This window comes from Qipengyuania sp. SS22 (assembly GCF_025736935.1).
Taxonomy (GTDB): Bacteria; Pseudomonadota; Alphaproteobacteria; order Sphingomonadales; family Sphingomonadaceae; genus Qipengyuania.
On sequence record NZ_CP107048.1, the window covers coordinates 956,202 to 1,013,134 of the forward strand.

Consider the following 56,933-nt stretch of genomic DNA (forward strand, 5'->3'; position numbering starts at 1 on the left):
GGCAAGGGCCAGATCGAAGAGTTCCTGCGCGAGTTCAACGGCGAAGGCATCCAGCACATCGCGTTGATCTGCGACGATCTGCTTGCCTGCTGGGACAATCTCAAGGACCTCGGCGTGCCCTTCATGACCGCACCGCCCGAAACCTATTACGAAATGCTCGCCGAGCGCCTCCCCGACCACGGCGAGGACGTCGACTCGCTCAAGATGCGCGGCATCCTGCTCGACGGCACCACCGAAGGCGGCCAGCCGCGCCTGCTGCTGCAGATTTTCGCCGAGGCCCAAGTCGGGCCGGTGTTCTTCGAATTCATCCAGCGCAAGGGTGACGAAGGCTTTGGCGAAGGCAATTTCAAGGCGCTCTTCGAAAGCATGGAACGCGACCAGATCAAGCGCGGCGTCCTGAGCGTGGACGAGGCGCAGACCGCCGAGACGGAGCTGGCCGAATGAGCGAAGTCACCGAACACCCCGTCAAGCTGGGCGGCGTCCATCACGCCGCCTATCGCTGCAAGGACGCGAAAGAGACCGTCGAATGGTACGGCAAGGTCCTCGGCATGGACTACACTACCGCTTTTGCCGAAGACCATGTGCCTTCGACCGGCGAATACGATCCCTACATGCACGTGTTCCTCGACGCGGGTAACGGCAATATCCTCGCCTTCTTCGAACTGCCCAACCAGCAGGACATGGGCCGCGACGAGAACACCCCCGCCTGGGTCCAGCATCTCGCGTTCAAGGTAGGCAGCGAAGCCGAACTGCTTGCCGCCAAGGAGCATGTCGAGAGCCTCGGCATCGACGTGCTCGGACCGACGCATCACGGGATCTTCAAGTCGATCTATTTCTTCGACCCGAACGGGCACCGCGTCGAACTCGCGACCGATATCGGTACCGACGAGCAGTATGCCGAGCTCAAGCGTGTCGCGCCGATGATGCTCGATGAGTGGAGCGAAACCAAGAAAGCGCCGCGCCACGCGGACTGGTTGCACGAGCTTGCCCGCAAGGAACATGGGGTCGGCTGACCCCTTCCAGACCGGAACCTCACCCTTTGTGTTGCGTTGCAGCGCAAAGGGAGTTCCGCTTTCGTGAATTACATCGTTACGCTGCGCGAACAGTTGCAGGAGATGGGTCAGGGTTTCGTCGAAGCCCTCCCCACCCTTGCGATCGCGGTTTTCGTCGTCTTTCTCACCTGGATCATTGCGCGCTTCGCCGCACGTATATCCGATGTGATCGTTGGCCGGACCGAACTGCGCACCAGCCTCAAGACGCTGATCGACACTCTGGTAAAGCTGGCCATCTGGATCATCGGCCTGTTCATCGCGGCGATTGTGGTGATGCCCGACCTGACCTTCGCCAGCCTGCTCGCCGGGCTGGGCATCGGCGCGGTGGCGATCGGTTTCGCCTTCCAGGACATTTTCGAGAACTTCCTCGCCGGCGTGCTCATCATGGTGCGCGAGAAAATGCGTATCGGCGATGTCATCGAATGCGACGACATCACCGGCAAAGTCGAGCATATCACCTTGCGCGAAACGCATATCCGCAAGCTGTCGGGTGAACTGACCGTCGTTCCCAACTCGATCCTGTTCAAGAACCCGGTGGAAATCATAACCGATCGCGACGAACGCCGCCACGAGGTCGTGGTCGGTGTTTCCTACGATACGCAGCTCGACCATGCCGCAAACGTGATCCGCCGCGCGGTCGAGGGGCTTGAGGATGTGCTGGCGAGCAAGGGCGTGGACATCTTCGCGCAGGAGTTCAATTCGAGCTCGGTCGATTTCCTGGTCCGCTGGTGGGCGGGTTCGACTCCGCGCGATGGCTGGGAAAGCAAGGACAAGGTCGTTCGCGCGATCAAGGCTGCGCTGGATGAGGCGGGGATCGAGATCCCCTTCCCCTATGTCACGCACACCTTCAAGGAAACGGTCCCGGTCAGTCACTTGGGTGACACCCGCCGCAAGACACCGTAAGGTTTCGAATCAAGACCGGCTTATCGGTCGCCTTTGGAGGAGAGACCGATGCAGATCCTGCGCACGCCCGCCGAACGTTTTGCCGATATTCCCGATTATCCCTTCGCCGAACATTGGTTCGAGGTCGATCTCGGCGGCGGGCAGACCGCGCGACAGCACTATGTCGACGAAGGGCCGCGCGATGCCCCGCCGGTGCTGCTGTTCCATGGCGAGCCGAGCTGGTCGTTCCTCTATCGCAAAATGATCCCCATTCTCGCCGATGCGGGCTTTCGGGTGCTCGCGCCCGACCTCATCGGCTTCGGCAAGAGCGACAAGCCGGACGATATCTCGTTCTACACCTATGCCCGCCATGTCGATTGGCTGAAACAATGGCGCACCGCCATAGAACCGCGTCCGGCGGCGCTGTTCTGCCAGGATTGGGGCGGACTGCTGGGCCTGCGCATGGTCGCGCACGACCCCGACCTGTTCGCCTGCGTCGTCGCCAGCAACACCTTCCTCCCCGCAGGCGGTACGCCCAGCAAGGCGTTCCTCGCATGGCGCGAATTCGCCCGCAGTTCGCCCGACTTCCATATTGGCGCACTGCTTGACCGGGCCACGGCGACCGCGCGCAGCGAAGCCGAGATCGCCGCCTATGATGCCCCTTACCCCGACGAGCCCTCGAAAGCAGGCGCACGCGCCTTTCCCGCGCTGGTCCCCGTCGCCGACGGCATGCCCGGGGTCGAGGACAACAAGCAAGCATGGCCCGCCCTTGCGGCTTACGACCAGCCGTTCCTGACCCTGTTCGGCGAAGACGATCCGATCACCAAGGGTAGCGAGAAGTTCCTGATCGAGCGGATCGCGGGCGCCCACGACCAACCCCACCGCACGCTGCCGACCTGCGGCCATTTCTGCCAGGAAGACCAGCCCGAATTGCTCGCGCAGGGGCTCATCGACATGGCGCGCAAGGCGGGTCACCTCGCTTGAACCAAACCGCGCGGCTGACCGGCGCCCAGGAAACCTCGCTCGCCATCGCGGCGGCGGTGGTGACGGCGAACGCCTACTACATCCATCCGATAATCGCGCTGGTCGCCGATTATTTCGGTGTCAGTCATGCGCGGATCGGGCTGGTCCCCGCGCTCAACCAGCTGGCGCTGGCGGTGGGCATCTTCATGCTGCTGCCGCTGGGTGACCGGATATCCAACCGCCGGCTGACGATCGCCTTCGCCACCGGGCAGACCGTGTGTCTCGCGATCATGACGCTGGCGCAGGAATTCACGCTGTTCGTCATCGGGTCGACCCTGCTCGGCTATTTCACCATCGCGCCTTATCTACTGCCCGCCTACGCCTCCAAACGCGTCGCGCCCGAGCGGCTTGGGCAGGTCACCGCCAAACTGACCGCGGGGGTCATCCTCGGCATTCTCGTGGCGCGCGTCGGCGCGGGGGTGATCGCCGAACATTTCGGCTGGCGCGCGGTCTACTGGATCGCGACCGGGCTGATGCTGGCAATCACCATCGCATTGCCGCGCCTGATGGAGGGCGGCGAACGGTCTGCCAGTCACCGTCAGTCGTACCCCAGCCTGCTCTTTTCGGTTTTCCCGCTGATTGGCAAACATCGCGAGATCCTGCTCGCCGGCGCGATTCAGGGGCTCAATTTCGCGCAGTTCATCGCGCTCTGGCTGGGCCTTGCGCTGTACCTGACCTCGCCCGCGATGGGCTATGGCACCGATACGGTCGGCTATCTCGCCGGACTTGCTGCGGTGAGCATCTTTTCCACCCCGCGGCTGGGCCGCTGGTCGGACGCGGTCGGCCCGCGCAAGGCGCGCATGATCTTCGCCTTTATCCAGCTTGGCGGGATCGCGCTGCTGTGGCCGCTGGGCGGAACCTTGTGGGGCCTGCTGGTGCCGCTGTTCGTCACCAACCTCGTCGGCCCCGGGATAGACGTGACCGGCAGGATGACTTTCCTCGCGCTCGATCCGGCGATCCGCACGCGGCTGACCACCATCTATGTCGTCATCATGTTTATCGGCGGCGGATTGGGCAGTTATGCCGGAACGGTCGCTTATGACGCCTATGGCTGGGCCGGAACCTGCGCCTTGCTCGGGCTGTGCTCGGTGGCGCTGACCAGCCTGGCGATGCTGGCTCGCCGCTACGGCAGATAGTGGTGCGCCCGACAGGATAGGCGCCTGCGGCGCCGTCTCCGCTGCGCTCCGACTCCGAACGAGGCTCGCTCCCGATGCGCCGAACCACATAAGGCGGCCCGTCACCGGACCGCCTCATGTGGTGCGCCCGACAGGATTCGAACCTGTGGCCCCCAGATTAGGAATCTGATGCTCTATCCGACTGAGCTACGGGCGCGGCCTCTCCCCGTATAGCGGCTCGGACTCGCGGTGCAATCAGTTGAGTTCGTCGGGCGGCGCGACCGGGACGAGCAGCGGTGCGACCGAAATGCCCTCGGCAACCATGTCTTCGGCTTCGTCGCGCGTGGCGCGGCCGTGGATCGGCGCTTCGTCGGTCTCGCCATAATGCATCTCGCGCGCCTTCTCGGCGAATTTGTCGCCTACCCACGTGCTGCTTTCGAGCGCCTTGCTCTGCGCCCGCGCAAGCGTTTCGAAGGCCTTCTTGACCTCGACCGGCATGTCTCCCTTGGCCAGTTGCGTGGCGTCTTCCATGACCGCTTCGCGCATGCTGCCTTTTGCGGGCACAGATGGAGCCATCGGCGCCTTGCCGATCTCTTCGCTCCCGCATTGCGGGCAGCTCAGCAGTCCCTCGGCCTGCTGCGCGGCGTAATCATCCGACGAGGCGAACCAGCCCTCGAACCGGTGGCCTTCGCTGCAGGAGAGGTCGAAAACGATCATGACGGCGGCCTAATTGGCGATTTCACGGCGGTTGGCAAGGCTTGGCACCTGCGCGCGGACCTCGGCAATACGGGCAAGATCGAAGTCCGCAAAACCCAGCCCCGGCTGTTCGCCGCCCATATCGAGCAGCACCTCGCCCCAGGGATCGACCACCAGGCTGTGGCCATAGGTCCGGCGCCCATCGGCATGCTCGCCCACCTGCGACGCCGCGACCACGAAGGCGCTGGCCTCGATCGCGCGGGCACGCTGAAGGACGTGCCAATGCGCGGTGCCGGTAGGGACCGTGAAGGCGGCAGGGATAGCGATGCAGTCGCATTGCGCTTGCCCAAGGGCGTCGAACAGTGCGGGAAAGCGGATGTCGTAGCAAACCGTCAGGCCAAGCCGGCCGACCGGCGTATTCTCGACACTCGTCACGTGATCGCCTGCACGATAAGCATTGGATTCCCGCCAGCTCTCGCCGCTGGCAAGGTCCACGTCGAACATATGGATCTTGTCGTAGCGCGCCGCGATCCGGCCCTCGGGGTCGATCACGAAAGCGCGATTGGCCCAGCGGCCATCGCCGATATCGACTGCGAGCGAACCGAGCGAAACCCAGATGCCTGCGCGGGCAGCCGCATCGCGCACACGCACCAGCGCCAGCGTCTCATCTTCCTCGGCGATGCTCTGGGCGGCCCGTTTCCGGTCGCGATCGAGCAGGCCCGACATCTCGGGAGTGAATAGCATTGCCGCACCTTCGCCCGCCGCCTGCGCCACGGCTTCCTCGAGCGCGACTGCGTTGATCTCGGGCTCGATCCCCGAGGTCATCTGGAGGACGGCGATCCGCGGCATCAGCCGCCCAGCAGCGCGTCGAGCTTGCCCTGGCGTTCGAGCGCGGCGAGTTCGTCGGAGCCGCCGACATGCGTATCGCCGACGAAAATCTGCGGGACGGTCATCGCGCCGGGCGCGCGCTCGCGCATTTCGTCACGCTTGGGCCCGCCCATGGTGATGTCGAATTCGGCATAATCCACGCCCTTTTCATCGAGCAGGCGCTTGGCCCGGTAGCAATATCCGCACCCGAATTTGGTATAGATGTCGACTTGGGGCTGGCTCATGGAAATCCTCTTGTTTTCAGCGTCGAAGCTAGCGCGCGCGGGAGAGACTTGAAAGCCAAAACCGCGTGCCTATCTCGAATGGGCCGCCACGATGTCCGGGGCGGCGACGGGGTGCCGAATGCGGGCCCCGCCATCATAGAATCGCTCAACAGAGGATTTGTTTCGATGAACCGTATGGACCTTACCCCTTTTCGTCGCTCCACCGTCGGCTTCGACCGCGTGTTCGACCTGATGGAACGCCAGGCACGCAACGCCGGCGGCGACAATTACCCCCCCTTCAATATCGAGCGCCGCGGTGACGATGACTACCGCATCACGCTGGCCGTGGCCGGTTTCCGCTCGGGCGATCTCGACATCGTCGCGCAGCAGAACCTGCTGGTCGTGACCGGCAAGAAGCGCGACGAGCTGAACGAAGGCGAGATGCTGCATCTGGGCATTGCCAACCGCGGCTTCGAACGGCGTTTCGAGCTGGCCGACTATGTCCGGGTCGACAATGCCGATCTGGCCGATGGCCTCCTCGTAATCGACCTCGTGCGCGAAGTGCCCGATGCGATGAAGCCCAAGAAGATCGCAATCGGCGCGCAGAAGCCGCTCGAAGTGGTCAAGGATGACGAGGACGGCGACAGCCAGGCCGCCTGATCCTGTGATCAGACAAGAAGCATAGCAGAGGTATAGGGGGCGGAACTTGGGTTCCGCCCCCGCGACGTAAACGCCGCCCTACCTCGACATCGACCGTCCGGGTCGCAGAAGACAGCCGTCATCGAGGCCAGCCCCATCGCCTGTTAGCGAAGCGCATATCTCGAAGAGCCGCACCCGAGGGCGCGGAAGACCGTTATTCTGCAACAGTTATATCAAAAGATAAACCCGCCTCGCGGCGGCGAACCGATTTTGTCGCGTTGTTACAAGCGCTTGAAAATCATAGTCCAAGGAATTCAGAAACTTGCCCTGAAACTCCCAATCACGGCGATTTAAACAAGCCGGGCCTGCTCGAGCGCTGCGCCGACAAAACCGGCAAACAGCGGGTGCGGATCGAATGGGCGGGACTTCAATTCCGGATGGAACTGGACCCCGACGAACCACGGATGATCGGGACGTTCGACGATTTCGGGCAGCAGGCCATCGGGCGACATGCCCGAGAAGATCAGGCCCTGCTTCTCCAGCGGCTCGATATAGGCGCCGTTGACCTCGTAGCGGTGACGATGCCGCTCGGAGATGCTGGTCGCGCCGCCATAGATGTTCGACACATGGCTGTTGGCTGCCAGCTTGGCCTCATAGGCGCCAAGCCGCATGGTCCCGCCAAGGTCGCCGCCGGCTTCGCGTGTCTGCAGGCCCTCTTCGCTCATCCATTCGGTGATGATCCCCACCACCGGCTCGTCGGTTTCGCCGAATTCGGTCGAGGATGCGGCAGCGTGCCCTGCCGTGCGGGCCGCATCGATGCAGGCCATCTGCATGCCGAGACAGATGCCGAAGAAGGGTACCTTGCGTTCGCGCGCAAAGCGTACCGCGGCGATCTTGCCCTCGCTTCCACGCTCACCGAAACCGCCGGGGACGAGGATCGCGTGCATCGGCTCGAGCCGCGCGGCGATTTCCGCATCGTCGCCCTCGAACACCTCGGCATCGATCCACTTGATGTTGACCTTGACGCGGTGCGCCATGCCGCCGTGGACCAGTGCTTCGTTGAGCGACTTGTAGGCGTCCTGCAGCCCGACATACTTGCCGATCACGCCGATGGTGACTTCGCCATCGGGGTTCGAATGGCGGTCGACCACATCGTACCAGCGCGACAGATCGGGATCGGGCGCATCGGTAATACCGAAGGCGCGCAGGACTTCGGTATCGAGCCCCTCGCCGTGATATTGCAGCGGCACCGAATAGATCGACGGCGCATCGAGCGCTGGAATGACCGCTTCGGCGCGGACATTACAGAACTGCGCAATCTTGCGCCGCTCGCTGTCGGGAATCGGATGTTCGGCGCGGCACAGCAGCACGTCGGGCTTGATCCCGAGGCTGGCGAGTTCGCGGACCGAGTGCTGGGTGGGCTTGGTCTTAAGCTCGCCGGCAGCGGCGATATAGGGCACCAGCGTCACATGGACGCTGAGCGTCTGCCACGGCTCGAGCTCGTTCCGCAGCTGGCGGATTGCCTCCATGAACGGCAGGCCTTCGATATCGCCGACCGTCCCGCCGATTTCGCACAGGATGAAATCGTGATCGTCTTGCCCTGCAAGCGCGAAGTCCTTGATCTCGTCGGTGACGTGCGGGACCACCTGCACCGTCGCGCCGAGATAGTCGCCGCGGCGTTCCTTGGCGATGATGTCCTGGTAGATCCGGCCCGAGGTGATGTTGTCGCCCTGATGCGCCGACACGCCGGTGAAGCGTTCGTAATGGCCGAGATCGAGATCGGTTTCGGCCCCGTCATCGGTCACATAGACCTCGCCGTGCTGATAGGGGGACATCGTCCCCGGATCGACATTGAGATAGGGGTCGAATTTCCGGATACGGACCTTGTAGCCACGCGCCTGGAGAAGGCCGGCAAGCGATGCTGCCATGAGACCTTTGCCAAGCGAGGAGACCACGCCGCCGGTGATAAATATATACCGCGCCATGGGTGTCGGGCCTTAAGCTGAGGGGGTGAGTCGGGGCAAGCGCAAACACATGCAAATCGCGCCGCTAGCACGGCGCAATCCACAGTCCTGCGATGTATCGTTCGTTATTCGGTCGCGTCGCCGAGCGGATCGGTGCTGGTCGGTGCGGCTTCGCCAGTGGTCGCCGGGCCAAGCGGATCGGCCGGCGCGGCCGGAGTAACCGAGCGGTCGAGCGTCGATTCGATCGCATCGCTACCGGTCGTCTCGACTGCAACCGCGGCCAGCGCGATCGACAGGACGACGAACAGCACTGCCAGCCATTTGGTCGAGCGCGTGAGGAAGTCCGCTGCCCCGCGTGCGCTCAGCATGCCCGACGGGCTGCCGCCGATGCCGAGGCCGCCCCCTTCGGAGCGCTGCATCAGGATGACGCCGACAAGCGCGGCTGCGACGATCGCCTGGACGACAGTGAGGAAGAGAAACATGCGGATACTCTTGGAACTGGTATTGCTGGGCTCACGCGCATCTAGGCGCGCGCAGGGCAAACGGCAAGCGTGCCGGGATCAGGCCTCTTCGGCTTCCGACGCGCCGACCACGATCCCGAGGAAGCTTTCGGCCGAGAGGCTGGCCCCGCCAACCAGCGCCCCGCCCACTTCGGGCGTGGCGAGGATGTCGCGGGCATTGTCGGGCTTGACCGAACCGCCATAGAGAATGCGCACCTGCGAGGATGCCTCTTCGCCAAAAGTCTTGTTGAGCAGCGCGCGGATCGCGCCGTGCATGGCCGCGATGTCCTCGCTGGTCGCAGTGCGTCCGGTTCCGATCGCCCAGATCGGCTCATAGGCAATGGTCAGGCGCTCGGCGGGGTCCTCGAACAATGGCAGGGCCGCCTTGAGCTGGTCGAGGACATAGCGTTCCGCCTTCCCGGCATCGCGCGTCTCGAGCGGTTCGCCGCAGCACAGGATCACCCGCAGCCCGGCTTCGAGCGCCGATTCGATCTTGGCGTTGATCAGGTCCTTGGTCTCGCTATGGTCCTGGCGCCGCTCGCTATGGCCGAGGATCACGAACTTCGCGCCCGCATCGGCAATCATCGAGGCGTTGATGTCACCCGTGTGCGCGCCTTCGGCACCCGAATGGCAATCCTGTGCCCCGACACCGATCTGCTCGGCTTCCTTATGGACCGCATGGATCAGCGTGTAGGGAGGCGCGACAGCGACCTCGACCTTCATGTAACGCTGCGCGGCACGGTCGATCGCGCGTGCTTCGGAAAGCATTGCGCGCGTGCCGTTCATTTTCCAGTTTCCGACGATGTAGGGCCGTTCGGCCATGGGTAGGTCCTGCAAATTGTCTGAAAGGGTGGCCCGCTATATGGGGCTTGGGATGCGCTCCGCTAGAGAAGGTTTCTTCGCGCGTCAAAACCCTTTGCAACCTGTTGCCGCGGGGTCGCATGGGGGATAAAGCGCCTCAACCCATCCGGACACCCCCGGAAGACAGCAGCCATTAACGGGATTGCCCGCACGCCATGTTCCAGTTTTTTCGTAACTTCTTCAAGACCAAGCTTGGCCTGGCCATCGCGCTGGCGTTCCTCGGCCTGATCGCTCTTGCCTTCGCCAGCGCGGATGTTTCGAGCACCGGAACTTTCGGGGGAATAGCCGGCGGAGACCGCGTGGCAGTGGTCGGCGACGAGAAGATTTCCACATCCGATCTCGTCCGCGCCACCAATAATGGCCTCGACTCGTTCCGGCAGGATCAGCCGACGGCGACCATGCAGGCGTTCCTGCGCGAGGGCGGGCTGGACGGATCGCTTGAAGCGTTGATCAACCGCTCGGCCATCATGGGCTTTGCGCAGCAGCACGGCATCCGCGCGGGTGACAATCTCATCAACAGCGAGATTCGCATGATCCCCGCCTTCCGCGGGCCCGATGGCAATTTCAGTGAAGACACCTATCGCCAGGCGCTGGCGCAGCAGCGAGTGAGCGACGCACAGGTGCGCGAGGATCTCGGCACCGGCCTGCTGTCGCAGCAATTGCTGATTCCCGCCGGCTTCGGCGCGACCGTGCCCGACAAGCTCGCCTATCGGTACGCGCAATTGTTCAAGGAACGCCGCCGCGGTTCGATCGCTCTTCTACCCGCGGCGACCTATGCCCCCAGCGGCAAGGCCGACCCCAAGGTGCTGCGTGCTTATTACGACAGCAACCGCGATGTCTTCGTCCGCCCCGAACGCCGGACGATCCGTTATGCTACGTTCGATTCAAGCGCGCTCGGCGACCGTATCGAGCCGACCGATGCCGAAATCGCTGCGCGCTATGAACGCGACGCCGCGCAATATGCAGCCAGCGAAACGCGCGATGTCACCCAGTTGATCGTACCCACCGAAGCCGCAGCCAAGTCGATCCGCGATCGCGTCGCCGGCGGCGCGTCGTTCGAAACGGTTGCCCGCGAAGCCGGCCTGCGCGCATCGCCGGTCGTCGATGTTCTGCGCGAAGGCCTGTCCTCGCAAGCATCGCCCGCGGTCGCCTCGGCCTATTTCGCTGCCGCGCGCGGAGCGATGACTACGCCTGCGCGCAGTCCGCTCGGCTGGCATGTCGCGCGTATCGATGCGATCGACACCACCGCCGCACGCACGCTCGCGCAGGTTCGCGGCGAGCTGACCGACACGCTGCGCGAGGAAAAGCGCGTGCGCGGCATGGCCGACCTCGCCAGCGAGATCGAGGAACAGCTCGAGGATGGCGCAACGCTGGCCGAAGTCACCGAAGACCTCGGCCTCGACCTCAGCACGGTTGGCCCCGCGCTCGCCGATGGACGTCTCTACGATACACCGCAGCGCACGCTGCCCGATGTCCTGCGTCCCGCGCTGGCCACCGCTTTCCAGATGGATGAGGAAGAGCCCGAGATTGCGCCGGTCGAAAGCGGGCAGACCTATCTCGTCTATGAAGTCGGCGATATCGTCACCGCCGCTGCAGCGCCCTTTGCCGAGATCGAGGACATTGTCGAAGCCCGCTGGCGTGCGACCGAGGGCATGAAAGCCGCGCAGGCCGCCGCCGACCGTGTCGTGGCCCGGCTGCGTGATGGCAAGTCGATCGCGCAGGCGCTCGCTGCCGAAGAGCGCCGCGTGCCCCCGGCCCAGTCGGTCGACATGACCCGCGAAGACCTCGCCCGCCAACGCGAACGCCGCATCCCCCCGCCGCTCGCGCTGCTCTTCAGCATGGCCGAAGGCACGACCAAGAAGCTCGAAGCGGGCGGCAATGCCGGTTTCTTCGTGGTCCGGGTCAACGATATTGCGATGGACGATATCGCCGAAGACGACCCGCTGATCGCGCAGGCACAGCGCCAGATGGGCCCGCTGCTGGGCGAAGAATACGCCGACCAGTTCCGCCGTGCGATGCGCGAAGAACTGGGCGTATCGCGCAATCCTTCGGCGATCGAGGCCGTGCGCACCCAGCTTGCCGGTAACTGAGGCGCAGTTGGACACCGCGCTGAAAGGCACCGACCGGGCACGCGCGGCGCTCGCGCAGGGTCGGCCCGCGCTGGTGTGGCGCGAAGTGGTCGCCGATACCGAAACGCCGGTCGGCGCAGCGCTCAAGCTGTTCGAGGAAGGGCGCGGCGACTTCCTGCTCGAATCGGTCGAAGGCGGCGAAGTGCGCGGGCGCTACAGCCTGATCGGGCTGGACCCCGACCTGGTGTTCCGCGCCACGGGCGACCGCGCCGAGATCAACGCGCAGTGGCAGCAATCGCGCAGCGGCTTCGAACGCTGCGAAGACGGCGCGCTCGCCAGCCTGCGCGCGCTGGTCGAATCCTGCCGCTGCGACGTGCCCGTGGAACTACCGCCCGCCCTCGCCTGTCTGGTCGGTCATTTCGGCTATGAGACCATCGGCCTGGTCGAGAAACTGCCTCGCCCGCCCGAGGGCGAACTCGACCTCCCCGATATGCTCTTCGTTCGGCCGACCGTGCTGCTGGTGCTGGATCGGCTCAGCGATGCCCTGTTCTGTATCGCGCCCGTGTGGCAGGACGGGTCCATCGCGCAGGCCGAAGAACGGATCGACGAAGTGCTGCGCAAGCTGTCGCATTCGGCAGGCAGCGCGCGCTATTCGGCCGACCAGCACCCCGAGCCCGCGCTCGCGCCGACCATGCCCGCTGCCGATTACGAAGCCATGGTGCTGCGCGCCAAGGAGTATATCGAGGCCGGCGACATCTTTCAGGTGGTGCTGTCGCAGCGCTTCACCTCACCCTTCTCGCTGCCCCCGATGGCGCTTTATCGCGCGCTGCGCCGGGTGAACCCCTCGCCCTTCCTCTATTTCCTCGACATGCCCGGCTTTGCCATTGTCGGATCGAGCCCCGAGATCCTCGTGCGGGTGCGCGATGGCGAGGTGACGATCCGCCCGATCGCGGGGACACGGCCGCGCGGCGCCACTGCGGCGGAGGATCGACTTGCCGAGCAATCCCTGCTCGCCGATCCCAAGGAACGCGCCGAACATCTGATGCTGCTCGATCTCGGGCGCAACGATGTGGGCCGGGTCGCGCAATCGGGCAGCGTCACCGTGACCGAGAGCTTCACCGTCGAACGCTACAGCCACGTCATGCATATCGTCAGCAATGTCACCGGGCAGCTCGATAGCTCGAAGGACGCGATCGATGCGCTGTTCGCGGGCTTCCCCGCCGGAACGGTCAGCGGCGCACCCAAGGTGCGGGCCTGCGAGATCATCGCCGAACTCGAGCCTGCCACGCGCGGTCCCTATGCGGGCGGCGTGGGATACTTCGCGCCCGACGGGTCGGTCGACAGCTGTATCGTCCTGCGCACCGCGGTGGTGAAGGATGGGACCATGCACGTCCAGGCGGGCGCGGGGATAGTCGCGGATAGCGATCCCGCTTATGAACAGAGAGAATGCGAAGCGAAGGCGAGCGCGCTGCTCGCTGCGGCCAGGGAAGCCGTACGCCTCGCGAAGGAGCCCGGGTTCGGTCAATGAGACATATACTTGCCGCGCTGGCCTTGCTCGCGCTGACAGCCTGCGAAGCCCAGCCCGAAGGGGAGCCCGTCGCCCGCGCACGGATCGACGGCAAGGCGCAGGCCGCCCCCACGTCCACGCCCAGCCCGAGCGAGACGCTGGCCAGCCAGGTCGAAAGCGCGTGCCGCTCGATTATCTTCGAAGACACCCCCCTCACCCATTGCCTCGCAGTGCCCGCACGTCACACGATCGCGATGGCGCTGAGCGATGGTGACAAGCGGTATCGCAGCCTCAAGGATTTCGCGGCTGCCAGCGATAGCGAGACCATCGCCTTTGCCATGAACGCCGGCATCTTCGACGGCGACGGCAAGCCGGTCGGCTATTTCGTCCAGCGTGCGCAGCGCTTGCAGGAACTGAACACCGGGACGGGCTCGGGCAATTTCTACATGAAGCCCAATGGCGTGTTCTACGGCAGCGGGGGCGAATGGATGGTGCGCGACAGCGCCTGGTTCCTCGCCAATGTTTCCGAACGGCCGCAATTCGGCACCCAATCGGGCCCGATGCTGGTGAGCGATGGCCGCATCCACCCGCAGATCACGCAGGACGGCCCCTCGCGGCTGATCCGCAACGCGGTCGGCGTCGATGACGAGGGCCGCGCGCATTTCGTGATTTCCAACGCGCCGATTTCCTTCGGCAAGCTCGCCCGCTTCTACAAGGACGAGCTCGAAGTGAAGAACGCGCTGTTCCTCGACGACACCGTCTCGCTCCTGTGGAACCCGGTGACCGACCGGCTCGATACCGGCGCGCCCATCGGCCCGATCGTCGTCGTCAGCAAGAAAGCCTCCGAATGACCGAGACCCGCCGCCAGCTCTATCCCGAAATCGAACCCTACGAGATCGGCATGCTCGATGTCGGCGAAGGCCATTCGCTCTATTGGGAACGCGTCGGGACCCCGGGTGCCAAGCCCGCAGTCTTCCTCCATGGCGGCCCGGGCGGCGGCATTGCGCCCGACCACCGGCGCCAATGGGATCCCAAAGCCTACGACGTGCTGCTGTTCGACCAGCGCGGCTGCGGCAGGTCGCTGCCCTTCGCCGAGATCGAGCACAACGACACCTGGCGCATCGTCGAGGACATCGAGCGGCTGCGCCAGATGTGCGGCCACGAAAGATGGCAGGCCTTCGGCGGCAGTTGGGGCTCGACCCTCGCGCTGGCCTATGCCCAGAAATATCCCGACCGGGTGAGCGAACTGGTACTGCGCGGCGTCTTCCTCGCGCGGCAGCAGGAAAAGTCGTGGCTCTACGGCTATGGCGCCAGCGAGATCATGGCCGAGCAATGGGACCAGTTCACCGGTCTTATTCCCGAAGCCGAACAGGGCGATCTCGTTCGCGCATATTATCAACGGCTGACCAGTGACGACGAAGCCACGCGGCTTGCCGCGGCGCGCGAATGGTCGCTGTGGGAAGGCCATGTCGCAACGCTGCTGCCGAACGAGGATTTGCTCGAGAGCTTCGGCGATCCGGCCAAGGCGGTGCCCTTCGCGCGGATCTGCGCGAAGTTCTTTCTCGAGGACTTCTTCCTCGACGAAAACGAGTTGCTGGCCAATGTCGACAAACTGGCGGGCATTCCCGGGATCATCGTTCAGGGACGTCACGACATCTGCACCCCGCCGGGCGCGGCATGGGCACTCAAGAAGGCCTGGCCCGAGGCCGAGCTATGGATTGTTCACGATGCCGGTCACAGCGCCAGCGAACCGGGGATCATCGACGGCCTCGTGCGCGCGACCGACAAGCTCGCGGGCAAAGCGGCGTGACGTCACGCTGACGTTTCGCGTGTCGCAGCTTTCCTTGCTTGAAAGCACGGCGCTACCCCGCCATTGACGCCACGAATGACCGACAGCCGCTCTATCCTCGTAATCGACAATTACGACAGCTTCACCTTCAACCTGGTCCATTACTTGATGGAACTGGGTGCAGGCGTGGAGGTGGTGCGTAACGACGCCATCTCGGCACACGAGGCGCTGGCGGCGGGCCATGCGGGCTATCTCATATCGCCCGGCCCCTGCACGCCAAACGAGGCCGGCGTCAGCCTCGACCTCGTGGCAGCCTGTGCCGATGTCGGCGCACCGCTGCTAGGCGTTTGCCTCGGGCATCAGGCGATCGGCCAGCATTTCGGTGGCCGCGTGGTGCGCGGCGGGCTGATGCATGGCAAGACCTCTCCGGTCACTCACGATTCCAGCGGTGTGTTCGCCGACCTGCCCTCGCCCTTCACCGCGACGCGCTATCACTCGCTGGTGGTCGAGGACAATCCGGACTGTCTCGCGATCAATGCCACCAGCGAAACGCCCGGCCTCGATGGAACCAGCGTGATGGGCTTCCATCACCGCGAGTTGCCGATCCACGGCGTCCAGTTCCATCCCGAAAGCATCGCGACCGAACATGGCCATGCCTTGCTGGCCAATTTCCTCGCGCTATGCGGTATTGCCGCCAAGGTCCCCGCATGAAGACGCTTCCCGACGCCAAGCAACACCTCGGAGAGGCCGAGGCCGAAGAGGTCTTCGGCTGGATCCTCGATAGCGAGACCGGCGACGAGGACATCGCGCGCTTCCTGATCGACATGTCGGCGCGCAGCGAAACCTCCGATGAGATCGCCGGCGCGGCCCGTGCGCTCCGAGCGCGGCTGATCCCGATCATTGCTCCCGAGGGGACAGTCGACTGCTGCGGCACCGGCGGCGATGGGCATCACACGCTCAACGTCTCGACCGCGGTGAGCCTGGTGGTCGCCGCCTGCGGTGTGCCCGTGGCCAAGCACGGCAATCGTGCGGCGAGCAGCAAGGCGGGCGCTGCGGACACGCTCGAAGCGCTCGGTCTCGATATGGAAGCAGCGGGAAGAAGCGCGGAGAAGACTCTGGCAGAATTGGGAATTTGCTTCCTTTTCGCCAAGAACCACCACCCAGCGATGGGCCGAATTCAGCCGATCCGGCAAAAGCTCGGCGTGCGCACGATCTTCAACCTGATGGGGCCCTTGTCGAATCCCGCCGGCGTCAGACGCCAGCTGATCGGCATCGCCCGTCCCGCCTATGTGCCCATCTATGCCGCAGCAAAGGCCAAACTGGGGACCGAGCGCACCTTCATCGCCTCGGGTGACGAAGGGCTGGACGAGCTGAGCCTGGCTGGCGGCAACGAGCTAGCCGATGTCCAGGGCAATGATTTCGAAATGCGCCGCGTGGTCGCGGTGGAAGCCAATCTGTCGCATTCCCCGGTCGAGGCGATCCGCGGCGGCGATCCGGCGTATAATGCACGCGCGCTCGAGGCGCTGCTCGGCGGCAGCCCGGGCGCCTATCGCGATGCGGTGCTGCTCAACGCGGCAGCAACGCTGATCATTGCTGGCCGTACCGACGACTGGACCGAGGGCGCGGAGATCGCGGCCGAAGCACTGGACTCGGGCAAGGCCAAAGCGCTGCTCGATAACTGGATCGCGATGACCGCCTGAGATGAACAAGCTGGAAGAAATCTGCGCCACCAAGCGCGACGAGGTCGCCGCCCGCAAGCGCAATCACACGCTCGCCGATCTCGAAGCGCGCGCGAAACAGCAGTCGGCGCCCCGTGGGTTCCAGTCAGCCCTCGCTCGGGCCCAACGGGACGGCTTCGGCCTGATTGCCGAAATCAAGAAAGCTTCGCCGTCCAAGGGCTTGATTCGCGAAGATTTCCAGCCCGCAGATCATGCGCGGGCCTATGCCGCGGGCGGAGCTGCTTGCCTTTCGGTGCTGACCGACGCTCCCTATTTCCAGGGCCATGAAGATTACCTCGTCGCCGCCCGCGCCGCCTGCGATCTGCCTGCCCTACGCAAGGATTTCATGGTCGATCCGTGGCAGGTCGCTGAAGCACGCGCGATCGGGGCCGATGCGATCCTGATCATTGTTGCCGCGCTGGACGACAGCACCATGGCCGAGATCGAAGCGGCGGCGCTCGACTTCGGTATGGATGTTCTGGTCGAGGTACATGATCGCGCCGAAATGGACCGCGCCGCGCGCCTCCGCTCGCGCCTGATCGGCGTCAACAATCGCGATTTGCGCAGTTTCACTACCGATCTCGCCACCACCGAGATGCTTGCCCCGCTCGCCCCCGAGGGCGCACTGCTGGTCGGCGAAAGCGGCATCACGACCAATGACGATTGTGTGCGGCTCGCGCGTTCGGGCGTCCGCAGTTTCCTCGTCGGCGAAAGCCTGATGCGACAGGTCGATGTCACTGCCGCGACCCGCGCTCTGCTCGGGCATTGACGCAGCCCCTGTGGAGCAAATCGGGAACAGGTGTTCCTGTGTAAATCACTCGAAAATGGCGGGATTGCTTGACTTGACGAATCAGGTTGCTTAATTGTTCCGTATTCGTTCACAGCTTTGTGAACAGGCGATACGGGAGTTCGCACCATGCTGACCGCCAAGCAGCACGAATTGATCCGCTTTATCCAGCAGCGCCTGGAAGACACCGGCATTTCGCCGAGTTTCGAGGAAATGAAGGAAGCGCTCGACCTCAAGAGCAAGTCAGGCGTGCACCGCCTGATCTCGGCGCTTGAAGAGCGCGGCTTTATCCGCCGTCTGCCCAACCGCGCGCGCGCGCTCGAAGTGGTCAAGCTGCCCGAGAACGCGGTGATGGGCTCGACCCAGCCTGCCCCCGCGAACGATTCCGTGGTATCGGCCATCACGCCCAAGCCCGTCGCGCCCGAACCCGCCAATGACATCATCGATGTCCCGCTTCACGGCCGCATTGCCGCGGGCGCCCCGATCGAAGCGATCGAAGGCCAGTCGAGCATGCCGGTACCCGCCGCCCTGCTCGGCCCGGGCGAACATTACGCGCTCGAGGTTTCGGGCGATTCGATGATCGAAGCAGGCATTTTCGATGGCGACTTCGCCTTGGTGAAGCGGACCGACAGCGCCCGCGACGGCGAAATCGTGGTCGCACTGGTCGACAACGAGGAAGCCACGCTCAAATATCTGCGCAAGGACGCGGGGCGCGTGATCCTCGACCCCGCCAATGGTTCTTACGAGCCGCAGGTGTACGACTCCCACCGCGTACAGGTGCAAGGAAAGCTGGCCGGGCTGCTGCGCCGGTATCACTGATTGCGGGGCGCGCGTTTCTCATCGGACGCGCGCCACCAGCCATGCTTGCCCTGATCCTGCGCCACGGTATCGATACGCCGGGCGCCCAGATAGAGCGCAACCCCGCCTTCCCTCTCCAGAAAACGCCGGTCGGCCTTGAGCCACCGTGGGCGGCAACTGCGCGGCAGGAAGCGATCGGCGATGACGATGTCGGAGTTCCTGCAGGCTGCAGCCAGCGCGCGTTCCTCGACCAGGTTGTGACTCCGCGCAATCAGCAGGGACCATGCGCGGCCCTCGCGCGTGACGGTCAACGAACAGAATTCGTCGCTGCAGCGGCTGTGCGGCCAATCCGCGATAGCCAGCGGTTGCCGGTCGGTTCCGGCAAGCTCGAGCAGGTTCTCTTGCGCATATCCACCCGCGCTATCGCGTAGCACCAACAGCCGCTCGGCCTCGTTCGCAATGCCGATATCACGCCCGTCGCGCGTGATCAGGATATCGGGCACCGGGGCCTGCAGCATGAGCACCGCAGCCACCACGACGGGTCCGATACCCCACAGGCGCGCCCTGCCCTGCCACAGCGCCAGCCACAGCGCACCGACCAGATACAGCGTGATCGCGCCCATCCCGATCCGCGGGGCCAGCTTTACCGAACCCGGCTGCTCGGCAAACAGATGGGCAATGCCCAGCAACAGATCGAGCGAATGCCCGACCAGCCACCACACGGGCCCGCCTGCGCCGACAAGGTCGAGCACCAACGCCAGCGCCACCAGCGGCATCGACACGAAGGTCACCAGCGGAATGGCAATCAGATTGGCCGCGGCGCCGTAAACGCCGGCGCGATGGAAGTGAAACAGCACGATCGGCATCAGCGCGAGTTCGATCACCAGCCCGGTGAGAAACAGGATCGCGGTTCGTCGCAGGAACCGCCGCAACCCACTCTCCTCGCGCGGCGCGAGGAAATCGCGGATGACTTGCACATTGTGCAGCGAGACAATCGCGATGACGGCCGCAAAGCTCATCTGGAAGCTCGGCCCGACCAGCGATTCAGGCCACAGTGCGAGCACCACGCCTGCGGCAATCGCGACCATCCGCAGCGAAAGCGGCTCACGCCCCAGTGCCAGTGCGACCAGCACCAGCAGTGCACCGATACAACTGCGCACGGTCGGCACCTGCGCGCCCGTCAGCAGCGTATAAGCGATCCCCGCCAGCGCCGCTGCACCTGCGGCGACCAGTGGCAGCCGTACCCGCAGGGCAAGCCAAGGCCACAGCGCCAGCAGCTTAAGGACCACAATATAGCTCGCCGCGATGATCGCGCTGACATGCAACCCGCTGATCGACAGCAGATGGGTCAGACCCGCATCGCGCATGGCCTCCTCGTCGCGCTCGGGAATGGCGCCGCGATCGCCACTGGCCAGCGTTGCTGCAATCGCTCCCGGCGTTCCCTCGAGGCGGCCGCGCACATGCGCCGACAGCCGCCGCTGGATCGAGGCCACGGTCAGCCGGGAGGGCGGCGGCGGCGTGACCAACTCGACCTCTCCCACGACCGATCCGGTTGCCGACAGTCCGTCGAACCAGGCGCGCCGCGCGAAATTATACGCTCCGGGGACGATTGGCGGGGATGGCGGCATCAGCCGCGCCGACAGCCGCACCCGCGCGCCTTCGCGCAGGGCTGGCCGGTCCTTCGCCAGCGGCAGGTTCACGCGATAGGCGACCGCCCGCCCGGTCTCCGCATCGCGCGCGGCCAGAACAAGCCGAACCCGATCCTCCGCCGGTTGCTCCTCGCGCTCGAGGACACGCCCGTCGATCCGCTCGAACTGCGGATACGCAATCGGCTCCGCCCCCACCATCGCCGAGCGCGCCCATACCAGCGACATACCAAGCGCGAGGGCGATCAGGATCGACAGGCTTGCAGCCAGCAAATAGATGCGTCCGTCCCTGCCGCGCCACCGCGCGAAAGCCGCGGTTGCACCGCCCGCCGCGCCGCCGATTACCGCCAGCCATTGCCATGGCGCGTCGAGATAGAACCACAGCCCGATCCCCCCTGCGAAAGCGACCGCCAACCACGGCCCGCGGTCGAATTCCGCGCCTTCCAGAAATGCTTCGGATCGCCCGGCGAAACTGGACAAGAGACCGCGCATGCGCCAAGGGCGCGGCACTGCGGGGCGGGCCTCTTCGTCCGCCTCCCCCATCGGTACCGAAGGCGTCCCCTGCGTCGCCATGCAAGTGTTTGAAAGGAAGCGAGTGACAATGGCAAGCGATAGTGGCAGCGAGACCCCTCCGGTCGTCACCCGCTTCGCTCCCTCGCCCACCGGATATCTCCATATCGGCGGCGCGCGTACGGCTCTATTCAACTGGCTTTATGCGCGGCACCATGGCGGTCGCACCTTGCTGCGGATCGAGGATACCGATCGCAAGCGCAGCACGCAGGATGCGATCGACAAGATAATCGAAGGGCTCGACTGGCTTGGCCTCGACTTCGACGAGGCGCCGGTGTTCCAGTCCGACCGCGCCGAGCGCCATGCCGAGGTTGCGCACAAGCTGCTCGACGCGGGGCATGCCTACAAATGCTTCGCCACACCCGAAGAACTCGAGGGCATGCGCGCGCAGCAGCGGGCGAACAAGCAGCCGATGCGCTACGACCGCCGCTGGCGCGACCGCGATCCGGGCGAAGCGCCCGAAGGTGCGCCCTATGTGATCCGCCTCAAGGTGCCAACCGAGGGCGAAACCACCATTCACGACCAGGTCCAGGGCAAGGTCACGGTCAAGAATGCCGAGATCGACGATTACGTCCTGCTGCGCGCCGACGGGACGCCGACCTACATGCTCGCGGTGGTGGTGGACGATCACGACATGGGCGTGACCCATGTCATCCGCGGCGACGACCACCTCAACAACGCCTTTCGCCAACTGCCCGTGATCCGCGCGATGGACCAGGTCGAAGGCAATTGGCCCGATCCGGTCTATGCGCATGTGCCGCTGATCCACGGGCCGGACGGCGCGAAGATGTCCAAGCGCCACGGCGCCGTCGGAGTTGCCGCCTATCGCGATGACGAAGGCGTCCTGCCCGAAGCGCTGTTCAACTATCTCCTCCGGCTCGGTTGGGGCCATGGCGACCGCGAGGAGATCTCTCGCGAGGAAGCGATCGAGCTGTTCGATCTCGACGGCGTCGGCAAGGGCCCCGCGCGGTTCGACATCAAGAAGCTGCAGAACCTCAACGGCCATTATATCCGCGAGGCAGACGATACCCGGCTGGCCAAGATCGTGGCGCAGCGGATCGGCGAACAGGCCGATGAAGCGCTGCTTGCCGAGGCGATGCCCGTGTTCAAAACGCGCGCGAAGTCCGTCAACGAACTCGCTGATAGCGCTGCCTTTCTGTTCGCCAAGCGCCCGCTCGAAATGACCGAGAAAGCCGCGGGTTTACTCGACGATGAAGCCCGTGCGCGTCTCGCCGGATTGTCCAAAATGCTGCATGTGCAAAATGACTGGACAATCGAGGCGCTGGAAGCCACTACGAAGGCCTATGCCGAGCAGCTCGAACTGGGTCTCGGCAAGCTCGCGCAACCCATGCGCGCAGCGCTGACGGGGACGACAACGTCACCCGGCATTTTCGATGTGCTGGTCCTGTTGGGCAAGGAAGAGTCGCTCTTGCGTATCGATGCGCAGGCCGCCTCGCCCGCAGGCACCGAAGAGAACGAGTGAGGAGACACGCGTGGCCGACAAGCAGGCAACCCTCGATCTGGGCGGTCAGACCCAGGAATTCCCCGTGCTGCAGGGCAGCGTCGGCCCCGATGTGGTCGATATCCGCAAGCTGTATGGCACGACCGGCAAGTTCACCTACGACCCGGGCTATAAGTCGACCGCCAGCTGCGAAAGCGCGCTGACCTATATCGACGGCGAAGAAGGCATCCTCCTGCACCGCGGCTATCCGATCGGCCAGCTGGCGGAAAACTCCTCCTTCATGGAAGTCTCCTACCTGTTGCTCAACGGCGAACTGCCGCAGCAGTCGGAACTCGACGACTTCACCTACACGATCACGCGGCACACCATGCTGCACGATCAGCTGCGCCAGTTCTACCAGGGTTTCCGCCGCGATGCGCACCCGATGGCGATCATGTGCGGCGTCGTCGGCGCGCTGTCGGCCTTCTATCACGACAGTACCGACATTTCGGACCCCGAGCAGCGCAAGATCGCCAGCCATCGGCTGATCGCGAAGATGCCGACCATCGCCGCGATGGCGTATAAATACTCGGTCGGTCAGCCGATGATGCAGCCGGACAATTCGCTCAGCTACACGGGCAATTTCCTGCGCATGACCTTCGGCGTCCCGGCCGAGGAATATGAGATCCACCCCGCCATCGAACGCGCGATGGATCGCATCTTCATTCTCCATGCCGACCACGAGCAGAACGCGTCGACCTCGACCGTGCGCCTTGCCGGTTCGTCGGGCGCCAATCCCTTCGCCTGCATCGCAGCGGGGATCGCCTGCCTGTGGGGCCCGGCGCACGGCGGCGCCAACGAAGCCGCGCTCAACATGCTGCAGGAAATCGGCACGCCCGATCGCATCCCGCACTATATCGAGCGCGCCAAGGACAAGAACGATCCGTTCCGCCTGATGGGCTTCGGCCACCGCGTCTACAAGAACTACGACCCACGCGCGACGGTCATGCAGCAGACGCTGCGCGAAGTGTTCGAGGCGCTGAACGTCAAGGACCCGGTGTTCGAGACCGCGCTCAAGCTGGAAGAGCTCGCGCTCAACGACGACTACTTCAAGGAAAAGAAGCTTTTCCCGAACGTCGACTTCTACTCGGGCATCATTCTCAACGCGATCGGCTTCCCGACGACGATGTTCACCGCGCTGTTTGCGCTTGCCCGCACCGTCGGCTGGGTCGCGCAGTGGAACGAGATGATCTCCGACCCCGCACAGGTCATCGGTCGTCCGCGCCAGCTCTACACCGGCCCGACGGCGCGCGACTACGTTTCGATCAACCAGCGCTGAGATGCGCTTCATCCTTCAGGTCTTCGGAGCGGCTTTGATGCTCTCCGGAGGCCTGTGGGCACTCCAGGGGCTCGGGCTGGTAATGTGGCCGGCGGAAAGCTTCATGCTCGCCGAGCGGCAATGGGCGCTTTACGGCACCATCACCTTCCTGATCGGACTTCTGCTGTTCTGGAGAGCCGCGAGGCCGCGCTGATCAGCGCGGTTTTTCGCGCAAATCTTCAGCCGCGGGCACCGACAGCGTAAAGCGTGCGCCCTGCCCCGGCGCACTCTCCACCGTCAGATCGCCATCCATCGCGCGCGCAATGCGCCGCGAGATATAGAGGCCGAGACCCGATCCCCCGTCACCGCTGCGGCCAAGGCGTTCGAATTTCTCGAACACGCGTTCCTGCTGGTCTTCGCCCAACCCGTGCCCCTGGTCGGCAACGGTAATCAGCGCGCGATTGCCAATCCGGTCAAGGCGGATCCACACCTCGCTATCGGCGGGCGAATAGCGGATCGCATTGCCCACCAGATTTAGCAGGATCTGGAGCACGCGGCGAAATTCGGCAATTGCCAGCTGGCTTTCGCCTTCGGGCGGCGCGCCCAAAGCAATGCCCTTCTCGCGCGCCCTCACGCCAAGGATACCGCAGGCGCGGCGCGCCACATCGGCCAGCTCGATCCGGTCTGGTGCTGTGGCAAAATCCTCCGATTCGACCACTTCGAGATCGGACAGATCGTCGATTAGCGCGAGCAGGTGCTGCGCTGCGGTGGCGATATCTGCCGCGTAAGAGCTGTATTCATCCGCCAGCGGCCCGGCGAGCTTGGTGCGAATCGTTTCCGCATTGGCGATGATCCGGTTGATCGGCTGACGCAGGACGGGGGTAAGGTCGCGACCGAAAGACGGCCCCTCGCGGTCCACAGACTCGTCCTCGCCGCCCCCGCTCGACAAAGGGCGTTCGGCGGTCAGGTAAAGTACGAAGCCCGCGCTGCCCGGCTGCGGTTGGCCCAAAGGTTCGAGATGTGCGGTCCAGCGGCGTGCCGACCCGTCGATCTCGCAGGTCGTCCCGTCGAGCAGGCGCCAGTGCAGCGGTTGCTGGTGCGTATTGCCCGGCAGGATGACGAAATCGGTCCAGGGCTTGCCGACATTGGCCAACGCCTTCTGCGCAAATTCGGCGAGATCGGCCGCTTCGGTATCGATCGACAGCAACCGCTGCTGAGAATCGAGCCGCGCGGTGCAGTCGGCGAGGTGCCGGTTGATCTCCATGCGCCGCCGCGCCGCCTCGATGTCGTTTTCGGGCGGCAGGGCCTCGGTATGCCAGTTGACCACATCGATCGCGCAGCCCTCCGGCTCGCCTTCGTCATTCGTCTGCGGTGCGATTTCGACCCAGGCGGTGATCCGCTGTTCGCCGTCCACCGCTTCGAATTGCCGCGCGAGGCGCAGGCCATAGGTCTGCGCTTTCTCGACCAAGGCGAGCAGTTCGGGGATCGCGATACGCGTCCCAATCGAGCCGCCGCAGGCCTGCTGAAGCTCGGCCAGCAGCTCATCGGCTTCGACCAGCTTAGCTTCGGCATCGGCTTTCGCGTGGGCGATATAGCGGGTTCCAACAGTGGACATGGTCAGGCCGCTCCCCCCAGACCGGATTCGGCAAGCAGTCGGCGGGCATCCTCGGACGGGAGCGCGGAGATTTCCCGCGGCGGCATAGCCTGCGGATCGAGCCGCAGGACCTGCCGTTCAACCTCGGCGCTTTCGAGCCCACTGCTCCGCAGGCCCAGCGCGAGGCGTGCGGTCTGCTGGTGGTTGGTCGACAGCACTGCGGCAACGCGCGTCTGGCCCGAACGCGCGGCCAGTGCGGACAGGAACAACGCCGCGCCTGCGCGGTCGATATCGAGCGCCTGCAAGGCCGAATTGCCCATTCCGACGACAACACGCGTCAACAACGAAATGCGGCCCGCGCCTTCATCGAAGGCGTTGCGCAGCTTGGTCTCCGCGCGGATCATGGCATCGGAACGAAGCTGACCGCTAAACGCGCGCCAGCCCATCAGCAGGTCGTGAAACAGGTCGCCGGGCAATTCACTGAGCGGCAGTTCCATGCGGCGCTGGGTCTGGGCAAAGCGCGCCTGTGCGGTGAGCGCGGCCATGGCGGTGCTGGCGAGGCCGCTATCCTCGGCGGCGATCAGTTCCTGCACCAGCGGCGACAGTACCGGGTCGAGGCCATATTGGCTCTCGAGCCTTTCGGTCAGCTGCCATTCGAGCGCCAGCGCATGGCAATGGGCAAGCAGTGCCGGACTACCGAAAAAATGCTCCGCCAGCGCTTCGCCATGGCGATCGGCAAACGCCTCGCGCCCGGTCTGCCCGCCCGCTTCGGCCTGCGCACGCAGCACCTGCCAGGCGAGGTGATGACACATGCCGCGAATGCGCGCGACCAGCTCGTCACTGAACAGCGAATGGTCGGGCGTGGCGAGCAGGTGCGAGAGAATCGGGCCGATCCGCGCAAGCGTGGTATTCCCGCGCGCAAGCGCTTCGCGCAGGCTCTCCTGCCTGGCGGCGGGTTCGGGGGATACAGTGTCAGGCATCGACATGGATCGCGGATATCATCGACATGGTTAAGCGCCGGTTAGTCCCGCGGTTCCAGAGTGAGAAAAAGCGTCACCAGAACCGCCAGCGCCAGCACCGCCACCACCGGCAGCGTAATTCCCAGAACGACCGCGGGGAGCAGGATCAGCGTTAGGATGACCCGATCCGCATAGCTGCGCCGCCAGCGCCTCATGCTCAACCGCTCGCCCAGATGCAGCAGGCCGAACAAAACGGCAGGGACGAACAGCCGCAGCCATGCAGTGTCTTCCGCGGACGCGCGGGCAATCAGGATCAGGTAAAGCGGATCGAGCATGACGGTCAGCGCCCGCACCAGCATCGGCACGCGCGGGCGCAATTGCCCGGCATGGGCCACGCGGCGCACAACCGCTTCCATCGCGAACAACAATGCGGCGAGCGCGGCAAAACCGAAGCCGGGCACCGCCCACCCGGTCATCGCCAGCGTCAGCGCGACCAGCGCCGCGACCGCCGACCCAAGCGCCAGCGCGCGTGGCAGCGTTCCGCCCATTGTGTCCTGCGCAAGCCGTGCCCCCATGCGCTCGGCAATCGCGAGCCCCGGTGCGGAGAATGGAGCGACATCGGCATGGCCCGCAACCCAGTTCCGCTCGCGCGTGGCCAGTTCCTCGGGCGTGGGATCGCGCAGCCAGCTAAGCTCGTCGAGCAAGCGTGTTTCGAGCGGATGCGTGCGCGTACCCGATTGCAGCGCAATCCGCAGCAGCGCGGAGGGGGTATCGACATCCCCCGGTAGCTGCGCGAGCTGCTCGACCGCAGTGCCGCGCACGACCAGCGCGCCCGCCCAGGCGAAATGCAGGTCGATACGCTCATAACCGCGCTGGACCGCCGGATCCGCAGGGAGGACCAGGACGCACGGTTTGGCCAAATGCCGCATCACCGCATCCTCGTCGGGGAGGACGCCGGGAGCCAGCACCAGCAGTTCATCGTTTGCCGTAACGATACCCGAAAGCTTGCGCGGTTCGCGGATCGCGATGAAACGTGCGCCCGCTGCTTCGGCGCGGTGCTGCAGGTCGATGACCTCGCGCCCCACCGTATTGGCGAGACAGGCGATGGTTTCGCATCCCGCCGCAAGCGCGATGTCGAGCTGCCGGTCGACGAGGCGCGCGCCCGCGAGCATCCGGAACGGGGCCGGCACTCGGCGCGGATCGGCTTGGCTATCGAGCACGGACAGCAGGGCGACGCGCACGCTAAACTCCCGTTGCGACTGGTGGAACGAACCCTGCTTCTAGGGGCGACAGGCCCCCCTCGCCAAGCCGCTCATACCGGTTTCCCTCAGGCGCGAATATCACCGCACGTATGGTACAGGCCTCTCCGTCCGAACTGGCCCTTCCATCATGGGAACTCGAGCCCGGTGCGCCCATGAAAGTCCAAGGTGATACGCCATGGCCACAGGCGCGCGCCCTTGTGGTTAATTTTGGTTTATGCCCAACACCTTTGGTGGTAGATTTCTCACGATGAGAAAGCGCTCGCTGATCCAGGCCGTCGACCAGACGACCGATGACACCACCACGGAAACCGAAGTTTCCGAGGCGGTTACCCAGCCAATTTCGAACGAGACTGAAGAGGTCTACGAAGAAGAATGGTATGCGGAGCCGGAACCGGTGCGCAGTTTCTCATGGGTGGTCCCGGCGCTCGCCATCCTCGCGATCCTTGGCTGGACCGGTTTCTTCGGCTGGGCCCATCGGGCCGAACTCCTCGCCGCCCCTGCCCCGACCGCCTGGACCGGCCTCATCACGCAATGGGCGGTACCAGTGCTGCTTATCGTCTCGCTCTGGCTGCTTGCCATGCGCAATTCGACCCGTGAGGCGCGGCGTTTTTCCGAGGTTGCGCAGACGTTGTCGGCCCAGTCCGCCGAACTCGAAACGCGGCTCGTCACTGTCAATCGCGAGCTGAGCCTCGCGCGCGAATTCCTGGCGACGCAGACCAAGGAACTCGATTATCTCGGCCGCACCGCGACCGAGCGCCTTTCCGAACATGCCGAACGCCTGCAATCGCTTGTCGGCGAGAATGGCGAACAGGTCGAGTCGATCGCGCGTGTCAGCGTTACTGCGCTGGAAAACATGGATAAACTGCGCGACAACCTCCCGGTCATCGCCAATTCGGCCAAGGATGTTTCGAACCAGATCGGCGGCGCCGGGCGCGAAGCGCAAGGCCAGCTCGATGAACTGGTTCAGGGCTTCGAACGGCTCAACGAATTCGGTTCGGCGAGCGAACGGCAGGTCGGATCGCTGCGCAAGCGGATCGACGAGGCGCTCGACGCATTTTCCGCGCAGGCCGACCAACTCGGCACGATTACGACGCAACGCTTTGCCGAGCTGCGTGACAATAGCGAAAACTTCCGCGGCGAGCTCGACAGCCGCGAGGTCGACGCGCTGGCCTCGATCCGTGCGCGCTTCGAAGCCCTGCGCAACGAGATGGCCGAGGCCGATGCGATTACTGCCAGCGAACGTGAAGCGGCGATGGACAGCCTGCGCGACCGCCTCGACACCATGCGCCGGGAGACGGCCGAAGCCGCCACGGCAATCCGCGACGGCGAGGCGCATGCGCTGACCGCTTGGCGCAACCAGATCGAGGCTATGCAGGAACGGCTGCACGACGCGATCGGCGAAGTGACGCGGATCGACGATGCCGCACTCGACGCCGCCAATTCGCGGCTAACCGACCTGTTCGGCCAGGCCGAGACCGTCGACGCGCGCCTGATCGAGCGCAATCGCCTGTTTGCCGAAGAAACCGGCCGCCGTCAGTCCGACTTGTCGCAGGCTGAAGAAGCCGCGCATGCACAGCTTACCGAGCGCCTCGCCGTGCTCGACGAAGCGATTGCCGAACGCCGCGCGGCGCAGGCCGAACAGCTGGCGCTGATGGCCGCCGAAGGCGACGAGCTGGGCGAACGGATCGCCGCGCTCGGCCCGATGTTCCAGGCCATTTCGGCGCAGGGCCGCGAGGCACGCGTGGAGCTTACCGCGGGAATAGCGGCGCTGACCGCCAAGCTCGACGAAAGCCGCGGCGCGCTCGACGATACCGACGGAGCGGTCTCCGCTCTGACCGATGCCAGCGTGCGTCTGCTGGAACTCATCCAGGCGAGCGCCAAGCACAGCCGTGACGACTTGCCCGAGGCGATGGAAGCCAGCGAGGCGCGCCTCGCCGAGATCGAGCGCCGGGCGGAAGAGGTCAAGAACCTGCTCGACCAGGCCAAATCGGCGGGCGAAGCGCTCACCGCGAGCATGGACACCGCCGACCTGCGCAGCCGCGAGGCAATGGCCGGGGTCGACGACTTCCATACGCGCTTCGGCGACACCTCCGCCGCGCAGGTCGAGGGGATCGAGCGCCTACGCGGGAGTCTCGCCGAACTGGGCGAGGAAAGCGCGGCAATCTCGGCGCGTGCGCAGGGCGAATTGCGCGACGCGATCGGTGCGCTCGAAACAAGCGCGCGCGAAGCCCTCGCCGCAATCGAAACCGAACAGGCCGAACGGATCGCGCATATCGCCGGCAAAGTCGGCGAACAAAGCGCCCATGCCATCGACGAGGCGCTACGCGAGCACACCGTGGAAGCGATCAGCTCGCTCGATCTGGCTACCGAACGCTCGGCCGAGGCTGGCCGCGAAGTCATGCGTCAGCTGCGCGACCAGTTGGCCAAGGTCAACGAGCTGACCGGCAATCTCGAAAGCCGCATCACCCATGCGCGCGAGCGTGCGACCGAGGATGTCGACAATGACTTCTCGCGCCGGGTTGCGCTGATCAGCGAAAGCCTCAATTCAAATGCCATCGACATCGCCAAGGTGTTGTCGACCGAGGTCACCGATACCGCCTGGGCCAGCTATCTGCGCGGCGACCGCGGTATCTTTACCCGGCGCGCGGTGCGACTGCTGGACAATACCGAAGCGCGCGAGATCGCCGAACTATATGACAGCGACCACGATTTTCGCGAGCATGTCAGCCGCTACATTCATGATTTCGAGGCGATGCTGCGCACCATGTTGTCGACCCGCGATGGTAATGCGGTGAGTGTCACGCTGCTCAGCAGCGATATGGGCAAGCTCTACGTGGTGCTCGCACAGGCGCTCGAACGCCTGCGGCAGTAATCATTCGAAAGACGGGCCCCAAACGGCAAGGTCTTCGATGGTGATCCAGCCATTGATGTAATTCAGGACATAGGCCGCGGTCACCACGGCTGCGAGTATCGCGGCGCGCCCCAACAGCCGCCATCCGCGGAATTCGACCGGGGCGCTGTCGGCCTGACCCGGGATCTTCGCCACCCCCGCCTCGTCATGCGTGCGCACACCGAAAGGCAGCAGCACGAAGGCGCTGAAGACGAAGAACAGGAAATAGATCGCGACTATGCTGGTCCACTGCATCGACCGGGCTCCTACAGGTTGGGCACGATCACGCGGACCTGCGGGCGCTTGCCCGACCAGCGCTGCGCCGCGCGCCGTGCGGCCAGACGCGCCGCTTCGTGCACGCTGCCTTCATTGCGTCGGTCGGCGCCGCGCAGCTTGCCGATGGCCGCGCGGATATCGCTGACCGCCTCGGCGACGAAGCTCTCGTAATCCTCGTCGAGCGGCAGCCCCAGGCTGTCGATCCGCGGATTGAGATCGCCATCGAGCGCCACGATCACCACGCCTTCACGCATGATCCGGCGTCGCATGGCGATGGCCTCGCCATTGGCAGGTACGATGATGTCCCCGTCGAGGACGAGCCGCCCCGCCTTAACCTCGGCGATCTTGCCCGGCGCTCCGGGCGCGAGGCGGACAAGGTCGCCATTCTGCTGCACGACCTGCTCGGGAATGCCGCTGGCTTCACCGACGCGGCCCTGTTCCTGCATGTGGCGCATCTCGCCATGAACGGGGACGAGGATTTCGGGCCGCAGCCAGCCATAAAGCGCTTCGAGTTCGGGGCGCCCGGGATGGCCCGATACGTGGATCATGCTCTGCCGGTCGGTGACCATGGTGATACCGCGCGCCGCGAGCTTGTTCTGCACGATGCCGATGGACAATTCATTGCCCGGGATCTGCCGGCTCGAAAACAGCACGACATCGCCGCTGACCAATTCGATCGGGTGGTTTTCGTCCGCCACCCGGGCCAGTGCGGCGCGGGGTTCGCCCTGCCCGCCGGTAGCGAGGATGAGTATCTCGCCCCGCGGCAATCCCATGGCGGTATCCAAATCGACCGGTTCGGGAAAATCCTCGAGATAGCCATTGTCCTGCGCCACCTCGATGATGCGGTCGAGCGAACGCCCCGCTACGCAGACCTGGCGCCCGGTTTCACGCGCGACATCGCCCAGCGTCTGCAGCCGCGCGACATTGCTGGCGAAGGTCGTCACCAGCACGCGCTTGCCCGCATGCCGCTGGACTTCTTCGAGCAGTCCCTTGTGGACCGCGCCTTCGGATCCGCTGGGCGCGGCGTTAAAGACATTGGTGCTGTCGCACACCAGTGCCAGCACGCCTTCGTCCCCGATTTCGGTCAGCTCTTCCTCGGTCGTCGGTTCGCCGATGATCGGGTCTTCGTCGAGCTTCCAGTCGCCGGTGTGGAAGATGCGCCCGTGCGGCGTTTCGATCAGCAGTGCATTGCCCTCGGCGATCGAATGCGCGAGCGGTAGGTAGGTGATCTCGAACGGGCCGACTTCGAAGCTGCCGTGATCATCCGAAATCACATGCAGCTCGACCTGGTCGACCAGCCCCGCTTCGGACAGCTTGCGGCGGACCAGATCGGCAGTGAACGGCGTGGCATAGATCGGCACACCCAGATCGGCGGCGAAATAGGGTACTGCGCCGATATGATCCTCATGCGCATGCGTCAGCACGATCGCGTCGAGCTGCTTGCTGCGTTCCTCGATGAATTCGAGATCGGCGAAGACCAGATCGACGCCCGGGTACTGATCGCCCGAAAACGTCATGCCCAGATCGACCATCAACCAGCGGCCCTGGCAGCCATAGAGGTTGACGTTCATGCCAATTTCGCCCGAGCCGCCAAGCGCGAGGAACAGCAGTTCGTCTTCGGGAGTGAAATCCTTCTTCACGCTGCGCGCTCCGCAAGTATGGCGAGACCGTCGAGTGTGAGGTCGGAATCGACCGCATCGAACAGCTCGGTATGTTCGTCGAACAGGATCGCGAGGCCGCCGGTCGCAACCACTTTGACGGGCCGCCCGATTTCCTTCTTCATCCGCGCTATCAGGCCTTCGATCAGCCCAACATAGCCCCAGAACACGCCGATCAGCATCTGGTCCTCGGTGTTGCGTCCGATGACACTGTCGCTGGCCGGCTTCTCGATCGCGATACGCGGCAGCTTGGCGGTGTTGCCGACCAGCGCATCGAGCGACAGGTTGATGCCCGGTGCGATGATCCCGCCCTTGTAGGCGCCGGTGAAATCCACCGCATCGAAAGTCGTCGCGGTGCCGAAATCGATGACGATCAGATCGCCGTCATATTTCCGGTGCGCAGCGATCGTGTTGAGCGCGCGGTCGGCCCCCAGCGAGCTGGGCTGTTCGATATCGAGTTCGAAGCCCCAGTCGGCTGCCCCCTGCCCCGCGATCAGCGGCGTGATGCCGAGGTATTTTTCGGACAGCACAGTCAGGTTGTGGACCGCGCGCGGCACGACCGAACCGATGATGACCTGGTCGATATCGCCGCTGCTGAACCCCTGGAACTCGGCCAGCTGGAGCAGCCAGACCGCATATTCGTCGCCAGTCCGGCGCGGGTCCGAGGCGATCCGCCAACGGGCCTTGATCTCGCGTCCCTCGATCAGGGCGAAGACCACATTGGTATTTCCGACATCGGCGGCGAGCAGCATGGCTCAACTTTCCTCGTTCTGGAGCATTACGTCACCTGCATGGATGACACGGGTCGAACCATCCGCCAAGCGCAGCGACAGCGCTCCGTCGAGTGTGAGCCCGCCGAACGCGCCTTCGATCCGCTCTTCGCCCGGAGGCTGGACGATCAACGGCGTGCCGAGCGGGTGAGCAACGCTTTCCCAGCGCCGCGCAAGCGGTTCGAGGCCATAGGTCCGCCACCGGTCGAGTTCGCGCGCGAAGGCGGCCGCCAGGGAATGGGCGAACATGTCGCGATCGGGTGTGGGTCCGAAGTCGGCCAGCGCCGCGGTCTTGCGATCGGGCAGATCGGGCGCTGCCGCCAGGTTCACGCCCATACCGACGATAATTGCATCGCCTTCGCGCTCGAGCAGGATGCCCGACAATTTGGCACCGTCCAGCATCAGATCGTTGGGCCATTTGAGCCGCAGCTTTGCCGGTTCGGCAAGCAGCGCGGCCACCGCTTCATAAGCCGCCACGGCTGCAACCAGCGCAAGCGTTGCTGGGCTGGGATCGCGCGGTGAAACGCGCACCAGTGTCGAGCCCATGAAATTGCCCTTGCTGTCGAACCAATTGCGCGCCTGCCGTCCGCGTCCGGCAACCTGCCGGTCGGCAACCAGCCAATGGCTTTCCGGCAAGGCCTCACCAGCGCGCAGCTGCGCGGCTAGATCGGAATTGGTCGAACCGGTTTCGGCGACGAAACGGATCACGTAGCCGCGATGAACGAAGCGGCGGCCTGTGCTGTCCATTCACCCAGCGGGATGGTCAGCAGGTAGCCGAGCGGCGAGAGAATCGCGACGCACAGTCCCAGCACCAGCCAATGGCTCAGCGGGCTCTTGCTCTCGACCGCGCGCGTCGGCTCGTCGAAGAACATCACCTTGATGAACTTGAGGTAGTAGAACGCCCCGATCACGCTGGCAGCGATCCCGATCGCGGCCAGCGCGACAAGATCGGCCTGCACCGCGGCCTGGAAGACCACGAACTTGCCCCAGAAGCCGAACAACGGCGGGATACCGGCAAGGCTGAACATCAGCACGAGCAGCGACCAGGCCAGTGCCGGGCGCATGGTCGACAGACCGGCGATATCGGCGAAGGTCTCGAGGTTCTGGCCCTCGGGATCGCGCAGCATCAGCAGCGCGGTAAAGCTGCCGACGGTCATCGCGACATAAATCGCGAGATAGGTCAGCACGCTGGCCACACCCGCAGGGGTGGCTGCGGCCAGACCGATCAGGATGAAGCCGACATTGTTGATCGAGGAATAGGCGAGCAAACGCTTGAGGTTCTGCTGCCCGATCGCGCCAAGCGCGCCGACCACGACCGAGGCGAGCGCGGCGAAGATCACGATCTGGCGCCAACTGTCGACCTCGCCCGCAAACGGGTCCATCGCCATGCGCACCAGCATGCCCATCGCCGCGACCTTGGGGGCCGTGGCGAAGAAAGCGGTGACCGGCGTAGGCGCGCCTTCGTAAACGTCGGGCGTCCACATGTGGAACGGCACGGCACTGATCTTGAAGGCCAAACCGGCAAGCACGAAGACCACGCCGAACAGCGCGCCGGTCGAGAAATTGGCGTCGAACGCGGCGCGGATACCGTCGTAATTGGTCGAGCCGGTAAAACCGTAGACGAGGCTGATCCCGTACAGGATGATCCCCGACGCCAGCGCGCCGAGCACGAAATACTTGAGACCCGCTTCACTCGAGCGGCCGTCCTGGCGCAGGAAACTGGCCAGCACATAGCTCGACAGGCTCGACATCTCGAGACCGATATAGAGGGTCATCAGGTCGCTGGCAGACACCATCATGCCCATCCCGACCGCGTTGAAGATCATCAGCACGGGATATTCGGCGCGGTAACTGCCCGTCTGCGCGAAAAAGCGCGGAGTAACCACCAGCACCGCAGCCGAGGCGAGATAGATCAGCATCTTGGCAAAACTGCCGAAGGCATCGGCGCGGTAGAGATCGCCGAAGGCGCGGCCGGCGACTTCACCGGTGGCGCGATCGAACAGACTCATGCTGAACAGCGCTGCACCAACCAGCGCGGCAACCGTGACGATGGTCAGCAGGCGCGCGGACTTGGTTCCGGTCCAGGCGGCAATCAGCAGGATGACCAATCCGGTAAGCGACAGGCCGACTTCGGCGCCGGTGAGATAGAGCGAGGTGGCGTAGGACATCAGTGCGCTCCCTCCTCGCCATGGCTTTCGCCATGGGTCGCCGCGACATAATTGGCGTTATGCTCGCGCGGCGTACCGACGACGTTATCGGCGTCGAAATCGGGTGCTGCGCGCGCAACGCGCGCTTCGAGAGCGGCAATGTCCTGACGCATGGGGGCTAGGAAGCTTTCCGGATAGACGCCCATCCACAGCACTGCGGCTGCGATCGGCGCGAGCATGGCCCATTCGCGGGCGTTGAGGTCGGGCATGCGCGCGGCATCTTCATTGACCTGCAGTCCGAAGACGACGCGGCGGTAGAGATACAGCATGTAGGCGGCACCGAGGATGATCCCGGTGGTGCAGACCAGCGTGACCAGCGTGGAGACCTTGTAGAGACCCGCCAGCGCGAGGAATTCGCCCACGAAGTTGCTCGTCCCCGGCAGGCCGATCGAGGCCATGGTGAACAGCAGGAAGAACAGCGCATAGCGCGGCATGTTGATCGCCAGGCCGCCATAGCGCGCGATCTCGCGCGTGTGCAGCCGGTCGTAGATCACCCCGACGCACAGGAACAGCGCGCCCGAGACCAGCCCGTGGCCGAGCATAACCATTATCGCGCCCTCGATGCCCTGCGCATTGAAGGCGAAGATGCCCGCGGTCACGATCGCCATATGCGCGACCGAGGAATAGGCGATGAGCTTCTTCATGTCGCTCTGCACCAGTGCGACAAGCGAGGTGTAGATCACCGCGATCATCGAGAGCACGAAGACGAACCAGGTGAACTGCGCGCTCGCTTCGGGGAACATCGGCAGGCTGAAGCGGATGAAACCGTAGCCGCCCAGCTTGAGCAGCACGCCCGCAAGGATGACCGAGCCGGCGGTCGGCGCCTGCACGTGGGCATCGGGCAGCCAGGTGTGGACCGGCCACATCGGCATCTTCACTGCGAAACTGGCGAAGAAGGCGAGCCACAGCCAGGTCTGCGCTTGCGGAGCGAAATCGTAATTCAGCAGCGTCGGGATGTCGGTGGTGCCCGCCTCGTTCACCATCCACATCATCGCGATCAGCATCAGGACTGAGCCGAGCAGCGTGTAGAGGAAGAACTTATACGACGCGTAGATACGGTTATTGCCGCCCCATACCCCGATGATCAGATACATCGGGATCAGGCCGGCTTCGAAGAAGATGTAGAACAGGAACATGTCCTGCGATGCGAAGACGCCGATCATCAGCACTTCCATCAGCAGGAAGGCGCTCATGTATTCGCCGACGCGCTTGCTGATCGAATCCCAGCTGGCAAGGATGCAGATCGGCATCAGGAAAACGCTGAGCATGATCAGCATCAGCGCGATCCCGTCGATCCCCAGCGCATAGCTGAAACCCGCGAAGATCTCGGCGCGTTCGGTGAACTGCCATTGCGCCCCGCCGATATCGTAATTGAGCCACAACAGCACGCCAAGGGCGAGGTCGACCAGCGTAGCCACCAGCGCGACCATGCGCGCGGTGTGTGCCCCCAGGAACAGGCAGGCGATTGCGCCGGCCAGCGGCACGGCGAGCATCAGCGAAAGGATGGGAAACTCCATCAGAACAGCACCCAGGTGATCGCGGCGACGAGCCCGAGGAGCATCACCAGCGCATAGCTATAGAGGTATCCGGTCTGGAACCGGCGGGCGCCCACAGCGCCCTTTTCGACCACCCATGCGACGCCATTGGGGCCGAAGCGATCGATCGTGCCGACATCGCCGAGTTTCCAGAACTGACGGCCGAGCCAGAAGGCCGGCACCACGAAAAGGAAATGGTAGAGCTCGTCGAAATACCACTTGTTGTAGAGGAAGCGGTAAACCGGGCCGAGCTGTTTGGCCGTCTTGCCGGGAATGCTGGTGTCCTTGATATAGGCCAGCCAGGCAACGAACAGGCCGATCACCATCACGATGAAGGCGGCGTATTTCACGAGATAGGGCACACCGTGCATCGCGTGGATCAGCGGCTCGTTATAGAAGATCGCGCTGCCCCAGAATGCGGCATCGTCGAGGAATGTGGGCGCGAAAATCTGCCCTGCCAGCACCGCCCCGATCGACAACACGCCGAGCGGGATCAGCATCGTCAGCGGGCTTTCATGCGGGTGATAGCCACCGGTGGTGTCCTCGCCCGCTTCCGCCGGGGTTTTATGCACTCTGTGCTGGATATGCTCGCTCTCGATCCAGCGCGGCTTGCCCCAGAAGGTGAGGAACATCAGTCGCCAGCTGTAGAAGCTGGTCAGCAGCGCGGCAAAGGTGCCCATCCAGAAAGCGAAATTGCCCAGTTCGGTCCCGCGGCCATAGGCCACTTCGAGGATCGCATCCTTCGACCAGAAGCCGGCAAAGCCTGCGCCCAGATGATAGATGCCCACGCCGGTGATCGCCAGCGTACCCATCATCATCGCCCAGAAGGTCAGCGGGATGTGTTTCCGCAGCTGGCCGTAATAGCGCATGTCCTGTTCATGGTGCATTGCGTGAATGACCGAGCCCGCGCCCAGGAACAGCAGCGCCTTGAAGAAGGCGTGCGTAAACAGGTGGAACATTGCACCGCCATAGGCACCGACACCCGCGGCAAAGAACATGTAGCCGAGCTGCGAACAGGTTGAATAGGCGATCACGCGCTTGATGTCCCACTGCACCGTGCCGACGGTGGCGGCGAAGATGCAGGTGGCGGCGCCGACGAAGGTCACCATGGCCAGCGCAACCGGAGCGGTTTCGAACATGGGGCTCAGGCGGCAAACCATAAACACGCCAGCGGTCACCATGGTCGCGGCATGGATCAGTGCGGACACCGGCGTCGGGCCTTCCATCGCGTCGGGCAGCCAGGTGTGGAGTCCGAGCTGCGCCGATTTGCCCATCGCGCCGATGAACAGCAGGATGCACAGGACATCCATCGTCTGTACGCTGTAGCCGAGGAAGCCGATCGTTGCCCCGCTCATGCCGGGTGCAGCGGCGAGGATCTCGCTGATCGAAACGGTGTCGAACACCAGATAGGTGCCGAAGATACCGAGCATGAAGCCGAGATCGCCCACGCGGTTGACCACGAAAGCCTTGATCGCGGCAGCATTGGCGCTCGGCTTTTTAAACCAGAAGCCGATAAGCAGGTAGGATGCCAGCCCAACCCCTTCCCAACCGAAGAACATCTGGACGAGGTTATCGGCGGTCACCAGCATCAGCATGGCGAAAGTGAACAGGCTGAGATAGGCGAAGAACCGCGGCTGATCCGGGTCTTCGTCCATATAGCCCCAGCTATAGAGGTGGACGAGCGCGGAAACCGTGTTGATCACCACCAGCATGATGGCCGTGAGCGTATCGACGCGCAGCGCCCAGTCGAAGGCGAGCGTGCCCGACTGCACCCAGGTCAGCACCGGTACCACGGTCGGTTCGGCGGTGCCGTTGACGAAGCCGAGGAAGATCGGCCAGCTCAGCGCAGCGCTGATGAACAGCGCCCCGGTCGTGATCGACTTGGCGAATACGTTCGGCGCGGCCTTGTTGGTCAGGCCGGCGACGATCGCCGCGATCAGCGGCAGGAAGACGATGACGAGAATTTCCACCGTGGCTTACCCCTTCAGCCGGTCGACGTCGTCGACCGCGATCGTACCGCGGCCACGGAAATAGATGACGAGAATGGCAAGCCCGACCGCGGCCTCGCCCGCCGCAACGGTGAGCACGAACATCGCGAAGACCTGCCCGACCAGATCGCCCAGATACGCACTGAAGGCCACCAGCTGGATGTTCACGCTCAGCAGGATCAGCTCGATCGCCATCAGGATGACGATGATGTTCTTGCGGTTGAGGAAGATGCCCAGCACGCCGAGCACGAACAGGATCGCGCTGACGACGATGTAATGCTCGATGCCGATCACAGCTCGATCCCCTTGCCCACTTCGGGCTGCTTCATGACGGTCGCCTCATCGGGATTGCGGCGGACCTGCTTGGTGATGTTCTGGTGGCCGCGCGCGCCATCGGGACGCTGGCGGTGGGTCAGCACGATAGCGCCGACCATGGCGACGAGCAGGATGAGGCCCGCCGCTTCGAACAGGAACAGGTAATCGCGATACAGCACCGCACCGATGCTGGCGGTGTTCGAGGCACCGAGGACCGGCGCTGCCGCCCCGCTCGCCACGCCCAGTTCGATCCGGCCCGCCTGATAGGCGCCGATGCCGAAGATCAGCTCGGCCGCAAGCACCAGCGCGATCGCGATGCCGAGCGGGAAATTCTTGACGAAACCGGCGCGCAGTTCGGTGAAATCGATGTCGAGCATCATCACCACGAACAGGAACAGCACGGCGACGGCGCCGACATAGACGATTACCAGCAGCGCGGCGATGAACTCCGCACCGACGAGGACCATCAGGCCCGCGGCGTTGAAGAAGGCGAGGATCAGCCACAGCACCGAATGCACCGGGTTGCGCGCCATGATGACCATGACGGCGCTGGCGATGACGAGCGCGGCGAACAGATAGAAGGCGAGAGTCTGTATCACTTTTCCCTCAAACCTCTTTCGTCACCCCCGCGAAGGCGGGGGTCCAGATAACGTTGCTAGGCGCCACTGCCGCCTGATGGATCCCCGCCTGCGCGGGGACGACGGAGGTGGTGGTGAGTTGGTATGCCCCAGTCACGCGCGGCCCCTATCGGTACGGTGCATCGGCTTCAAGGTTCGCGGCGATGGCGCGCTCCCACTTGTCCCCGTTGGCGAGCAGTTTGGCCTTGTCGTAGAGCAGTTCCTCGCGCGTTTCGGTCGCATATTCGAAGTTCGGCCCCTCGACCACGGCATCCACCGGGCAGGCTTCCTGGCAGAAGCCGCAATAGATGCACTTGGTCATGTCGATGTCGTACCGCGTGGTGCGCCGGCTGCCGTCCTCGCGCGGTTCGCTCTCGATGGTGATCGCCTGCGCGGGGCATACGGCCTCGCACAGCTTGCAGGCGATGCAGCGCTCTTCACCATTGGGATAACGGCGCAGCGCATGCTCGCCGCGGAAACGGGGCGAGATCGGGTTCTTCTCGAACGGATAGTTGATCGTCACCTTGGGCTTGAAGAAGTACTTCAACGTGAGGGCATGCGCCTTCACGAACTCCCACAGGGTGAACGCCTTGATGGTTTGCGCGATACTCATCCGTAATGTCCCGTGGCCATCAGATAGCCCGAAATGACGACGACAAAGCCGAGGCTGATGGGAAGGAAGACCTTCCAGCCCAGGCGCATCAGCTGGTCGTAGCGATACCGCGGTACGGTCGCCATCACCCAGCTGAACATGAAGAAGAAGAAGAACGTCTTGAGCAGCAGCCAGACGATCCCGGGCACGTAATAGAGCGGCGCCCAATCGATCGGCGGCAGCCAGCCACCCCAGAACAGCAGCGCATTGAGAATGCACATCAGCAGGATGTTGGCATATTCGCCAAGCCAGAACAGCGCGAAGCTCATCGAGCTGTATTCGGTCTGGTACCCGGCGACGAGCTCGCTCTCCGCCTCGGTAAGGTCGAACGGCACGCGCTGCGTTTCAGCGAGCGAGCTGATGAAGAACATCACCCACATCGGGAACAGCAGCGGGTGGATGACATAGGCGTTGACCACGCCAAGGCCGAAGCCTTCCTGCGCGCGCACGATGTCATTGAGATTGAATGTGCCCGCGAACAGCACCACGCAGATCAGGATGAAGCCGATCGAGACTTCGTAACTGATCATCTGCGCGGCGGCGCGCATGGCCGAGAAGAACGGGTATTTCGAGTTACTTGCCCACCCGCTCATCACCACGCCGTAAACCGACAGCGAGCTGATCGCGAGGATGTAAAGCAGGCCGATATTGATGTCCGCCAGCACCGCAGTGGCGCTGAACGGCACCACAGCCCAAGCTGCGAGCGCCACGCTAAAAGTGACGATCGGCGCAAGGATGAAGATGCCCTTGTTCGCGGCCGAGGGAATAATGGTTTCCTGCAGGAACACCTTCAAACCGTCGGCAAAGCTCTGCAGCAGGCCGAAGGGGCCGACCACATTGGGACCACGGCGCAGATTGATTGCAGCCCATACCTTGCGGTCGACATAGATGATCATCGCGACGGCAAGCATCAGCGGCAGCGCGATCAGCAGGATGCCCGCGAAGGTCGCGGTGAACCACGCCCATTCGTAATTCATGCCGAGCGATTGGAAGAATTCGGTCATTCCGCGGCCTCCGCCAGCGCATCGCCGCCGAGCAGTTCGCTCGAGCATCGCTGCATCACCGCGCTGGCGCGGGCGATCGGATTGGTGAGGTAGAAGTCCTGGATCGGATAGGCGCTGATCGTGCCGTCCGCCTGCGCATCGGCATTCGCCTTGGGCAGATCGCCGTAGGCGGCCAGGCCTTCCTCGCCCAAGGCGGGGACTTCGCGGACCATCGCGGCCTGCAATTCGGCAAAGCTGTCGAAGCCGACCTCGACCTTCAGCGCATCGGCGAGCGCACGCAGGATCGTCCAGTCCTCGCGCGCATCACCCGGTGCGAAGACGGCCTTTTCGGCAAATTGCACGCGGCCTTCGGTGTTGACGTAAGTGCCATCTTTTTCGGCATAGCTGGCGCCGGGCAGGATGATATCCGCCGCATGCGCGCCCTTGTCGCCGTGGTGGCCGATATAGACCTTGAGGCTATCGGCGTAGGGTTCGAAATCCATCTCGTCCGCGCCGAGGCTGATGACGACCTTGGGCTTCGCCTGCGCGATATCCGCCATACCGCCCTTCTGCGCAAAACCGAGCATCAGTCCGCCCATGCGCGCGGCCGAGAAATGCAGCACGTTGAAACCGTTCCAGCCATCCTTCACGAGGCCGAACTGGTCGGCAAAGGCGAGGCCTGCGCCCAGTGCGCCCTGGGCCAGCGCCGCACCACCCATGATGATCGCGGGACGCTCGGCCTTGGCGAACACATCGGCAACTTCCTGCGGCAGATCGCCAAGGACCGACAGCTCGTCGCCGAGGAAATGCGCAGGGTAAGTCGTGTCCCAGAAGGACCCGACCACGAACACTTGCGCGCCGCGCTTGACTGCCTTGCGGATGCGCACGTTGACCAACGGCGCTTCCCAGCGGATGTGGCTGCCGACGATCAAGATCGCATCGGCGGTCTCGATCCCGGCGAAGGTCGAATTGAAATTAACCGCGGCCAGATTCGACACGTCGTAATCCATGCCGGTCTGGCGGCCCTCGGTCAGCGTCGAACCGCTGGCCTTGAGCAGCGCCTTCGCCGCGAACATGGTTTCGCAATCGACCATGTCACCCGCGATGGCGGCAATGCTGCTGCCGGGCTTGGCCTTGGCGATGGCCTTGAAGGCCTCGTCCCAGCTCGCTTGCTGCAGCTTGCCCCGCTTGCGCATGAAGACCTTGTCGAGACGGCGCTTCGACAGGCCATCGACCTGGTAACGTGCCTTGTCCGAGATCCATTCCTCGTTGACGTCGTCATTGATCCGCGGGAGCGCGCGCATGACCTCGCGGCCACGGCTGTCGAGCCGGATATTCGCGCCGACCGCGTCCGATACGTCGATGCTGAGCGTCTTCTTGAGCTCCCACGGACGCGCCTCGAAGGCATAGGGGCGGCTGGTAAGCGCGCCGACCGGGCACAGATCGATCACATTGGCGGACAGCTCATGCTCCGCCGCCTGCTCGAGATAGGTGGTGATCTGCATGTCCTCGCCGCGGCCAAGCGCGCCGATTTCGTCCACCCCGGCGATTTCTTCGGAGAAGCGCACGCAGCGGGTGCAATGGATACAGCGGGTCATGATCGTTTTGATCAGCGGGCCCATGTATTTCTCGGTCACCGCACGCTTGTTTTCGTCATAGCGCGTCGCGCCGCGACCATAAGCCACCGACTGGTCCTGCAGGTCGCATTCGCCGCCCTGGTCGCAGATCGGGCAGTCGAGCGGGTGGTTGATGAGCAGGAATTCCATCACGCCTTCGCGCGCGGTCTTGACCATTTCGCTGTCGGTGCGGATTTCCTGCCCGTCGGTGGCGGGCAGCGCGCAGCTCGCCTGCGGCTTGGGCGGTCCGGGCTTCACTTCGACGAGGCACATACGGCAATTGCCAGCAATCGACAGCCGCTCGTGATAGCAGAAACGCGGAATTTCCTTCCCCGCTAGCTCACAGGCCTGAAGGACGGTCGCGCCGTCGGGGACCTCGATTTCCTGTCCGTCTACGGTGACTTTGGGCATTATTCCGCTGCCTCGGCAAATTTGGCGTTGTGTTCTTCGATCCGGCGCTCGAGCTCGGGGCGGAAGTGGCGGATCAGGCCCTGGATCGGCCATGCCGCCGCATCACCCAGCGCGCAGATGGTATGACCTTCGACCTGCTTGGTGACCTGCTGCAGCATGTCGATTTCCTCGATCGCGGCATCGCCGGTGCGCAGGCGTTCCATCATGCGCCACATCCAGCCCGTGCCTTCGCGGCAGGGCGTGCACTGGCCGCAGCTCTCGTGCTTGTAGAAATAGCTCAACCGGCTGATCGCGCGGACGATGTCGGTCGACTTGTCCATCACGATGACGCCCGCCGTACCGAGGCCCGAACCGAGGTCCTTGAGCCCGTCGAAATCCATCGGTGCGTCCCAGATTTGCTCGGCCGGGACCAGCGGAACCGAGGACCCGCCGGGGATCACCGCGAGCAAATTGTCCTTGCCGCCAGTGATGCCGCCGCAATGCTTCTCGATCAGTTCGCTGAACGGAATGCTGAGCGCTTCCTCGACCACGCAGGGCTTGTTCACATGCCCGCTGATCTGGAACAGCTTGGTGCCCTTGTTGTTCTCGCGTCCGAAGGAGCTGAACCAGCTCGCGCCGCGCCGCAGGATGGTGGGCACTACCGCGATGCTTTCGACATTGTTGACCGTGGTCGGGCAGCCGTAGAGGCCCGCGCCCGCCGGGAATGGCGGCTTGAGGCGCGGCTGGCCCTTCTTGCCTTCGAGGCTTTCGATCATCGCGGTTTCTTCGCCGCAGATGTAAGCGCCCGCGCCGCGGTGCAGGAAGACGTCGAAGTCATAGCCCGACTTCGACGCATTCTTGCCGATCAGTCCTGCGGAATAGGCTTCGTCGATCGCCGCCTGCAGCGTTTCCGCTTCACGGATATATTCGCCGCGGATGTAGATATAGGCAGCGCGCGCGCGCATGGCGTAGCCCGCGACCAGCGCGCCTTCGATCAGCTTGTGCGGATCGTGACGGATGATCTCGCGGTCCTTGCAAGAACCGGGTTCGCTTTCATCGGCATTGATGACGAGGAAACTGGGACGACCGTCCTTGCTTTCCTTCGGCATGAACGACCATTTGAGGCCCGTGGGGAAGCCCGCCCCTCCCCGTCCGCGCAGGCCCGAAGCTTTCATCTCGTCGATGATATTGTCATGCCCGCGCGCGATCAGCGACTTGGTATCGTCCCAGTCGCCGCGCTGTTGCGCCGCCTTCAGCCCCCAGTCCTGGAAGCCGTAAAGGTTGGTGAAGATGCGGTCCTTATCGGCAAGCATCAGAATGCGCCCCCTTGCGAGAGGAAATAGATGGCCGCGACCGCGATAAGCGCGAGCGCGCCGAACTTCACGAGGCCGACGAGCAGCTTCCAAGCAATAAAGCCGACGACCAGCGCGATGAGAATGGTGGCGATGCTCATCACCACGCCTTCCGGTAATCGTGGTTGGCGTCGACCATCTCTTTCAAAGTGGTCGGACCGCCTTCCGGTTCGCTGGTCTGCTTGCCCTCGATCTGCGTGCCGGTCTTGGGTTGATTGCCTGCGGCCAGTTCGTCCAGGATTTCGTCGAGCCGTTCGGGCGTCAGGTCTTCGTAATTGTCGTCATTGATCTGGACCATCGGCGCGGTGGCGCAATTGCCCATGCATTCGACCTCGGTCAGCGTCCACAGACCGTCTTCGGAAACGTGGCCCTTTTCCATCCCGCGCTTCTTGCAGGTTTCGAACAGGCCGTCCGAACCACGCAGCATGCACGGCGTCGTACCGCACACCTGGACGTGGTACTTACCCACCGGCTTGAGGTTGTACATGAAGTAGAAAGTCGCAACCTCGAGCACGCGGATCACCGGCATGTCGAGATAGTCGGCGACATATTCGATCACCGGCAGCGGCAACCAGCCCTGCGTGGAGGTTTCTTCGCCGACCTGGCGCTGCGCAAGGTCGAGCAGCGGCATCACCGCCGAGCGCTGGCGCCCCTCGGGATAGCGCGCGATCGCGGTGTCGGCGCGCTCACGGTAGCTCTCGGTAAACTCGAAAGCGCCCCAGCGCTCGCGCAGTTCGGGGGTGTCGGGTGCGGGGGAACGGTCGGCCATTAGCGGTCACACTCCCCAAACACGACGTCGATGGCGCCGAGGATGGCGGTGGCATCAGGCAGCATGTGGCCCTTCGACATGAAATCCATTGCTTGCAAATGGCTGAAAGCGGTCGGACGGATCTTGCAGCGATAGGGTTTGTTCGAGCCGTCGCTGACGAGATAGACGCCGAATTCGCCCTTGGGGCTTTCGGTCGCCACGTAAACTTCGCCCGCGGGTACGTGGAAGCCCTCGGTGTAGAGCTTGAAGTGGTGGATCAGCGCTTCCATCGACTGCTTCATCTCGGCACGCTTGGGCGGTGCGACCTTGCGGTCGTCGCTGGCGATCGGACCACCCGGCATCTGCGCCAAGCACTGCTTGATGATCTTCGCGCTTTCGTAGACTTCCTTCACGCGCACCACGAAACGGTCGTAGCAATCCGAATTGGTGCCGACGGGGATGTCGAATTCCATCCGCTCGTAGACGTCATAGGGCTGCGATTTGCGCAGGTCCCACGGAATGCCCGCGGCGCGGATCATCGGGCCGGAGAAGCCCCACGCAACCGCGTCGTCCTTGCTGACCACTGCGATATCAACGTTGCGCTGCTTGAAGATGCGGTTGTCGAGCACGAGGCTCATCGCATCGCCGAACAGTTCGGGCAGGCGATTGTCGAGCCATTCTCCGATATCGACGAGCAGCTTTTCAGGCACGTCCTGATGGACCCCGCCGGGACGGAAATAGGCGCTGTGCATGCGCGCGCCCGAAGCCCGCTCGAAGAAGTTCATGCAGTCTTCGCGCAGTTCGAATACCCACAGGTTCGGCGTCATCGCGCCGACATCCATGACATGCGCGCCAATGTTGAGCATGTGGTTGGAAATGCGCGTCAGCTCGGCAAACAGCACGCGCAGATACTGGGCGCGCTCGGGCACGGCGATATTGAGCAGCTTCTCGATCGCGAGGACGTAGCTGTATTCCTGCGCCAGCGGGCTGCAATAGTCGAGCCGGTCGAAATAGGGCAGCGCCTGCAGATAGGTCTTGTGCTCGATCAACTTCTCGGTGCCGCGATGAAGCAGGCCGACATGCGGATCGATCCGTTCGATGATCTCGCCGTCGAGCTCCATCACCATCCGCAGCACGCCATGCGCTGCCGGGTGCTGGGGGCCGAAATTGATCGTGTAATTGGTGATCACTTCGTCGCCGGTGGTGGGCGATTCTTCAAGATGCATGGCGTGGCTCATGAGCAGATCCAATTGCCGCTGTAGCTCTGTGTCTGACCGGCGGCGTCGCGCACGGTGACGTTGGCCGGGCGGCGCTGCTGGTCGCCCGCTGCCGGAGCAACGGAGATGGTGAAGCCTTCGCCGGTGAAGGTGGTGCCGTCCCTGATCGCGTCGAGCCCGCCGACCGCGGCATCGACCGTGGTCAGGCTGTCACCCACGCGGACCACGGCCTTGCCGGGGATCGCGCCGTCATTCATCGCGCCGGCGATGATCATTTCGTCCTTGCCGACCATCAGCGTGCAGCCGCCATCGCGCGGGCCGAGATCGACACCGCCGATATCACCCAGCTTCCGCAGCTGCGTGAGGTCGGCTCCCGAAGGCGGCGCTGCAGTGGCGGTATTGGGCGCATCGGGATCACGCTGTGCGGGATCGAGCGCCTCGCCGTTCTGGCCGATGCGATTGGCGAAATCATCCGCGCTGTCCTGTTCGGCCGGTTCGGAGGAACAGGCTGCCAGGGCAAGCGGAAGGGCGAGGAGGAGGAGCTTGCTCATCACTCGGCATCCTTGCTCTTGGACGCGGGCTTGCGCTTGGCGCGGGGTTTGGTCTTCGGCTCGGTCGCGCTGGCGGTATCGGTGGTCTTGCCCTTGCGCTTGGCGCGTGCGGGCTGGTCCTCGGTCGGCTCGGGCGCAGGGGCCTCGTCGCCGCCGTCTTCCTCGGCCGGCGCGCCAGCGCTGACCTTGTCCGCGGCATGCTTGTCGGTCTTCTTGCCGGCACCGGTGTCCGAAGGCTTCTCGGTGGTCTTGGGATCGGCAACGGGCGGCGTCTCGGCCTTCTCGTCGCCCGGCAGGACATAGTCCGCGCCTTCCCACGGGCTCATGAAATCGAATTGCCGCAAGTCCTGCGCCAGCTCGACCGGCTCATAAACGACGCGCTTCTCGTCTTCGGAATAGCGCAGCTCGTGATAGCCGGTGAGCGGGAAGTCCTTGCGGAAAGGATGGCCTTCGAAACCGTAATCGGTGAGGATGCGGCGCAGGTCGGTATTGCCCGCGAACAGCACGCCGTACATGTCGAACACTTCGCGTTCGAGCCAGCCCGCATTGGGCCACAGCGTGGTGACCGTGGGCACGGGCGTGTCCTCGGCCGCCGAACACTTCACCATCACGCGGTTGTTGGCGGTCAGCGACAGCAGCATGTAAACCACTTCGAACCGCTCCACGCGGCTGGGATAGTCGACACCGGCGATTTCCATCAGCTGCTGGTATTTGTGATCGTCGCGCAGGATGCGCAGCACGTCTTCGATGCTGTCGCGCTTCACGCTGAGCAGCAGCTCGCCATGTTCTTCATGCGCTTCGAGCAGGTGACCGCCCAGCGCATTGACGAGCGTATCCTTCAGCCCGTCAAGCTGGGTGAACCGGGGCGCGGAATGCAAAACGGACATCGCCCCTACCTCTCGATCGTGCCAGCGCGGCGGATCTTCCGCTGCAGCTGCATCACGCCGTAAAGCAGCGCCTCGGCAGTTGGCGGGCACCCGGGCACATAGATATCGACCGGCACGATCCGGTCGCAGCCGCGCACGACGCTGTAGCTGTAATGGTAATAGCCGCCGCCATTGGCGCAGCTGCCCATCGAGATAACGTATTTCGGCTCCGACATCTGGTCGTAAACCTTGCGCAGCGCGGGCGCCATCTTGTTGCACAGCGTGCCGGCGACGATCATCACGTCGCTCTGGCGCGGCGAGGCGCGCGGGGCGACGCCGAAGCGCTCCATGTCATAGCGCGGCATATTGACGTGGATCATCTCGACCGCGCAGCAAGCGAGCCCGAAGGTCATCCACCATAGCGATCCCGTGCGCGCCCACTGGAACAGGTCCTCGGTGCTGGTGACGAGGAAGCCCTTGTCGTTCACCTCGGTCTGGAGCGCATTGAAATAGTCGGCATCGGGCCGGCGGACATCGCCGCCTTGCGCCGCAGGCAAAGCCTCGGGCGGGGTAATGATCGTCGAATTGCTCATGTCATTCCCATTCCAGCGCGCCGACTTTCCAGGCGTAGGCCAGTCCGACCGCAAGTTCGCCAAGGAATATCATCATCGTGATCCAGCCCGGCCAACCAGTCAGGTCGAGGCTGACTGCCCAGGGAAACAGGAAAGCCGCTTCGAGGTCGAAGATGATGAACAGGATGGCGATGAGGTAGAAGCGCACATCGAACTGGCTGCGCGGATCCTCGAACGCGGGGAAGCCGCATTCATATTCGCTGTTCTTTTCCGCATCGGGCTGGTGCGTCCCGGTCAGGCGCGAGACGCCCATCGGGAGGAACACGAAGAGCGCCGACAGGCCGACGGCGACAAACAGAAAGATCAGGATTGGCAGGTATTGTTCGAGGTCGACCACGAATGATTCCTAAGGCGTCAGGCTTGGTTCGCGCCCGCCTCTAGGCCGCTCGCCCAGATGGTGCAAGGGTGCAGAAATGCGAACAATTCGCAACAAAACCGCGTCATGCGGCGCACCCTTGCAGACACCCGCTATTTCATCATCGATTTGACCGCTTTTTCGGTTGCCGGGCCATAGGGCGGCTTGAATCCACCCAGTTTGGCTACGTCGATTTTGGGCTGTGTATAGAAGCTGCGCGCATGGCTGAATTCGCGGAAGCCCTCGACCCCGTGATAGCTGCCCATGCCGCTTGGTCCGACCCCGCCGAAGGGCAGGTCTTCCATCGATACGTGGAAGATCACATCGTTGACGGTCACGCCGCCGCTGATCGTCTTGGTCAGCACCTTTTCGCGCTCGTCCGAATCCTGCCCGAAATAATACAGACCGAGCGGGCGATCGTGCTCGTTCACGTAATCGATCGCCTCGTCGATATGGCCATAGGTCTTCACCGGCAGGACCGGACCGAAGATTTCCTCCTGCATCGCCTTCATGTCGTCGGTGACGTTCTTGAGGATCGTCAACGGCATCTTGCGCGCATTGGTGTTGGAGAAATCCTCGTTCCCAGGATTGACCTCGATCACCTCGGCACCCTTGTCGCGCGCATCGGCGACGAGGTCCTGCAGGCGGTCGAAATGACGATCGGTGACGACGCTGGCGTAATCCTCGTTATCGAGCAGCGTGGGATACATATTGGCCGTTCCCCGCCACACGCCGTGGATCGCCTCGTCCTGCTTGCTTTCGGGGACATACAGGTAGTCGGGCGCGAGGCAGATCTGGCCTGCATTGAGCATCTTGCCCAGCGCGACGCGCTCGCCCGCCTTGGCGAAATCGGCGCTCTCGCCGAGGAACACCGGGCTCTTGCCGCCCAGTTCGAGCGTGACCGGCACGAGGTTCTTCGACGCCGATTCCATCACCTTGCGACCGGTCGCGGTCGAGCCGGTGAAGATCAGGTGGTCGAACGGCAGTTCGCTGAACGCCGCCGCAACTTCGGGACCGCCGGTGAACACCGCGCATTCGTCGGGGGTGAAATATTCCCCAATCAGTTCCTTGGTCAGCAGGCTGGTCTTCTCGGTGAACTCGCTCGGCTTGATCATCGCGCGATTGCCCGCGGCGAAAATCTGCATCAGCGGGCCGAAGCTGAGATTGACGGGGAAGTTCCACGGGCTGAGGATGCCCACCACGCCCTTTGGTTCGTAGCGCACCTCGGCCTTGGCGCCGAGCAGGCCCAGCGGGAACTGCACGTGGCGTTTGTCGGCCCGCGACCACTTGTCCATGTGCTTGAGACAATATTTGCCGAAATTCACCGTGCCCGCGATATCGGTGATCATCGACTGATGCGGCGAGCGATTCCCGAAATCGGCGGCCATCACCTTGCACAGATCGTCGGCATGATCCGTGAGCAGCTTCATCGCGCGCTCGATCCGGTCCTTGCGCAGCGCCATCGGCTCGGGGCGCATCTGGTGGTGTGCGGCGCGCTGCTTGCGCAAAACGGCTTCCATTTCGCTTGTCCGGTCGTCCGCCATTGCTCTCTCCGTTTGATATTGCTGCAACGCAGCACTAGATTATGGGCCACACAATAGGTCGCCATTGGCAACCGATATTCCAGAACCGAAGGACATACACAAGCATGACCCAGTTCAGCGCATCCGATCCCGTCGTCATCCTGTCTTACGCCCGTACTCCGATGGGCGGCATGCAGGGCGCGCTCGCCGATGTTTCCGCCACCGATCTCGGGGCCACGGCAGTGAAGGCGGCGGTCGAACGTTCGGGGGTACCGGTGGACAGTTTCGACCGTACCTACATGGGCTGCGTCCTTCCCGCCGGGCTTGGCCAGGCCCCTGCCCGTCAGGCATCGATCAAGGCAGGCCTGCCCAAGTCGGTGCAGGCGACCACGGTTAACAAGGTCTGCGGCAGCGGCATGCAGACCGTCATCATGGGTGCCGAAGCGCTCGCCAGCGGGACGGTGGACTATGTCGTCGCGGGCGGGATGGAGAGCATGACCAATGCGCCCTACCTGCTCAAGAAGCACCGCAGCGGCGCGCGGCTCGGCCATGACACCGCCTATGACCACATGTTCCTCGACGGGCTGGAAGACGCTTATGAGGAAGGCCGTGCGATGGGCACCTTCGCCCAGTGCACCGCCGACGAATACCAGATCACCCGCGAAGAGATGGACGACTATTCCATCGAATCGCTGCGCCGCGCGAATGCCGCAATCGACAGCGGCGCTTTTGCCGACGAAGTCGTGCCGGTCACCTTCTCGACCCGCAAGGGCGAGGTCACGGTCGAGCATGACGAGCAACCCGGCAAGGGCCGCCCCGACAAGATTCCGCAGCTGCGCCCGGCCTTCGCCAAGGACGGCACGATTACCGCTGCGACCTCCTCCTCGATTTCCGATGGCGCCGCCGCTGTCGTGCTGGCGCGCGACAGTGTCGCCAAGGCCAACGGCCAGCAGCCGGTCGCAAAGATCGTCGCCATGGCCGCGCATGCCCAGGAACCCGCGCAGTTCACCGTCGCCCCCATCGGCGCGATCGAGAAGGTGCTCGAAAAGGCCGGCTGGACCGCCGATGAAGTCGAGCTGTGGGAAGTCAACGAAGCCTTCGCCTGCGTCGCCATGTTCGCCATGCGCGACATCGGCATCCCGCACGACCGGATCAACATCAATGGCGGCGGCACTGCGCTGGGCCACCCGATCGGTGCCAGCGGGACGCGTATCCTCGTCACGCTGCTCAATGCGCTCAAGCAGCAGGGCAAGACGCGCGGCATCGCCAGCCTGTGCATTGGCGGCGGTGAAGCCACCGCAGTCGCGGTCGAGCTCGTCTAGACGGGCACCGCTTTTCAGGGCACTTCCCCAGGCAGCGCGTTTTGGCGCGCCCGCAAATAAGGGGAAGTGTCCATGAAGAAATTTGCCATCATCGCGGCCTGCGCCGCGCTTGCCGCCTGCGGTTCGAACGAGGCCGAAGAGCCGATCGAACCGGTCGACACGGAAGAAACCACGCTCGACAGCACTGCCACCGGCGACATGACCGGGACCTATGAAGTCCAGCTGGCCGACGGCAGTGTCACCATCCAGACGATCAACGCCGACGGCACCTATGCCGAGGCCACGCCCGATGGTACCCGCACCGGCGGCGGCACCTGGCGTGCGGACGACGACGGCGCGATGTGCTTCGATCCCGAAGGCGATACCGCCGAGGAATGCTATACCGGTGGCGCGCCGGGCGAAGACGGGGCTTTCGAAATGCGCGAGGAAGACGGCACCGTCCAGTCGACCGTGCGCAAGGTAGAAGCGCAGGCCGAAGCCGCGATGGCCCCCGCCGAATAAACTATCGTTCTCAAATCGACAGGGCGGGCCCCGCGGGTCCGCCCTGATCGGTTAGGTCTGGCGGTTCACGGTTCGCCCGCACCCCACAGACGCGTCTCGGAGATCAGCCCGAAGCGTTCGCCCACGGCAAATTCGCACCAGCCTTCGTCGCAGTCGCCCAGTACACCGACCACGCCCGGCTCGACACGCCATTTGAGCTCGGCATCCTCGCTGTCGCTGGCACGCAGATCGGCCATTCCGTCGCCGATCACAATGGCACCGCGATCGGGGCTGAGCAGGCGCGCAACGACCCATCCGCGGGTGCCGTCCGGATCCTCGATCAGCCGCCAGCCTTCCATCAGCCGCACGACCTTCACCGGCAGGCCGGGCCGGCGGTAGACCCAGTCGATCTTGTAATCGGCGCTGGGGCCAACCCGCATGTTGAGCACGCTGGCGCGGATGGTCGCCCAATAGGGCGTTTCGCGCTCCTGCGCCCTCGCCGTCCCGGTGATTCCGGCGAGCAGCAGGAAGAGTATGAAAAGCCGTGTGAACATGCGCGCCTGAATCGGGGATCACGCGCAAACAGTCAACGCCGTTAACGGGGCAATTCCCGTCCGAATCCTTGACCGCTCCCCTCCGCGCGTCCTAGCGCTTCTGCCCGCATGGAAAGCACCGACACCCGCCCCGCCAAACGTCTCGAGCGCACGCCGCGCGTTTTCGTCACGCGCCATCTGATGCCCTCCGTCGAGGAGCGGATGAGCGAGCTGTTCGATGTCCGCCTCAACGCCGCGGATGTGCCGCTGACGCGCGACCAATTGGTCGCCGCGATGCAGGACTGCGATGTGCTTGTCCCCACCGTTACCGACCGGATCGACGCCGAGATGATCGCGAGCGCGGGCAAGGACCTCGGGCTAATTGCCAATTTCGGCGCGGGGACCGAGCATCTTGACCTGCAAGCCGCCGCAGATCGCCATATTCTCGTCACCAACACGCCGGGTGTCTTCACCGACGACACCGCCGATCTCACGATGGCCGGCATCATCGGCGTGCCGCGCCGTATCCGCGAAGGTGTAGAGCTTATCCGCAGCGGCAAATGGACCGGCTGGACGCCAACCGCACTGCTCGGGACCAAGCTCGCGGGCAAGGTGCTCGGCATCGTCGGCATGGGGCGGATCGGCCAGGCGGTGGCACATCGCGCGCGCGCCTTCGGGTTGGAGATCGCGTATCATAACCGCAAGCGGCTCCCCGAAGCGGTCGAGCGGATGTTCCAGGCGCGCTGGGTGGATAGCCTCGACGGGTTGATGGGCGAAGCGGATATCCTCTCGCTCCACTGCCCTTCCGGACCCAATACACATCACATGATCGACGCGCGCCGGATCGCCCTGATGAAGGACGGGGCAAGCCTGATCAACACCGCGCGTGGTGATCTGGTCGAGCAGGAGGCGCTGGTGGCAGCGCTCGACAGCGGCAAGCTCGCCGGAGCCGGGCTCGACGTCTATCCCGACGAACCCCATGTCGACGAACGCCTGATCCGCCACCCCAACGTGATGACCCTCCCCCATATCGGCAGCGCCACACGTGAAGGCCGCGAAGACAGCGGCCTCAAGGTCATCGCCAACATCCGCATGTGGGCCGACGGTCACAGGCCGCCCGACCAAGTGCTCTCGGGCCTGGACTGAGCCGTTAGAGCGCCAATTCGTAGAAGATATTGAACTGCGTTTCGGCATAGTCGCCGAACGGCGCGCAGCGCGTGAAACCGTTGCGAAGATAAAGCCGGTTGGCGGGTTCGAAAGTTTCACCCGTGCCCGTTTCCAACAGCAAACGGCGATAGCCGCGCTCCCGCGCGATGGTGACGATGTGGTCGAGCAGTACCTGCCCCACCCCCCGACGGAGCGCGCTATCGGCGGTGCGCATCGACTTGATTTCACCTTCGCTCGGCGAGAGTTCGAACAAGGCGCCAACCCCCAGCAAGGTATCGGCGTCGCGCGCCTCAAGCACAGTCGCAGCGGCGCCTTCTAGCCCGCTCAGGTCGAGCGCGAACGATGTTCCCGGCGGTGAAGCATCGTACATCCGTTGCTGGTGCAGAGTGATGAGGCTGCGAATATCATCATCGGCCAAGTCGGCGACTGAAACCTGCACCATCTCTCGCCCCTAACCTGCCTTCCCCCGCACCAAATTTCGCCGCCGGAAGGGAAACGCTCCGGCGATCAATCCCCCGTCAGGATCCGCTCGACCAGTTCCTGCACCGTCGGGGTGTAGTTGTTCGAATAGAACGGGTCCTGCTTGAAGCGGTAAGCCGCGTGGCCGGCGAAGGCGAGATTCTCGTCCGGGTCGCCGCCATGCGCGATGTCCTGCAGCGTCTTCTGGATGCAGAAGCTGCGCGGGTCGGCGAGCCGGCCGGTGGTGTGGTTGTCGTGATCCTTCCAGCTGGAAAACTGGCAGTGCGACAGGCAGCCCATGCAGGCCTGCTGGTCGGCGCGGATTTGCTCCGCGCTTTCGGGCGTGGCGAAAACCACCGTGTCGTCGGGCGTCTTGAGCGCCTCGGTGAAGCCTTCGTGCATCCACGCCTGCGCCTTGCGCTGGTCGCCGGGATGGACGAAGAAATATTTCGCCTTGCCGTGATCGGCGAGCGGGATCGTGCCCTCTTCCTCGTCGCGCTTGAAGATCGGGATCTGGCGTTCGCTGCGATGCATCAGATCGTAGAGGAACGGCGTCTTCACCGCGCTCGAATAGAAGCCGGTGGGGCTGAACTTGTGCAGCAGCACATCGCCCGGCTCGACGGTGCGCAGCATGTCCTTCCACACATTGGGGATCGGGCTTTCCTGCGTCAGCAGCGGGCGGGTGCCGAACTGGAACATGATCTTGCCCAGCTCGGGATTGCCGATCCAGTCGTTCCATTCGCGCAGGAACCACACGCCGCCGGCCATGACGATGGCGGTGTCTTCGGACACGCCTTCCTTGCGCATGGTCTCGCGCAGCGCGGCAACCCGCGGATAGGGATCTTCGGGCTTGGTCGGGTCTTCGGCATTGGACAGGCCGTTGTGGCCGCCCGCCAGCCAGGGGTCTTCATAGACCACCGCCGCCATCAGGTCGGGGACCTTGGAATAGCTGCGCTTCCACAACGCGCGGAAGGCGCGCGCCGAGCTGACGATGGGCAGGTAATGGACGTTATGCTTCGCCGCGATTTCCGCGAGCTTGTAAGGCATGCCCGCGCCGCAGGTGACGCCGGTAACGAGCCCGGGGCAGTTTTCGAGGATGCCTTCGAGGACCTGCTGCGCGCCGCCCATTTCCCACAGCACATTGATGTTGATCGCGCCCTTGCCGCCCGAAATCTCGTGCGCACGGCGGACCTGTTCGGTGCCGCCCTCGATGCCGTAGCGGACCAGTTGCTCGAAGCGCTCGACCCGCGTCGCCTGCGGGTAGATCTGCGGAATCGGCAGGCCGTCTTCGTCATAGCTGTCGGCATTGACCGCACTGACGGTACCGATGCCGCCAGCGGCGGCCCAGGCGCCCGAACTCATGTGATTGGTAGCGGAAACACCCTTGCCGCCTTCGACCAGCGGCCAGACTTCCTTGCCGCCATAGCTGATCGGCTCGAGACCCTTGAAACTCATAAATTCTACGCTTTCTCTTTCTTGGCGGGGTGCTGGGCCCCAGCGTCCATTGCGGCACGGTCGCCGCGGCAGCGCTCTATCTCTCCGGGAGCGGGCCTCGTAGCGGCTGCCTTGAACTGTGCATAGTACCCGGCCAGTTCGGGCGCGTCCTTGAACGCCACCAGTTCGTAGCCGACCGCTTCGAATTCGCAGCTCAGCAGCAGCGGGTCGATCCCGTGCTGGTCGGTCGGCCGGTCGATATCGACGACCACCACCTGCCCGCCCTCATCGAGCGCGGGCCACATGCGCCAGAGGAACTCATACGGGCTCTCGATCTCGTGGTACATATGGACCATGAAGATGCGGTCGAAACTGTTGTCGGGCAATTTCGGATTGGCAGTTTCGCCAAGCCGGATCGAAACGTTTTCGAGCCGCTGGCGCTCGATCCGCTGGCCAAGGCGGCTGAGCGCATCGCGATCGATATCCTGTGCGAGCACGCGCCCGCCCTCGCCCACGCGCTCCGCCAGGCGGACCGTGTAATAGCCATTGCCCGCGCCGATATCGGCAACGGTCATGCCGGGTTCAATTTCGGCGAGGTCCATCACCGTCTGCGCTTCGCCACGGCTGTCGCGCTGGTCTTCGGTCGAAAACTGGTTCGAGCCGATCTCGGACACCGGGCGATCGGGGGCGGGAAAACGTGCGCCCGGTTCGGCCGGCGCGTCGCAGGCACCCAGTGCAAACCCGAGCAGGGCGATGGCAGCAATCCGTGTCATGCAAGCGCCTATGCCGTTCCCTCAGGGGATGGGCAATGCCCGCATGCCGCCGATGAACACGTCGAACGCCAGATCGCCCTGGCGCCAGGGCGATTGCCGACCCGCGGTCCGCTCGTTCACTGCCACCGCGGTCTTGCGGACCAGCTCGTCGAGCGACTGGCGGCGCGGCAGCTGACGGGCGAATTCCTTGGCGAAGGGGCTGCCCTTGCCCGGCGTAGCGCCATCTTCGGCGGTATTGCCCGGTTCGGTCGAAAAGAACACCAGCGCCGACAGACCGCGCAGATTGCCCACTTGCGCCAGCCCCTTGTCGGCATAGACGATATCGTCGAGCGTGACCCGCGTC

The 56,933-nt window shown here is 64.1% G+C and carries 57 protein-coding genes and 1 tRNA gene (2 of these 58 cut by a window edge); 21 read left to right on the forward strand and 37 right to left on the reverse strand.

Annotation, left to right across the window (positions count from 1 at the left end):
* The 5 genes from hppD to N6L26_RS04705 all read left to right on the forward strand — a co-directional run.
* Positions 1–444, forward strand: the 3' end of a protein-coding gene (gene hppD, locus N6L26_RS04685) for a 4-hydroxyphenylpyruvate dioxygenase (protein WP_263606875.1). 678 nt of this gene lie to the left of the window's left edge; the window shows 444 of its 1,122 coding nt (coding positions 679–1,122); its start codon lies beyond the left edge, outside the window; the stop codon is at positions 442–444.
* A complete protein-coding gene (locus N6L26_RS04690; RefSeq protein WP_263606876.1) occupies positions 441–1,013 on the forward strand; it encodes a VOC family protein in 573 nt (190 codons plus the stop codon). Before hppD ends, N6L26_RS04690 begins: the two co-directional genes overlap by 4 nt.
* Positions 1,014–1,076: 63 nt before the next feature.
* Positions 1,077–1,955: a mechanosensitive ion channel family protein gene (locus N6L26_RS04695; RefSeq protein ID WP_263606877.1), complete on the forward strand. Its 879-nt coding sequence runs from the start codon at positions 1,077–1,079 to the stop codon at positions 1,953–1,955.
* A 48-nt stretch (positions 1,956–2,003) separates the two neighbouring features.
* Positions 2,004–2,918 (forward strand): haloalkane dehalogenase, encoded by a 915-nt coding sequence (locus N6L26_RS04700; RefSeq protein WP_263606878.1) that lies wholly within the window; start codon positions 2,004–2,006, stop codon positions 2,916–2,918.
* Positions 2,915–4,093, forward strand: a complete 1,179-nt coding sequence (locus N6L26_RS04705; RefSeq protein ID WP_263606879.1) for an MFS transporter — start codon at positions 2,915–2,917, stop codon at positions 4,091–4,093. Before N6L26_RS04700 ends, N6L26_RS04705 begins: the two co-directional genes overlap by 4 nt.
* A gap of 119 nt (positions 4,094–4,212) precedes the next feature.
* Here N6L26_RS04705 and N6L26_RS04710 read toward each other — a convergent pair.
* From N6L26_RS04710 to grxC, 4 genes are all read right to left on the reverse strand, one after another.
* Positions 4,213–4,289: transfer RNA gene (locus N6L26_RS04710), tRNA-Arg, on the reverse strand.
* A gap of 38 nt (positions 4,290–4,327) precedes the next feature.
* Positions 4,328–4,789, reverse strand: a complete 462-nt coding sequence (locus N6L26_RS04715; protein WP_263606880.1) for a DUF1178 family protein — start codon at positions 4,787–4,789, stop codon at positions 4,328–4,330.
* Positions 4,790–4,798: 9 nt separating this feature from the next.
* On the reverse strand, positions 4,799–5,617 hold the full coding sequence (locus N6L26_RS04720) for a carbon-nitrogen hydrolase family protein (protein WP_263606881.1): 819 nt from the start codon (positions 5,615–5,617) through the stop codon (positions 4,799–4,801).
* Positions 5,617–5,880: a glutaredoxin 3 gene (gene grxC, locus N6L26_RS04725; RefSeq protein WP_263606882.1), complete on the reverse strand. Its 264-nt coding sequence runs from the start codon at positions 5,878–5,880 to the stop codon at positions 5,617–5,619. The genes N6L26_RS04720 and grxC overlap by 1 nt, the downstream gene beginning before the upstream one ends.
* 165 nt (positions 5,881–6,045) lie before the next feature.
* On the opposite strand from grxC, the gene N6L26_RS04730 reads away from it, so the two are divergent.
* Positions 6,046–6,519, forward strand: a complete 474-nt coding sequence (locus tag N6L26_RS04730; RefSeq protein ID WP_263606883.1) for an Hsp20 family protein — start codon at positions 6,046–6,048, stop codon at positions 6,517–6,519.
* A 329-nt stretch (positions 6,520–6,848) separates the two neighbouring features.
* Here N6L26_RS04730 and N6L26_RS04735 read toward each other — a convergent pair whose 3' ends face one another.
* The 3 genes from N6L26_RS04735 to tpiA form a co-directional block, all read right to left on the reverse strand.
* Positions 6,849–8,483 (reverse strand): CTP synthase, encoded by a 1,635-nt coding sequence (locus N6L26_RS04735; RefSeq protein ID WP_263606885.1) that lies wholly within the window; start codon positions 8,481–8,483, stop codon positions 6,849–6,851.
* 104 nt (positions 8,484–8,587) lie between these two features.
* The gene (secG, locus tag N6L26_RS04740) at positions 8,588–8,944 is read right to left on the reverse strand and encodes a preprotein translocase subunit SecG (protein ID WP_263606886.1); all 357 of its coding nucleotides are present in this window, start codon (positions 8,942–8,944) and stop codon (positions 8,588–8,590) included.
* Positions 8,945–9,022: 78 nt separating this feature from the next.
* The gene (gene tpiA, locus N6L26_RS04745) at positions 9,023–9,784 is read right to left on the reverse strand and encodes a triose-phosphate isomerase (protein WP_263606892.1); all 762 of its coding nucleotides are present in this window, start codon (positions 9,782–9,784) and stop codon (positions 9,023–9,025) included.
* Between the two features lie 194 nt (positions 9,785–9,978).
* Between tpiA and N6L26_RS04750 the strand changes: the two genes are divergently transcribed.
* The 8 genes from N6L26_RS04750 (at position 9,979) to lexA (ending at position 18,512) form a co-directional block, all read left to right on the forward strand.
* Entirely contained in the window at positions 9,979–11,913 is a 1,935-nt protein-coding gene (locus N6L26_RS04750) for a peptidylprolyl isomerase (protein ID WP_263606894.1), read from the forward strand.
* Positions 11,900–13,420 (forward strand): anthranilate synthase component I, encoded by a 1,521-nt coding sequence (gene trpE / locus N6L26_RS04755; protein WP_412071341.1) that lies wholly within the window; start codon positions 11,900–11,902, stop codon positions 13,418–13,420. The genes N6L26_RS04750 and trpE overlap by 14 nt, the downstream gene beginning before the upstream one ends.
* Positions 13,417–14,250, forward strand: a complete 834-nt coding sequence (locus N6L26_RS04760) for a phosphodiester glycosidase family protein (protein ID WP_263606896.1) — start codon at positions 13,417–13,419, stop codon at positions 14,248–14,250. The genes trpE and N6L26_RS04760 overlap by 4 nt, the downstream gene beginning before the upstream one ends.
* Positions 14,247–15,209 carry a prolyl aminopeptidase gene (gene pip / locus N6L26_RS04765; protein ID WP_263606898.1) on the forward strand — a complete coding sequence of 321 codons (963 nt, stop codon included), beginning with the start codon at positions 14,247–14,249 and terminating at the stop codon, positions 15,207–15,209. Before N6L26_RS04760 ends, pip begins: the two co-directional genes overlap by 4 nt.
* Before the next feature lie 75 nt (positions 15,210–15,284).
* Entirely contained in the window at positions 15,285–15,899 is a 615-nt protein-coding gene (locus N6L26_RS04770) for an anthranilate synthase component II (RefSeq protein ID WP_263606899.1), read from the forward strand.
* Positions 15,896–16,888: an anthranilate phosphoribosyltransferase gene (trpD, locus tag N6L26_RS04775; protein WP_263606900.1), complete on the forward strand. Its 993-nt coding sequence runs from the start codon at positions 15,896–15,898 to the stop codon at positions 16,886–16,888. The genes N6L26_RS04770 and trpD overlap by 4 nt, the downstream gene beginning before the upstream one ends.
* Before the next feature lies 1 nt (position 16,889).
* On the forward strand, positions 16,890–17,675 hold the full coding sequence (trpC, locus tag N6L26_RS04780) for an indole-3-glycerol phosphate synthase TrpC (protein WP_263606901.1): 786 nt from the start codon (positions 16,890–16,892) through the stop codon (positions 17,673–17,675).
* 147 nt (positions 17,676–17,822) lie between these two features.
* Entirely contained in the window at positions 17,823–18,512 is a 690-nt protein-coding gene (lexA, locus tag N6L26_RS04785; RefSeq protein ID WP_263606903.1) for a transcriptional repressor LexA, read from the forward strand.
* Here the strand turns inward: lexA and N6L26_RS04790 are convergent.
* Positions 18,506–20,617, reverse strand: coding sequence for a ComEC/Rec2 family competence protein (locus tag N6L26_RS04790; RefSeq protein ID WP_318173620.1), 2,112 nt, complete (start codon positions 20,615–20,617; stop codon positions 18,506–18,508). The genes lexA and N6L26_RS04790 overlap by 7 nt on opposite strands.
* Before the next feature lie 121 nt (positions 20,618–20,738).
* Here N6L26_RS04790 and gltX point away from each other — a divergent pair, with 121 nt between their 5' ends.
* Genes gltX through N6L26_RS04805 form a run of 3 tightly spaced genes read left to right on the forward strand, consistent with a single transcriptional unit; the run spans position 20,739 to position 23,680 of the window.
* Positions 20,739–22,190, forward strand: coding sequence for a glutamate--tRNA ligase (gene gltX / locus N6L26_RS04795; protein WP_263606907.1), 1,452 nt, complete (start codon positions 20,739–20,741; stop codon positions 22,188–22,190).
* A 10-nt stretch (positions 22,191–22,200) separates the two neighbouring features.
* The gene (locus N6L26_RS04800) at positions 22,201–23,487 is read left to right on the forward strand and encodes a citrate synthase (RefSeq protein WP_263606909.1); all 1,287 of its coding nucleotides are present in this window, start codon (positions 22,201–22,203) and stop codon (positions 23,485–23,487) included.
* A 1-nt stretch (position 23,488) separates the two neighbouring features.
* On the forward strand, positions 23,489–23,680 hold the full coding sequence (locus N6L26_RS04805) for a hypothetical protein (protein WP_263606911.1): 192 nt from the start codon (positions 23,489–23,491) through the stop codon (positions 23,678–23,680).
* Here the strand turns inward: N6L26_RS04805 and N6L26_RS04810 are convergent, their stop codons facing one another.
* The 3 genes from N6L26_RS04810 to N6L26_RS04820 are packed head-to-tail and all read right to left on the reverse strand — an operon-like array spanning position 23,681 to position 27,260.
* Positions 23,681–25,081: a sensor histidine kinase gene (locus tag N6L26_RS04810; protein ID WP_263606913.1), complete on the reverse strand. Its 1,401-nt coding sequence runs from the start codon at positions 25,079–25,081 to the stop codon at positions 23,681–23,683. It abuts the gene before it with no gap.
* Positions 25,082–25,083: 2 nt separating this feature from the next.
* Entirely contained in the window at positions 25,084–26,046 is a 963-nt protein-coding gene (locus N6L26_RS04815; RefSeq protein ID WP_263606914.1) for a hypothetical protein, read from the reverse strand.
* 35 nt (positions 26,047–26,081) lie between these two features.
* Complete coding sequence (locus N6L26_RS04820) at positions 26,082–27,260, reverse strand: hypothetical protein (protein WP_263606915.1); 1,179 nt, start codon at positions 27,258–27,260, stop codon at positions 26,082–26,084.
* Between the two features lie 268 nt (positions 27,261–27,528).
* On the opposite strand from N6L26_RS04820, the gene N6L26_RS04825 reads away from it, so the two are divergent.
* Positions 27,529–30,153: an ATPase gene (locus tag N6L26_RS04825; RefSeq protein ID WP_263606916.1), complete on the forward strand. Its 2,625-nt coding sequence runs from the start codon at positions 27,529–27,531 to the stop codon at positions 30,151–30,153.
* On the opposite strand, the gene N6L26_RS04830 is transcribed toward N6L26_RS04825, so the two are convergent.
* The 21 genes from N6L26_RS04830 to N6L26_RS04930 form a co-directional block, all read right to left on the reverse strand.
* Entirely contained in the window at positions 30,154–30,426 is a 273-nt protein-coding gene (locus N6L26_RS04830; protein ID WP_263606917.1) for a DUF1467 family protein, read from the reverse strand. It lies immediately after the preceding gene.
* Positions 30,427–30,437: 11 nt separating this feature from the next.
* Positions 30,438–32,087 (reverse strand): ribonuclease J, encoded by a 1,650-nt coding sequence (locus N6L26_RS04835; protein ID WP_263606918.1) that lies wholly within the window; start codon positions 32,085–32,087, stop codon positions 30,438–30,440.
* Complete coding sequence (locus N6L26_RS04840; protein WP_263606919.1) at positions 32,084–32,857, reverse strand: type III pantothenate kinase; 774 nt, start codon at positions 32,855–32,857, stop codon at positions 32,084–32,086. The genes N6L26_RS04835 and N6L26_RS04840 overlap by 4 nt, the downstream gene beginning before the upstream one ends.
* A gap of 3 nt (positions 32,858–32,860) precedes the next feature.
* A complete protein-coding gene (locus tag N6L26_RS04845; protein WP_263606920.1) occupies positions 32,861–33,583 on the reverse strand; it encodes a biotin--[acetyl-CoA-carboxylase] ligase in 723 nt (240 codons plus the stop codon).
* Entirely contained in the window at positions 33,580–35,043 is a 1,464-nt protein-coding gene (gene nuoN / locus N6L26_RS04850) for an NADH-quinone oxidoreductase subunit NuoN (RefSeq protein WP_263606921.1), read from the reverse strand. The genes N6L26_RS04845 and nuoN overlap by 4 nt, the downstream gene beginning before the upstream one ends.
* On the reverse strand, positions 35,043–36,599 hold the full coding sequence (locus N6L26_RS04855; protein ID WP_263606922.1) for an NADH-quinone oxidoreductase subunit M: 1,557 nt from the start codon (positions 36,597–36,599) through the stop codon (positions 35,043–35,045). Before N6L26_RS04855 ends, nuoN begins: the two co-directional genes overlap by 1 nt.
* Entirely contained in the window at positions 36,599–38,587 is a 1,989-nt protein-coding gene (gene nuoL / locus N6L26_RS04860) for an NADH-quinone oxidoreductase subunit L (RefSeq protein WP_263606923.1), read from the reverse strand. Before nuoL ends, N6L26_RS04855 begins: the two co-directional genes overlap by 1 nt.
* Positions 38,588–38,593: 6 nt before the next feature.
* Positions 38,594–38,899, reverse strand: coding sequence for an NADH-quinone oxidoreductase subunit NuoK (nuoK, locus tag N6L26_RS04865; RefSeq protein WP_253515517.1), 306 nt, complete (start codon positions 38,897–38,899; stop codon positions 38,594–38,596).
* Positions 38,896–39,519, reverse strand: a complete 624-nt coding sequence (locus N6L26_RS04870) for an NADH-quinone oxidoreductase subunit J (protein WP_263606924.1) — start codon at positions 39,517–39,519, stop codon at positions 38,896–38,898. The genes nuoK and N6L26_RS04870 overlap by 4 nt, the downstream gene beginning before the upstream one ends.
* A gap of 145 nt (positions 39,520–39,664) precedes the next feature.
* The gene (gene nuoI / locus N6L26_RS04875; RefSeq protein WP_050601230.1) at positions 39,665–40,150 is read right to left on the reverse strand and encodes an NADH-quinone oxidoreductase subunit NuoI; all 486 of its coding nucleotides are present in this window, start codon (positions 40,148–40,150) and stop codon (positions 39,665–39,667) included.
* Positions 40,147–41,193 carry an NADH-quinone oxidoreductase subunit NuoH gene (nuoH, locus tag N6L26_RS04880; RefSeq protein ID WP_263606926.1) on the reverse strand — a complete coding sequence of 349 codons (1,047 nt, stop codon included), beginning with the start codon at positions 41,191–41,193 and terminating at the stop codon, positions 40,147–40,149. Before nuoH ends, nuoI begins: the two co-directional genes overlap by 4 nt.
* Positions 41,190–43,199, reverse strand: a complete 2,010-nt coding sequence (nuoG, locus tag N6L26_RS04885; RefSeq protein WP_263606927.1) for an NADH-quinone oxidoreductase subunit NuoG — start codon at positions 43,197–43,199, stop codon at positions 41,190–41,192. The genes nuoH and nuoG overlap by 4 nt, the downstream gene beginning before the upstream one ends.
* A complete protein-coding gene (nuoF, locus tag N6L26_RS04890; RefSeq protein WP_263606928.1) occupies positions 43,199–44,491 on the reverse strand; it encodes an NADH-quinone oxidoreductase subunit NuoF in 1,293 nt (430 codons plus the stop codon). The genes nuoG and nuoF overlap by 1 nt, the downstream gene beginning before the upstream one ends.
* A complete protein-coding gene (locus N6L26_RS04895) occupies positions 44,491–44,631 on the reverse strand; it encodes a hypothetical protein (protein WP_263606929.1) in 141 nt (46 codons plus the stop codon). The genes nuoF and N6L26_RS04895 overlap by 1 nt, the downstream gene beginning before the upstream one ends.
* Entirely contained in the window at positions 44,631–45,299 is a 669-nt protein-coding gene (nuoE, locus tag N6L26_RS04900; protein WP_263606930.1) for an NADH-quinone oxidoreductase subunit NuoE, read from the reverse strand. The genes N6L26_RS04895 and nuoE overlap by 1 nt, the downstream gene beginning before the upstream one ends.
* Positions 45,299–46,504, reverse strand: coding sequence for an NADH-quinone oxidoreductase subunit D (locus tag N6L26_RS04905; protein WP_412071342.1), 1,206 nt, complete (start codon positions 46,502–46,504; stop codon positions 45,299–45,301). Before N6L26_RS04905 ends, nuoE begins: the two co-directional genes overlap by 1 nt.
* 8 nt (positions 46,505–46,512) lie before the next feature.
* Positions 46,513–47,046, reverse strand: coding sequence for a hypothetical protein (locus N6L26_RS04910; RefSeq protein WP_263606931.1), 534 nt, complete (start codon positions 47,044–47,046; stop codon positions 46,513–46,515).
* Positions 47,046–47,933: an NADH-quinone oxidoreductase subunit C gene (locus tag N6L26_RS04915; protein WP_263606932.1), complete on the reverse strand. Its 888-nt coding sequence runs from the start codon at positions 47,931–47,933 to the stop codon at positions 47,046–47,048. The genes N6L26_RS04910 and N6L26_RS04915 overlap by 1 nt, the downstream gene beginning before the upstream one ends.
* Before the next feature lie 5 nt (positions 47,934–47,938).
* Positions 47,939–48,505, reverse strand: coding sequence for a NuoB/complex I 20 kDa subunit family protein (locus N6L26_RS04920; protein ID WP_263606933.1), 567 nt, complete (start codon positions 48,503–48,505; stop codon positions 47,939–47,941).
* 1 nt (position 48,506) lies between these two features.
* Positions 48,507–48,881 (reverse strand): NADH-quinone oxidoreductase subunit A, encoded by a 375-nt coding sequence (locus N6L26_RS04925; protein WP_263606934.1) that lies wholly within the window; start codon positions 48,879–48,881, stop codon positions 48,507–48,509.
* A gap of 131 nt (positions 48,882–49,012) precedes the next feature.
* On the reverse strand, positions 49,013–50,443 hold the full coding sequence (locus N6L26_RS04930; protein ID WP_263606935.1) for a coniferyl aldehyde dehydrogenase: 1,431 nt from the start codon (positions 50,441–50,443) through the stop codon (positions 49,013–49,015).
* 104 nt (positions 50,444–50,547) lie between these two features.
* Here N6L26_RS04930 and N6L26_RS04935 point away from each other — a divergent pair, with 104 nt between their 5' ends.
* Both N6L26_RS04935 and N6L26_RS04940 read left to right on the forward strand, forming a co-directional pair.
* Positions 50,548–51,744 (forward strand): thiolase family protein, encoded by a 1,197-nt coding sequence (locus tag N6L26_RS04935; protein WP_263606936.1) that lies wholly within the window; start codon positions 50,548–50,550, stop codon positions 51,742–51,744.
* 72 nt (positions 51,745–51,816) lie between these two features.
* The gene (locus N6L26_RS04940) at positions 51,817–52,245 is read left to right on the forward strand and encodes a hypothetical protein (protein ID WP_263606937.1); all 429 of its coding nucleotides are present in this window, start codon (positions 51,817–51,819) and stop codon (positions 52,243–52,245) included.
* 65 nt (positions 52,246–52,310) lie between these two features.
* On the opposite strand, the gene N6L26_RS04945 is transcribed toward N6L26_RS04940, so the two are convergent.
* The gene (locus N6L26_RS04945; protein WP_263606938.1) at positions 52,311–52,778 is read right to left on the reverse strand and encodes an SH3 domain-containing protein; all 468 of its coding nucleotides are present in this window, start codon (positions 52,776–52,778) and stop codon (positions 52,311–52,313) included.
* A gap of 108 nt (positions 52,779–52,886) precedes the next feature.
* On the opposite strand from N6L26_RS04945, the gene N6L26_RS04950 reads away from it, so the two are divergent.
* Positions 52,887–53,903, forward strand: coding sequence for a 2-hydroxyacid dehydrogenase (locus tag N6L26_RS04950; RefSeq protein ID WP_263606939.1), 1,017 nt, complete (start codon positions 52,887–52,889; stop codon positions 53,901–53,903).
* Positions 53,904–53,907: 4 nt separating this feature from the next.
* Here N6L26_RS04950 and N6L26_RS04955 read toward each other — a convergent pair whose 3' ends face one another.
* The 4 genes from N6L26_RS04955 to N6L26_RS04970 all read right to left on the reverse strand — a co-directional run.
* Positions 53,908–54,342, reverse strand: a complete 435-nt coding sequence (locus N6L26_RS04955) for a GNAT family N-acetyltransferase (protein WP_263606940.1) — start codon at positions 54,340–54,342, stop codon at positions 53,908–53,910.
* Positions 54,343–54,431: 89 nt separating this feature from the next.
* On the reverse strand, positions 54,432–55,838 hold the full coding sequence (locus N6L26_RS04960; RefSeq protein WP_263606941.1) for an NAD(P)H-dependent flavin oxidoreductase: 1,407 nt from the start codon (positions 55,836–55,838) through the stop codon (positions 54,432–54,434).
* A gap of 5 nt (positions 55,839–55,843) precedes the next feature.
* Positions 55,844–56,590 carry a class I SAM-dependent methyltransferase gene (locus tag N6L26_RS04965; protein ID WP_263606942.1) on the reverse strand — a complete coding sequence of 249 codons (747 nt, stop codon included), beginning with the start codon at positions 56,588–56,590 and terminating at the stop codon, positions 55,844–55,846.
* A gap of 21 nt (positions 56,591–56,611) precedes the next feature.
* Positions 56,612–56,933: the 3' end of a caspase family protein gene (locus N6L26_RS04970; protein ID WP_263606943.1), read on the reverse strand. The gene runs 503 nt beyond the window's last position; only the last 322 of its 825 coding nucleotides appear in the window; its start codon lies beyond the right edge, outside the window — the gene reads right to left on this strand; its stop codon occupies positions 56,612–56,614.

Coding starts and splice junctions, on each gene's coding strand:
- N6L26_RS04690 (WP_263606876.1), top strand. CDS start 441: ATGAGCGAAGTCACCGAACACCCCGTCAAGCTGGGCGGCGTCCATCAC.
- N6L26_RS04700 (WP_263606878.1), top strand. CDS start 2,004: ATGCAGATCCTGCGCACGCCCGCCGAACGTTTTGCCGATATTCCCGAT.
- N6L26_RS04715 (WP_263606880.1), bottom strand. CDS start 4,789: ATGATCGTTTTCGACCTCTCCTGCAGCGAAGGCCACCGGTTCGAGGGC.
- N6L26_RS04720 (WP_263606881.1), bottom strand. CDS start 5,617: ATGCCGCGGATCGCCGTCCTCCAGATGACCTCGGGGATCGAGCCCGAG.
- grxC (WP_263606882.1), bottom strand. CDS start 5,880: ATGAGCCAGCCCCAAGTCGACATCTATACCAAATTCGGGTGCGGATAT.
- N6L26_RS04730 (WP_263606883.1), top strand. CDS start 6,046: ATGAACCGTATGGACCTTACCCCTTTTCGTCGCTCCACCGTCGGCTTC.
- N6L26_RS04735 (WP_263606885.1), bottom strand. CDS start 8,483: ATGGCGCGGTATATATTTATCACCGGCGGCGTGGTCTCCTCGCTTGGC.
- secG (WP_263606886.1), bottom strand. CDS start 8,944: ATGTTTCTCTTCCTCACTGTCGTCCAGGCGATCGTCGCAGCCGCGCTT.
- tpiA (WP_263606892.1), bottom strand. CDS start 9,784: ATGGCCGAACGGCCCTACATCGTCGGAAACTGGAAAATGAACGGCACG.
- N6L26_RS04750 (WP_263606894.1), top strand. CDS start 9,979: ATGTTCCAGTTTTTTCGTAACTTCTTCAAGACCAAGCTTGGCCTGGCC.
- N6L26_RS04760 (WP_263606896.1), top strand. CDS start 13,417: ATGAGACATATACTTGCCGCGCTGGCCTTGCTCGCGCTGACAGCCTGC.
- pip (WP_263606898.1), top strand. CDS start 14,247: ATGACCGAGACCCGCCGCCAGCTCTATCCCGAAATCGAACCCTACGAG.
- N6L26_RS04770 (WP_263606899.1), top strand. CDS start 15,285: ATGACCGACAGCCGCTCTATCCTCGTAATCGACAATTACGACAGCTTC.
- trpD (WP_263606900.1), top strand. CDS start 15,896: ATGAAGACGCTTCCCGACGCCAAGCAACACCTCGGAGAGGCCGAGGCC.
- trpC (WP_263606901.1), top strand. CDS start 16,890: ATGAACAAGCTGGAAGAAATCTGCGCCACCAAGCGCGACGAGGTCGCC.
- lexA (WP_263606903.1), top strand. CDS start 17,823: ATGCTGACCGCCAAGCAGCACGAATTGATCCGCTTTATCCAGCAGCGC.
- gltX (WP_263606907.1), top strand. CDS start 20,739: ATGGCAAGCGATAGTGGCAGCGAGACCCCTCCGGTCGTCACCCGCTTC.
- N6L26_RS04805 (WP_263606911.1), top strand. CDS start 23,489: ATGCGCTTCATCCTTCAGGTCTTCGGAGCGGCTTTGATGCTCTCCGGA.
- N6L26_RS04810 (WP_263606913.1), bottom strand. CDS start 25,081: ATGTCCACTGTTGGAACCCGCTATATCGCCCACGCGAAAGCCGATGCC.
- N6L26_RS04815 (WP_263606914.1), bottom strand. CDS start 26,046: ATGTCGATGCCTGACACTGTATCCCCCGAACCCGCCGCCAGGCAGGAG.
- N6L26_RS04825 (WP_263606916.1), top strand. CDS start 27,529: ATGAGAAAGCGCTCGCTGATCCAGGCCGTCGACCAGACGACCGATGAC.
- N6L26_RS04830 (WP_263606917.1), bottom strand. CDS start 30,426: ATGCAGTGGACCAGCATAGTCGCGATCTATTTCCTGTTCTTCGTCTTC.
- N6L26_RS04840 (WP_263606919.1), bottom strand. CDS start 32,857: ATGCTGCTCGCCGCCGATGTCGGAAATACCAATGTGGTCTTCGCCCTG.
- nuoN (WP_263606921.1), bottom strand. CDS start 35,043: ATGTCCTACGCCACCTCGCTCTATCTCACCGGCGCCGAAGTCGGCCTG.
- N6L26_RS04855 (WP_263606922.1), bottom strand. CDS start 36,599: ATGGAGTTTCCCATCCTTTCGCTGATGCTCGCCGTGCCGCTGGCCGGC.
- nuoI (WP_050601230.1), bottom strand. CDS start 40,150: ATGAGTATCGCGCAAACCATCAAGGCGTTCACCCTGTGGGAGTTCGTG.
- nuoH (WP_263606926.1), bottom strand. CDS start 41,193: ATGACCGAATTCTTCCAATCGCTCGGCATGAATTACGAATGGGCGTGG.
- nuoG (WP_263606927.1), bottom strand. CDS start 43,199: ATGCCCAAAGTCACCGTAGACGGACAGGAAATCGAGGTCCCCGACGGC.
- nuoF (WP_263606928.1), bottom strand. CDS start 44,491: ATGCTTGCCGATAAGGACCGCATCTTCACCAACCTTTACGGCTTCCAG.
- N6L26_RS04895 (WP_263606929.1), bottom strand. CDS start 44,631: ATGAGCATCGCCACCATTCTCATCGCGCTGGTCGTCGGCTTTATTGCT.
- nuoE (WP_263606930.1), bottom strand. CDS start 45,299: ATGGCCGACCGTTCCCCCGCACCCGACACCCCCGAACTGCGCGAGCGC.
- N6L26_RS04905 (WP_412071342.1), bottom strand. CDS start 46,504: ATGCATCTTGAAGAATCGCCCACCACCGGCGACGAAGTGATCACCAAT.
- N6L26_RS04910 (WP_263606931.1), bottom strand. CDS start 47,046: ATGAGCAAGCTCCTCCTCCTCGCCCTTCCGCTTGCCCTGGCAGCCTGT.
- N6L26_RS04915 (WP_263606932.1), bottom strand. CDS start 47,933: ATGTCCGTTTTGCATTCCGCGCCCCGGTTCACCCAGCTTGACGGGCTG.
- N6L26_RS04920 (WP_263606933.1), bottom strand. CDS start 48,505: ATGAGCAATTCGACGATCATTACCCCGCCCGAGGCTTTGCCTGCGGCG.
- N6L26_RS04930 (WP_263606935.1), bottom strand. CDS start 50,443: ATGGCGGACGACCGGACAAGCGAAATGGAAGCCGTTTTGCGCAAGCAG.
- N6L26_RS04935 (WP_263606936.1), top strand. CDS start 50,548: ATGACCCAGTTCAGCGCATCCGATCCCGTCGTCATCCTGTCTTACGCC.
- N6L26_RS04940 (WP_263606937.1), top strand. CDS start 51,817: ATGAAGAAATTTGCCATCATCGCGGCCTGCGCCGCGCTTGCCGCCTGC.
- N6L26_RS04945 (WP_263606938.1), bottom strand. CDS start 52,778: ATGTTCACACGGCTTTTCATACTCTTCCTGCTGCTCGCCGGAATCACC.
- N6L26_RS04950 (WP_263606939.1), top strand. CDS start 52,887: ATGGAAAGCACCGACACCCGCCCCGCCAAACGTCTCGAGCGCACGCCG.
- N6L26_RS04960 (WP_263606941.1), bottom strand. CDS start 55,838: ATGAGTTTCAAGGGTCTCGAGCCGATCAGCTATGGCGGCAAGGAAGTC.
- N6L26_RS04965 (WP_263606942.1), bottom strand. CDS start 56,590: ATGACACGGATTGCTGCCATCGCCCTGCTCGGGTTTGCACTGGGTGCC.